The 57671-nt window shown below is 56.7% G+C and carries 50 protein-coding genes and 3 pseudogenes (1 of these 53 running past the window's edge); 42 read left to right on the top strand and 11 right to left on the bottom strand.

Going from position 1 to position 57671, the window contains the following annotated elements; all coding sequences use genetic code 11:
- From RQ935_RS08210 to RQ935_RS08155, 12 genes are all read left to right on the top strand, one after another.
- A protein-coding gene (locus RQ935_RS08210; RefSeq protein ID WP_311497948.1) for a PfkB family carbohydrate kinase crosses the window boundary here: on the top strand, positions 1-743 show its 3' portion. Its footprint begins 193 nt before the window's first position; only the last 743 of its 936 coding nucleotides appear in the window; its start codon lies off the left edge, out of view; its stop codon occupies positions 741-743.
- Between the two features lie 62 nt (positions 744-805).
- Positions 806-3553 (top strand): DNA translocase FtsK, encoded by a 2748-nt coding sequence (locus RQ935_RS08205; RefSeq protein WP_311497947.1) that lies wholly within the window; start codon positions 806-808, stop codon positions 3551-3553.
- A gap of 13 nt (positions 3554-3566) precedes the next feature.
- Positions 3567-4166 (top strand): CDP-diacylglycerol--glycerol-3-phosphate 3-phosphatidyltransferase, encoded by a 600-nt coding sequence (gene pgsA, locus RQ935_RS08200; RefSeq protein WP_311497946.1) that lies wholly within the window; start codon positions 3567-3569, stop codon positions 4164-4166.
- 230 nt (positions 4167-4396) lie between these two features.
- A complete protein-coding gene (locus RQ935_RS08195; RefSeq protein WP_308536151.1) occupies positions 4397-4732 on the top strand; it encodes a helix-turn-helix transcriptional regulator in 336 nt (111 codons plus the stop codon).
- Positions 4732-4998, top strand: coding sequence for a DUF3046 domain-containing protein (locus RQ935_RS08190; protein WP_311497945.1), 267 nt, complete (start codon positions 4732-4734; stop codon positions 4996-4998). Before RQ935_RS08195 ends, RQ935_RS08190 begins: the two co-directional genes overlap by 1 nt.
- 95 nt (positions 4999-5093) lie before the next feature.
- Positions 5094-6965: a proline--tRNA ligase gene (locus RQ935_RS08185; RefSeq protein ID WP_311497944.1), complete on the top strand. Its 1872-nt coding sequence runs from the start codon at positions 5094-5096 to the stop codon at positions 6963-6965.
- A gap of 30 nt (positions 6966-6995) precedes the next feature.
- Positions 6996-7490: a peptide deformylase gene (gene def, locus RQ935_RS08180; protein WP_311497943.1), complete on the top strand. Its 495-nt coding sequence runs from the start codon at positions 6996-6998 to the stop codon at positions 7488-7490.
- Positions 7491-7633: 143 nt separating this feature from the next.
- Entirely contained in the window at positions 7634-8131 is a 498-nt protein-coding gene (locus RQ935_RS08175) for a DUF3145 domain-containing protein (RefSeq protein ID WP_297724341.1), read from the top strand.
- 89 nt (positions 8132-8220) lie between these two features.
- The gene (locus tag RQ935_RS08170; RefSeq protein WP_311497942.1) at positions 8221-8676 is read left to right on the top strand and encodes a DUF3052 domain-containing protein; all 456 of its coding nucleotides are present in this window, start codon (positions 8221-8223) and stop codon (positions 8674-8676) included.
- Positions 8677-8817: 141 nt separating this feature from the next.
- Positions 8818-10266 (top strand): trigger factor, encoded by a 1449-nt coding sequence (tig, locus tag RQ935_RS08165; RefSeq protein WP_311497941.1) that lies wholly within the window; start codon positions 8818-8820, stop codon positions 10264-10266.
- 253 nt (positions 10267-10519) lie between these two features.
- A complete protein-coding gene (locus RQ935_RS08160) occupies positions 10520-11128 on the top strand; it encodes an ATP-dependent Clp protease proteolytic subunit (protein ID WP_295028013.1) in 609 nt (202 codons plus the stop codon).
- A gap of 26 nt (positions 11129-11154) precedes the next feature.
- Positions 11155-11835 (top strand): ATP-dependent Clp protease proteolytic subunit, encoded by a 681-nt coding sequence (locus RQ935_RS08155; protein ID WP_399532312.1) that lies wholly within the window; start codon positions 11155-11157, stop codon positions 11833-11835.
- Positions 11836-12004: 169 nt separating this feature from the next.
- Here the strand turns inward: RQ935_RS08155 and RQ935_RS08150 are convergent, their stop codons facing one another.
- On the bottom strand, positions 12005-12670 hold the full coding sequence (locus tag RQ935_RS08150; RefSeq protein ID WP_311497939.1) for a type IV toxin-antitoxin system AbiEi family antitoxin: 666 nt from the start codon (positions 12668-12670) through the stop codon (positions 12005-12007).
- Between the two features lie 768 nt (positions 12671-13438).
- On the opposite strand from RQ935_RS08150, the gene RQ935_RS08145 reads away from it, so the two are divergent.
- Positions 13439-14605 (top strand): histidine kinase, encoded by a 1167-nt coding sequence (locus tag RQ935_RS08145; protein ID WP_311497938.1) that lies wholly within the window; start codon positions 13439-13441, stop codon positions 14603-14605.
- A 6-nt stretch (positions 14606-14611) separates the two neighbouring features.
- On the top strand, positions 14612-15307 hold the full coding sequence (locus RQ935_RS08140) for a response regulator transcription factor (RefSeq protein ID WP_311497937.1): 696 nt from the start codon (positions 14612-14614) through the stop codon (positions 15305-15307).
- Positions 15308-15350: 43 nt separating this feature from the next.
- On the opposite strand, the gene RQ935_RS08135 is transcribed toward RQ935_RS08140, so the two are convergent.
- Positions 15351-15596, bottom strand: a complete 246-nt coding sequence (locus tag RQ935_RS08135; protein ID WP_307742141.1) for a hypothetical protein — start codon at positions 15594-15596, stop codon at positions 15351-15353.
- Positions 15597-15927: 331 nt separating this feature from the next.
- Between RQ935_RS08135 and clpX the strand changes: the two genes are divergently transcribed.
- The 14 genes from clpX to RQ935_RS08065 all read left to right on the top strand — a co-directional run bounded on the left by clpX (position 15928) and on the right by RQ935_RS08065 (position 29327).
- On the top strand, positions 15928-17190 hold the full coding sequence (clpX, locus tag RQ935_RS08130) for an ATP-dependent Clp protease ATP-binding subunit ClpX (RefSeq protein ID WP_311497936.1): 1263 nt from the start codon (positions 15928-15930) through the stop codon (positions 17188-17190).
- A gap of 144 nt (positions 17191-17334) precedes the next feature.
- A complete protein-coding gene (locus RQ935_RS08125; protein WP_311497935.1) occupies positions 17335-17667 on the top strand; it encodes a chorismate mutase in 333 nt (110 codons plus the stop codon).
- A 124-nt stretch (positions 17668-17791) separates the two neighbouring features.
- Positions 17792-18301, top strand: a complete 510-nt coding sequence (locus tag RQ935_RS08120) for a DUF4418 family protein (protein ID WP_311497934.1) — start codon at positions 17792-17794, stop codon at positions 18299-18301.
- 6 nt (positions 18302-18307) lie between these two features.
- Positions 18308-19528: an ABC transporter permease gene (locus tag RQ935_RS08115; protein WP_311497933.1), complete on the top strand. Its 1221-nt coding sequence runs from the start codon at positions 18308-18310 to the stop codon at positions 19526-19528.
- The gene (locus tag RQ935_RS08110) at positions 19529-20233 is read left to right on the top strand and encodes an ABC transporter ATP-binding protein (protein WP_311497932.1); all 705 of its coding nucleotides are present in this window, start codon (positions 19529-19531) and stop codon (positions 20231-20233) included.
- Positions 20234-20357: 124 nt separating this feature from the next.
- Entirely contained in the window at positions 20358-22082 is a 1725-nt protein-coding gene (locus RQ935_RS08105) for an FTR1 family protein (RefSeq protein WP_311497931.1), read from the top strand.
- Entirely contained in the window at positions 22082-22726 is a 645-nt protein-coding gene (locus tag RQ935_RS08100) for an iron transporter (protein WP_308535237.1), read from the top strand. The genes RQ935_RS08105 and RQ935_RS08100 overlap by 1 nt, the downstream gene beginning before the upstream one ends.
- A 10-nt stretch (positions 22727-22736) precedes the next feature.
- Positions 22737-24011 (top strand): DUF2318 domain-containing protein, encoded by a 1275-nt coding sequence (locus RQ935_RS08095; RefSeq protein ID WP_311497930.1) that lies wholly within the window; start codon positions 22737-22739, stop codon positions 24009-24011.
- A gap of 21 nt (positions 24012-24032) precedes the next feature.
- Positions 24033-25334 (top strand): FtsX-like permease family protein, encoded by a 1302-nt coding sequence (locus RQ935_RS08090; protein ID WP_311497929.1) that lies wholly within the window; start codon positions 24033-24035, stop codon positions 25332-25334.
- Positions 25335-25340: 6 nt separating this feature from the next.
- A complete protein-coding gene (locus RQ935_RS08085; RefSeq protein WP_311497928.1) occupies positions 25341-26504 on the top strand; it encodes an FtsX-like permease family protein in 1164 nt (387 codons plus the stop codon).
- Positions 26505-26511: 7 nt separating this feature from the next.
- On the top strand, positions 26512-27252 hold the full coding sequence (locus tag RQ935_RS08080; protein WP_311497927.1) for an ABC transporter ATP-binding protein: 741 nt from the start codon (positions 26512-26514) through the stop codon (positions 27250-27252).
- On the top strand, positions 27245-27673 hold the full coding sequence (locus RQ935_RS08075) for an FMN-binding protein (RefSeq protein WP_299296007.1): 429 nt from the start codon (positions 27245-27247) through the stop codon (positions 27671-27673). The genes RQ935_RS08080 and RQ935_RS08075 overlap by 8 nt, the downstream gene beginning before the upstream one ends.
- Before the next feature lie 6 nt (positions 27674-27679).
- Positions 27680-28576: an FAD:protein FMN transferase gene (locus RQ935_RS08070; protein ID WP_311497926.1), complete on the top strand. Its 897-nt coding sequence runs from the start codon at positions 27680-27682 to the stop codon at positions 28574-28576.
- A 133-nt stretch (positions 28577-28709) separates the two neighbouring features.
- A complete protein-coding gene (locus RQ935_RS08065) occupies positions 28710-29327 on the top strand; it encodes an NTP transferase domain-containing protein (RefSeq protein WP_311497925.1) in 618 nt (205 codons plus the stop codon).
- Positions 29328-29475: 148 nt separating this feature from the next.
- On the opposite strand, the gene RQ935_RS08060 is transcribed toward RQ935_RS08065, so the two are convergent.
- Positions 29476-29976: a molybdenum cofactor biosynthesis protein B gene (locus RQ935_RS08060; protein ID WP_298634550.1), complete on the bottom strand. Its 501-nt coding sequence runs from the start codon at positions 29974-29976 to the stop codon at positions 29476-29478.
- A 243-nt stretch (positions 29977-30219) separates the two neighbouring features.
- Here RQ935_RS08060 and RQ935_RS08055 point away from each other — a divergent pair, with 243 nt between their 5' ends.
- Genes RQ935_RS08055 through narI form a run of 5 tightly spaced genes read left to right on the top strand, consistent with a single transcriptional unit; the run spans position 30220 to position 38289 of the window.
- Positions 30220-31548 (top strand): nitrate/nitrite transporter, encoded by a 1329-nt coding sequence (locus tag RQ935_RS08055; RefSeq protein ID WP_311497924.1) that lies wholly within the window; start codon positions 30220-30222, stop codon positions 31546-31548.
- Between the two features lie 27 nt (positions 31549-31575).
- Entirely contained in the window at positions 31576-35310 is a 3735-nt protein-coding gene (locus RQ935_RS08050) for a nitrate reductase subunit alpha (protein WP_311497923.1), read from the top strand.
- On the top strand, positions 35310-36845 hold the full coding sequence (narH, locus tag RQ935_RS08045) for a nitrate reductase subunit beta (RefSeq protein WP_311497922.1): 1536 nt from the start codon (positions 35310-35312) through the stop codon (positions 36843-36845). Before RQ935_RS08050 ends, narH begins: the two co-directional genes overlap by 1 nt.
- Positions 36842-37516 (top strand): nitrate reductase molybdenum cofactor assembly chaperone, encoded by a 675-nt coding sequence (gene narJ / locus RQ935_RS08040; protein ID WP_311497921.1) that lies wholly within the window; start codon positions 36842-36844, stop codon positions 37514-37516. The genes narH and narJ overlap by 4 nt, the downstream gene beginning before the upstream one ends.
- Positions 37516-38289 carry a respiratory nitrate reductase subunit gamma gene (gene narI / locus RQ935_RS08035; protein WP_311497920.1) on the top strand — a complete coding sequence of 258 codons (774 nt, stop codon included), beginning with the start codon at positions 37516-37518 and terminating at the stop codon, positions 38287-38289. The genes narJ and narI overlap by 1 nt, the downstream gene beginning before the upstream one ends.
- 91 nt (positions 38290-38380) lie before the next feature.
- Here the strand turns inward: narI and RQ935_RS08030 are convergent.
- A pseudogene (locus tag RQ935_RS08030) lies at positions 38381-38467 on the bottom strand (terminase); the annotation flags it as partial.
- Positions 38468-38527: 60 nt separating this feature from the next.
- Between RQ935_RS08030 and RQ935_RS08025 the strand changes: the two are divergent.
- Positions 38528-39340 carry a hypothetical protein gene (locus RQ935_RS08025; protein WP_311497919.1) on the top strand — a complete coding sequence of 271 codons (813 nt, stop codon included), beginning with the start codon at positions 38528-38530 and terminating at the stop codon, positions 39338-39340.
- Here RQ935_RS08025 and RQ935_RS08020 read toward each other — a convergent pair.
- A pseudogene (locus RQ935_RS08020) lies at positions 39330-40664 on the bottom strand (glycoside hydrolase domain-containing protein); the annotation flags it as partial. The gene RQ935_RS08025 and the pseudogene RQ935_RS08020 overlap by 11 nt on opposite strands.
- A gap of 616 nt (positions 40665-41280) precedes the next feature.
- Between RQ935_RS08020 and RQ935_RS08015 the strand changes: the two are divergent.
- The 4 genes and pseudogenes from RQ935_RS08015 to RQ935_RS08000 form a co-directional block, all read left to right on the top strand.
- A pseudogene (locus RQ935_RS08015) lies at positions 41281-42438 on the top strand (type IIL restriction-modification enzyme MmeI); the annotation flags it as partial.
- A 130-nt stretch (positions 42439-42568) separates the two neighbouring features.
- On the top strand, positions 42569-43267 hold the full coding sequence (locus RQ935_RS08010) for a hypothetical protein (protein WP_299296045.1): 699 nt from the start codon (positions 42569-42571) through the stop codon (positions 43265-43267).
- A gap of 12 nt (positions 43268-43279) precedes the next feature.
- Positions 43280-43720 carry a hypothetical protein gene (locus RQ935_RS08005; protein WP_299296047.1) on the top strand — a complete coding sequence of 147 codons (441 nt, stop codon included), beginning with the start codon at positions 43280-43282 and terminating at the stop codon, positions 43718-43720.
- A gap of 98 nt (positions 43721-43818) precedes the next feature.
- Positions 43819-44175 (top strand): hypothetical protein, encoded by a 357-nt coding sequence (locus tag RQ935_RS08000; RefSeq protein ID WP_311497917.1) that lies wholly within the window; start codon positions 43819-43821, stop codon positions 44173-44175.
- A gap of 304 nt (positions 44176-44479) precedes the next feature.
- Here RQ935_RS08000 and RQ935_RS07995 read toward each other — a convergent pair whose 3' ends face one another.
- The 3 genes from RQ935_RS07995 to proC all read right to left on the bottom strand — a co-directional run bounded on the left by RQ935_RS07995 (position 44480) and on the right by proC (position 50052).
- Positions 44480-46435 carry an AMP-dependent synthetase/ligase gene (locus RQ935_RS07995; RefSeq protein WP_311497916.1) on the bottom strand — a complete coding sequence of 652 codons (1956 nt, stop codon included), beginning with the start codon at positions 46433-46435 and terminating at the stop codon, positions 44480-44482.
- Positions 46436-46487: 52 nt separating this feature from the next.
- Positions 46488-49154 (bottom strand): valine--tRNA ligase, encoded by a 2667-nt coding sequence (gene valS, locus RQ935_RS07990; RefSeq protein WP_311497915.1) that lies wholly within the window; start codon positions 49152-49154, stop codon positions 46488-46490.
- An 85-nt stretch (positions 49155-49239) separates the two neighbouring features.
- Positions 49240-50052: a pyrroline-5-carboxylate reductase gene (gene proC, locus RQ935_RS07985; RefSeq protein ID WP_311497914.1), complete on the bottom strand. Its 813-nt coding sequence runs from the start codon at positions 50050-50052 to the stop codon at positions 49240-49242.
- Between the two features lie 126 nt (positions 50053-50178).
- On the opposite strand from proC, the gene RQ935_RS07980 reads away from it, so the two are divergent.
- A complete protein-coding gene (locus RQ935_RS07980) occupies positions 50179-51030 on the top strand; it encodes an SDR family NAD(P)-dependent oxidoreductase (protein WP_311497913.1) in 852 nt (283 codons plus the stop codon).
- A 151-nt stretch (positions 51031-51181) separates the two neighbouring features.
- Positions 51182-52612 (top strand): FAD-dependent oxidoreductase, encoded by a 1431-nt coding sequence (locus RQ935_RS07975; protein ID WP_311497912.1) that lies wholly within the window; start codon positions 51182-51184, stop codon positions 52610-52612.
- Between the two features lie 4 nt (positions 52613-52616).
- Here the strand turns inward: RQ935_RS07975 and RQ935_RS07970 are convergent, their stop codons facing one another.
- Positions 52617-53135, bottom strand: a complete 519-nt coding sequence (locus RQ935_RS07970; RefSeq protein WP_299296060.1) for a YbjN domain-containing protein — start codon at positions 53133-53135, stop codon at positions 52617-52619.
- A 144-nt stretch (positions 53136-53279) separates the two neighbouring features.
- On the opposite strand from RQ935_RS07970, the gene RQ935_RS07965 reads away from it, so the two are divergent.
- Both RQ935_RS07965 and RQ935_RS07960 read left to right on the top strand, forming a co-directional pair.
- Positions 53280-54575: a site-specific DNA-methyltransferase gene (locus tag RQ935_RS07965; RefSeq protein WP_311497911.1), complete on the top strand. Its 1296-nt coding sequence runs from the start codon at positions 53280-53282 to the stop codon at positions 54573-54575.
- A complete protein-coding gene (locus RQ935_RS07960) occupies positions 54572-55462 on the top strand; it encodes an HNH endonuclease family protein (RefSeq protein ID WP_311497910.1) in 891 nt (296 codons plus the stop codon). The genes RQ935_RS07965 and RQ935_RS07960 overlap by 4 nt, the downstream gene beginning before the upstream one ends.
- A 104-nt stretch (positions 55463-55566) precedes the next feature.
- Here the strand turns inward: RQ935_RS07960 and RQ935_RS07955 are convergent, their stop codons facing one another.
- Complete coding sequence (locus tag RQ935_RS07955; RefSeq protein WP_311497909.1) at positions 55567-56709, bottom strand: TOBE-like domain-containing protein; 1143 nt, start codon at positions 56707-56709, stop codon at positions 55567-55569.
- Positions 56706-57533, bottom strand: coding sequence for an ABC transporter permease (locus tag RQ935_RS07950; protein WP_311497908.1), 828 nt, complete (start codon positions 57531-57533; stop codon positions 56706-56708). Before RQ935_RS07950 ends, RQ935_RS07955 begins: the two co-directional genes overlap by 4 nt.
- Between the last annotated feature and the right edge of the window lie 138 nt (positions 57534-57671).

The raw sequence follows: 57671 nt of genomic DNA, 5'->3' as shown, positions 1-57671 counted from the left end.
CGAACTCGATTCAGGCCCGTCACTCCTTGGGACGAGAAGGAATTTCGGTGCTTTCCCGCGAAATTGTGGGTGACATCGGGCTGCGGATAGCGGCCATAGATTCCGAAGGGGTGCGCAGCGTCATTACGTCCCCCGGCGTCGAAGTCGAGCCTGACCCGCGCGACTTAGCGGGAATAAATCTGCGGGAAAATGATTATGTTTTTGCCAGTCTCAACGACCTGGCTTACCCCCAGCTCGCCGAGATTCTCACACAGTGGATTGAACGGCTGCCGGACAATCTGTTCCTCGCGATAGCGGGGGGTCCGTTGGTCGGGGAAGTCGACTTGGACGTGATGGTAAAAGTCCTGGGAAGGGCGGATTTGCTGACTTTGAATAAGCATCAGGCCGATACGGTGCGGATGCGACTGGGTCGCGGTCCCATTGCCGAGGTGTTGCGCCGTTACGTGAAACCAGAAACCGTGCTGGTGCTGCGTGACGGGGCAAACGGGGCGGCTATTCAGGAATTTGCGGGGCAGATTCCGCGGGGAGTGGCTGCTTACCCCACTGACTTGGTGGACACGACCGGGGCCGGAGAGGCTCATACCGGGGTCCTGCTGGCCTCGCTCATGATGGGGACACCGCTGGACCAGGCTTGTGAACGGGCCAATGCAGCCGCTTCGCTGGCGATGGGGCGGCGGGGCTACTACCGAATCCCCACCGCTTCCCAAATTGATAACTTTCTGGTTGCAAACTCGCGGCTGTAATGCCACCTTTTTCGGCGTGGGAGCGCTAAAAAAACCCTGCGCCCGGATAACCTAAAAGCGCTATGAGTGCGACCAAAAAACAAGTGAAAACCAGCCCGTCGAAACGCGGGTCTGGTGCAGGCAACCGAAAAACCGCCCGACCGGGCAATCGGGATGAGCCGCCCCGCCCCGCTTTGGACCCGCAAGTCAAACGCGACATTTTGGGGTTGTGCCTCATCGCGCTGGGGATTTTGGTCGCTCTGCGGGAATGGTTTGGACTTTCCGGTACGGCCGGGAACGTGATTCACCTGACTTTCGCGGGACTTTTCGGTGTGTTCGCGGTCATTCTGCCCCTTGCTCTAGGGTTCCTCGCCATACGTTTGTTCCTGCGGGGTCGTTTCCTTCCTGACCCGGAAAATGACGGAGTCACCGAGGCAGAAGCCGCGGAAGTCGCCGCGCTTCGCGGCTCGCGGGAAACCCGGATTCTGGTGGGACTTTCGGTTATCTTGGCGGCGCTGGCGGGAATGGTCCACGTGGCCAAGGGTTTGCCTTGGCCCTCCACCGGTTTCCCCGAAATCATGACGGCAGGAGGGCTGTTGGGCTGGTTCTTCGGCCATCCCATCGGGGTGCTGTTTTCGCCGTGGGGAGCGTTCCCGCTGCTGGTCATCCTGATGCTGATCGGAATCCTCATCGCCGGGGGAATCCCGGCGGCAACCTTGGTGTCGCTGATTCGCCAGCGTTTTTCCCGACAGTCCCCAGACCGCGACACCAGCGATGACGAGTCGGAGGTAGTCGACCTCACCGGCGCTACTGAAGTCATGGCACCCTCGCGAATGCCTTGGAAACGTCCCCGTTCGCAGTCAGACGCGGAGGAAACCAAGGTTATGGAGCCGAACGCGACCCCGACTGCTCAGCCCACAGATCCCGACGCGACTCAGACCCTGACAGAGCCCGCGATCGGAGCCACCGAACTTTTGCCGGGACGGAAACAATCCGGGCGACATAAGGCCGAGCGTCAACCGACCGAGGTGACACCCTCGCCCGAACCGTCTGCTAAAACCAAGGACACCCTGCCGGAACGCGTCCACACCGGCTTGGGACACGACATCGACTACCACCTGCCCTCGCTCGACCTGTTGAAAGTCGGGCCTGAACACGTGAAGCGTTCTCCGGCTAACGACCGCGTCATCGAGTCCCTGACCGATGTGTTTCAACAGTTTGGGGTCGCGGCCGAGGTCACCGGCTTTTCGCGCGGGCCGACGGTGACTCAGTACGAAGTCACGCTCGGTCCGGGAGAAAAAGTCTCGAAAGTGGAGGGACTGTCCAAAGACATCGCCTACGCGGTGGCGTCCCCGGAAGTGCGGATTTTGTCTCCCATCCCAGGGAAATCCGCTATCGGGATTGAAATCCCCAATGCGGACCGCGAAAACGTTTACCTCGGTGACGTGCTACGTTCCGAAGCGGCCTCGCGCCTCACTCATCCGCTGGTCACCGGGGTCGGCAAGGACGTGGAGGGCGATTACGTCCTGACGAACATTGCCAAGACCCCGCACCTGCTGGTCGCCGGCGCGACCGGGTCGGGTAAGTCTTCGTTCATCAACTCGATGATTACCTCCATCATGATGCGAGCCACCCCGGAACAGGTCCGGTTGATTCTGGTGGACCCGAAACGAGTGGAACTTACCGCCTACGCGGGGATTCCCCACCTGGTCACGCCCATTATTACCTCGGCAAAGAAAGCCGCGGCGGCGCTGGAATGGTGCGTGAACGAGATGGATATGCGCTACGACACCCTGTCGAACTACGGATACCGTCACGTTGACGATTTCAATCAGGCGCTGCGCGCTGGCAAGGTGCAAAAGCTGCCCGAGTCGCGTTTCGAGCCGGAATGGATGCCATACCTGCTGGTCGTGGTGGACGAGCTGGCCGATTTGATGATGATTGCGCCGCGGGACGTGGAAGCCTCTATTCAACGCATTACCCAGCTGGGTCGCGCGGCGGGAATCCACCTGGTGTTGGCGACGCAGCGTCCTTCCGTGGACGTGGTTACGGGCATTATCAAAGCTAACGTGCCCTCCCGGCTGGCTTTCGCGACGTCCTCGAACCAGGATTCCCGAGTGATCTTGGATCAGTCCGGGGCGGAAAAACTTATCGGTCAGGGCGATGCCCTCTACCTGCCCAGCGGGGAATCTAAGCCGCAGCGGGTGCAGGGAGCCTGGGTTTCCGAGGAAGAGATTGTGCGGGTCGTCGCCCACGTCAAGGCGCAGATGGAGCCCGTGTATCGCGAAGGCGTCACCAGCGAACAGGGCAGCGAGGAAGCCAAGGTTCCCGAAGAGATCGGCGACGACTTGGACGACGTGCTGGCCGCCGCCGAGCTGGTGGTTTCCACCCAGTTCGGTTCCACGTCGATGATTCAACGCAAGTTGCGCAAGGGGTTTGCCAAAGCGGGCCGGTTGATGGATATCCTCGAAACTTACGGCGTGGTGGGTCCCTCGGAGGGCTCCAAACCGCGCGAGGTCCTGGTCACGAACGAGGAACTGCCCGGCGTCCTGGCAACGCTGCGCGGAGAAACCGAGCCCGAGCCGGACCTCCCACCGGAAGTAGAGGAACCGGAAGACGACACCGAGGAACCTTTTGACGACTCTGCTGAGGGCGAGCCCTCGGAACAGGTCCCAGAACCCGACGACGCCGACACCCGCCCGCTCGACACCACGTTGGCTTTTTCCGATGAGTCTGACCCGGCGACCCCGGCTGACCCGGCGACCCCGGCGACTCCCGTGGGCCGCCAGGAGCTATACGATGGGGACGACACCGAGCCTTTGCCCTTCTGACTAGGATGGATTCATGACCGCAAACCCGCAGGACGTGCCCCAGCCGGCCGCACCGCCGAACTTCAATATCGCCAACGTGCTAACGGTGATTCGCCTGATTTTGGTGCCGGTATTTATTTGGTTGATGCTGGTGCCGACCACGAAGGCACAAGTGTGGGCCTTCGTGGTGTTCGCCGTGGCTTCCGCGACCGACAAATTGGACGGGACCCTGGCGCGAAAGCTGAACCTGGTCACCGATTTTGGCAAACTCGCGGATCCTATCGCCGATAAAGCCCTGGTGCTCAGCGCATTCGTGCTGCTCAGCCTGCACTGGCCGGTGTTTTGGGTGGTGACTGTCCCGGTTTTGGTGCGGGAACTGGGGATTACCCTGATGCGCCTAGTGTTGGCGCGTCGGGGGCGGGTCATGCCCGCCAGCCGCGGCGGCAAGCTGAAGACCGTGACCCAGATGGCGTTGATTTTGCTGCTGTTGATTCCGTGGGAAGCCCTGGTTCTCGCGGCGTGGCCGGTGGTGCGCGTCTTGGCGATAGTTCTGTCGGTCCTGGTCGTGTTCATTACGGTTTTCACCGGGATTGACTATGTGCGCCAGGCTCTGCGCCCGGCTGAGCAACACTAGCCACGTTCCCGAGGCGTTGTGCTGGGGCGACAATCAGTCCCGGGGATGAGATTTGCGGGAATAAAAACCTGACAAAGTTGGTTAAACTTAGTGTGATGAACAAAAAAGATACCTTTGCCAACATGAAGTTGCCTTACGCGCTGCGTCCGGGGATGAGCCCGGAGCGTTCGGTCAGGCCGGTGAATCGTGCGGGGGTGCGAAGCCTGCCTAAAAAGCGGTATTCTGAATCCATGATGCACAATCCTCCAGTTGACAAAGCCTCCACGCCTGTTTTACGGCGTGAGCTCGGTGAGGTTTTGCGTCAACTGCGCCAAACTCGCGGTCTGACTTTGCGTGATGTTTCGGCAAAGGCGCGGGTGTCGTTGGGTTACCTTTCCGAGGTGGAACGCGGTCAAAAGGAAGCCTCCAGCGAGTTACTGGCCTCCATCTGTTATGCGTTGGAAGCGCCGGTTTCTTTCGTGCTTCATGAAGTTGCGGATCGGATAGCTGTGGTCGAGGGCGTGGTGGTTCCCGAGCTGGTTCCCGATGAGCTGCTGGACAGCATCGACTGCGCCCCAATTTCCTGATGCCTCAATTCCAGGGCGGTCCGGTGCAGCGCGGCATGACGCGCTCCCAGTTTAAGCAAGCGCTGGCTGAAGTGTTTCCACACGGTTTAGGTGAAACTCTGGCCAGCGACCAAGTACTGACTGAATGGGGCATGACCGCGAGTCAGGCGTTAGAGCGCGGCGCAGATCCCCTCGCGGTGTGGCAAGCCCTGCTGCGCGCCACCGATCGGGACACGGAGGAAAACCTGTTCTGGCACCGGCGGGATTTACACGCGTCGCGTCACTAACCGCGGCCCGCGTCTCTAACTCAGCTATTCAGCGGGCAAATCCCGAGGTCGGGATGGTTTTAATCTTTGAGCTGGTTTCGCGGTAAAGTTGAGGAATGCTTACAAAAATGTCCTCTTTCTTTGTCCGCACCCTGCGTGAAGACCCGGTAGAAGCCGAAGTGGAGTCCCACAAGCTACTGGTGCGGGCGGGCTATATTCGCCGCGCCGCGCCAGGGATTTATACCTGGCTGCCGTTGGGGTTGAAAACCTTGCGGCGCGTAGAAAACATTGTGCGTGAAGAAATGAACCGCATTGGAGGACAGGAACTGCAGTTCCCGATGTTGCTGTCCAGCGAACCTTACGTGGCGACGAATCGCTGGGAAGAGTTCGGCCCTTCGCTGTTCAAGCTCAAAGACCGGAAAGACGGGGATTACCTGCTGGCTCCCACTCATGAAGAAATGTTTACCCTGGCGGTAAAGGACCTGTACACCTCGTACAAAGACCTGCCGGTCATTCTGTACCAGATGAAGGAAAAGTACCGTGACGAAGCTCGTCCGCGGGCGGGGATCATTCGGGGTCGCGAGTTCGTGATGAAAGACTCCTATTCCTTTGACCTCACGGACCAGGGGTTGGAACATTCCTACGCCCTGCACCGCGGAGCTTACCGGCGGATCTTTACCCGTATCGGGTTGGATTACGTCATTTGTCACGCTTTGAGTGGTCCGATGGGCGGTTCGGCCTCCGAAGAATTCCTGTTCCCCTGCGCTATCGGCGAGGACACGTTCGTGAAGTCCCCGGGAGGCTACGCCGCTAACGCGGAGGCCGTCACCACCATCGCGCCACAGCCCCTCCCTTATGACGACGCACCCGCTGCGGAAGTACGGCCGACCCCGGACTCCACCACGATCGAAACGTTGGTGGATCAGGCGAACAAACTCTATCCGCGCTCGGACCGGCCTTGGGAAGCCAGCGACACGCTGAAAAACGTGGTGGTGGTCGCCGAATATCCCGACGGACGCAAAGAAGTCCTGGTCATCGGCGTGCCCGGGAACCGCGAAGTTGACATGAAACGCTTGGAGGCGAGCCTGTCTCCCGCTGACGTGCGCATGGCGGAGGCCAAAGACCTGGAAGCCTACCCGGATTTGGTGCCGGGCTACATCGGCCCACAGGTCGTCGGCCCGAACTCACCGAAACGCACTACGGACGTGGACGGCAATCCCGTCGGATCCCCGCGCTACCTGATCGATCCGCGGATTGTTCCGGGCACGCGCTGGGTGACGGGAGCCAACCAGGCCGGGATGCACGTGTTCAACTTGGTGTGCGGGCGCGATTTTACGGCGGATGGCACCATCGAAGCCGCAGAAGTCTTGGAAGGCGACCCGGCTCCCGACGGTTCGGGGACGTTGACGTTGGAGCGCGGCATCGAAATCGGACACATTTTCGCGCTGGGACGCAAGTACGCCAAAGCTCTGGGGTTGAGCGTGCTGGACGAGAACGGTAAGGCACAAGTCGTGACGATGGGTTCCTACGGTATTGGTGTGTCGCGCCTGGTGGCGGCCATTGCCGAAGAAAACCACGACGAGAGGGGGCTGATGTGGCCGCTGAATATCGCGCCTTTCCAGGTTCACGTGCTGGCTACCGGCAAAGACCCAGAGATTTTTGCCACCGCGGAAAAGCTCGCGCGTGAACTCGATGCGGCTGGTATCGAGGTTCTGTATGACGACCGCCCGAAGGCTTCCGCCGGGGTGAAGTTCAAGGACGCAGAACTGTTGGGGATGCCCTTTGCGCTGGTCGTGGGCAAGGGATTAGCTGAGGGTAAGGTCGAGATTCGCCAGCGCCGCGAGGGCACAACTGAGGAAACCTCCCCGGAGACTTGTGTGGAGGAACTGTTGCAGGCCATAGAGAGCGAGGCGGCAAAAACGGCCTTTTCCCTCAGCTCGACCGAGCTGATTGGAGAGCCTGACCAGTGGGAAAAGGATCAAAACTAGGCGCCCGGGCGGCGGCAAAGAGAGGTCAACATGGCATTTCGTGAGATACGCGTGGTGGGGGATCCCGTGCTGCGCACCCCTTGTGACTGGATCACAGACCCGCGCGACCCCGGCGTGAAACAGCTGGTCGAGGACCTGTTAGAGAACGTGGACGAGGAGGGTCGCGCCGGGTTGGCGGCGAACCAAATCGGGGTCAGCCTGCGGGCATTTTCCTGGAACATCGACGGGGAAGTCGGCTACGTTTTAAATCCGAAACTGGTTGCTACCAGCGAGGATGAATTCCAAGACGGCGACGAGGGCTGCCTGAGTGTGCCGGGGCTGTTTTACCCGACGAAACGCGCCTGGTATGCCCGCGTGGAAGGCATCGACCTGGACGGAAAACCGCTGGTGGTAGAAGGCGAAGAACTGATGGGGCGCTGCCTGCAGCACGAATGCGACCACTTGGAGGGGCATTTGTACCTGGACAGATTGGAACGCAAATACCGCAAGGAAGCGCTGCAGCAAATTCGGAAAATGGGTTGGTAGACCCCAGATAGACGTGCAACCGCGGTCGGTTTAGCGCATAATAGAAATATAAGTTACCTCGTTGTGGTTCGGTGTTCGGAGGGGAAGCCGCAACACCGGCCTGTTGAGCTGTGGCTCAACCTCAAACACAACAGGAGGTAACCATGAACCAATACACGCGAGGTGTCCTGTTTATTCACACGGCGCCTAGGGCGTTATGTCCCCATATTGAGTGGGCGGCGGGGACGGTTTTGAACACCGAAGTCAGTTTGGATTGGACGGTCCAAGAAGCTGACCCGACGTTTTTTCGCGCCGAATTCTCCTGGGTCGGAATGGCCGGAACCGGTGCCAAGTTGGCTTCAGCCCTGCGCGGCTGGGAACACCTGCGATATGAAGTGACTGAGGACGCGGCTCCCGGCACTGACGGCGGACGCTGGTCCCACACTCCTGAATTGGGAATTTTCTATGCGCAAACCGACAGCGTGGGCAACGTGGTGGTGCCGGAAGGTCGGATTTTAGCGGCGTTGGAACACGCGGATAATCCGTTGCAAATGCGCCGTGAGCTGGACTTAGCCTTGGGCCGCGCGTGGGACGAGGAGCTGGAACCGTACCGTTGGGCGGGTGTCGGCGCTCCGGTGAAGTACCTGCACAAGGTCGTCTGAGCCCTTTCTCGGGGTTGTCAACGTTGCCATTACGGGGAAAATTCGGTGTAAATTCCCCACGGAGGCTCGGTTTCATATATCCTGAAACTATGACGAACAATGCTTCCGCCCGCGCGGAACAATCTCAAAAGGATCGCTCAAACAAATCTCAGCCTGGTCTTGGTTTCGATAAGGGGTCGATTGTCCAAGAATTTTATTATGACGATGACGTCGATGAGACACTGCGTCACGCCATTGAGGACTTCCTGGGAACCGAACTGGTAGACGAAGATTACGGGGATGTCTCTGACGGGGCGCTGATTTGGTGGCGTGCCGAAGACGGCGAAGTCGATGATTTGGCGGATTTATTAGTTGACGCGTCTGGAAACCTCGATGATGGCGGGCTGATTTGGGTCATGACCCCCGTGTCCGGTAAGCCAAACTCGGTGGATACCCAGTTCGTCGAGGAGGCCGCAAAAATCACTGGTCTGCGGGTCATGTCCTCCTCTCATGTGAGCCCGGATTGGCTGGGAATCAGCCTCATGGCGCGCGTCACGAACCGCTGAAATCAGCCGTAATAAAACCCTGCCCGCCCCGGCCCTAAGTTTCAGAAAAAGGGGCTAATGTCGTAAGATTTAGGGGCTTATGAAAACCACGCGGACCGGACTGGCCGGCAGACCGCAAGAACAAACGATTTTGGAGACAAAGTGAAGAGCACTGTTGAAAACCTCAACCCCACTAAGGTCAAGTTGGCAATCGAGGTTCCCTACGAGGAATTCAAGCCCGAGATGGACAAGGTTTTCAAGGAATTCGCCAAGCAGGTCAACATTCCCGGTTTCCGTCGCGGACGCGTCCCGGCTCGCGTGTTGGAATCTTACATCGGCCGCGGCGCGGTTATTGAGGATGCGGTCAATCACGCGCTGCCGGAATACTACGGCAAGGCGGTGCAGGAACATAAGATTGCTCCGATGGGTCAGCCTGACGTGGATGTGACCGATACCCCCAACATTGAGGGCGAAGCCGGCGGCGATTTGAAGTTTACGGTGGAAGTGGAAGTGCGGCCCGAGGTCGAGCTGCCGGACTTTTCTAAGCTGAGCTTGGAAGTTGACGCGGTTAAAGACGACCCGAAAGCCCTGGACACCGAGCTGGACAACTTGCGGCGCCGCTTTGCGACTCTGAAAACCGTGGAGCGTGCCGTCAAGCAGGACGACTTCGTTACCCTGGACCTTAAGACTGAGATTGACGGTAAAGAGGTCGATTCCTTGAACCAGACCTCCTACCACGTTGGTGCCGGCGGTTTGGTTGAGGGCCTGGACGAGGCTTTGAAAGGTCTGAAAGCCGGAGCAACCAAGACATTTGAGACTCAGCTGAAGTCTGGGCCGCACGGGGGAGAAACCGCCCAGGTTACCGTCACTGTGGATTCCGTGAAGGAACAGGTTTTGCCGGAAGCTGACGACGAGTTCGCCATGATGGTTTCCGAACACGACACCATTAAGGAACTGAAACAGGAACTTGCGGAAAACGTGGACCGTCAGGCTCGCGTAGCCCAGGCTATGTCGGCTCGTGACAAGCTGGTCGAAAAGTTGCGCGATGAGCTGGAGTTCCCGTTGCCACAAGGGGTTTTGGACGAGGTCGTGGCAGCGCAGGTCGGTGAGGATGCCAGTGAGGAAGATAAACAGAAGGCTCAGGAAGCTGTCGAGCAGGATCTGAAGGTACAGATTATCTTGGACGCGGTGGCCGAAGAACGCCAGATGAATGTGTCTCAGCAGGAACTGCTCGAGTTTGTGCTCCAGACCGCGCAGGCTTACGGCATGGATCCCTCCATGCTGCTGCAAAATGCGGAACAGAACAACCGGATTCCGGCATTTATCCAAGAAATCGCCCGTAACAAGTCCATCGCCTCAGCCCTCGGAGAGGTCGAGGTCAAGGACACGAACGGCAAGGTCGTCGACCTCAAGGAATTTATCGGCCAGGAGTCGGCGGAAGACGAGGATACTGAGGAAAAGCCGGCCAAGAAAGCCCCGGCAAAGAAAGCCCCCGCTAAGAAGGCAGCGGCTGAGAAAGCCCCGGTTAAGAAAGCCCCAGCCAAGAAGGCTCCCGCTAAGAATGCTCCGGCAAAGAAGGCTCCGGCAAAACAGGACGCCGCGGAAAAGTAACTCTTGAGAGCGAGGCGGGTTTCGGTACTGACCGGAACCCGCCTTTTGCTATCGATTGTCGCCCCCCACACTGGCGAGGTGAGGGAAAACCCGCCGGGGGAGACTTGTGAATAAATCAGAAAGAAACCGACCGACACCGCCAGGGGACGCCTCCGGCCAAAGTCGGGATTAGCCCATAGCGAAACCGGGGGAATGAAGCGCGAAGGACGCGCGGTTTTCCGTTAGGGTTAAGTGAACCAAGCGAGGAGGAAACGTGACCGTAGTTAATCGCGACGAAGAAACGCCCGATGTACCCACGGGTGGGTTTATTTATAAGCGCTTGCTGAAAGAGCGCATCATTTGGCTGGGCGATGAAGTTAGCCAGGAAAATGCCAATGCGATTTGCGCCCAGATGCTGCTGTTGGCGGCCGAGGACCCGGATTCTGACATCTACCTCTATATCAATTCTCCCGGCGGCTCCGTCACCGCGGGCATGGCTATCTATGACACGATGCAGTACGTGAAACCCGACGTGGTGACCGTGGCGATGGGAATGGCGGCCTCGATGGGGCAGTTCCTGTTGACGGCCGGGACGAAAGGCAAGCGTTTCGCGACTCCGCACGCCCGCATCCTCATGCACCAGCCTCTCGGCGGTGTCCAGGGAACGGCCTCCGAAGTGCGGATTAATGCGGATTTGATTCTGGCGATGAAGCGGGAACTCGCTCAGATTACCGCCGAGCGCACCGGTCACACGCTGGAAGAAATCACCAGGGACGCCGACCGTGACCACTGGTTCACCGCTCAGGAAGCCTTGGAATACGGCTTTATTGACGCGGTGGTAGAGAACGCGGCCGCGGTACAGAGCTCGAAGAAGGGGGAGTAATGAGGCATTATCAAGGTGATTTAGGGATGTCCGGGGCAGGATTTGCTGCGGTTTCGCCCGCGAATGCGTCTGTCCCCGCGGGGGCGGCTCCGGCGTTGCCCAGCGCGCGCTATATCCTGCCGACTTTCGAGGAACGTACGGCTTACGGCTACAAGCGCCAAGACCCTTATGCGAAACTGTTTGAGGATCGAATTGTGTTCCTGGGCAACCAGGTCGATGACGCCTCCGCCGATGACGTGATGGCGCAGCTGCTGGTGTTAGAGAGCCAGGATCCCGATTCGCTCATTACCATGTACATCAACTCTCCGGGCGGGTCTTTTACCGCGATGACGGCGATTTACGACACGATGCAATACATCAAGCCCGAGATTCAGACGGTTTGTTTGGGTCAAGCGGCGTCCGCGGCGGCGGTGCTGCTGGCGGGGGGTGCTCCGGGCAAGCGTCTGGCGCTGCCCAACGCGCGGGTACTGATCCACCAGCCGGCCATTCAGGGCGCCCAGGGTCAGGCCACCGATTTGGCGATTATTGCTGAGGAAATCGACCGGATGCGGGCCTGGCTGGAGGAAACGCTGTCGAAACATTCCAAGCGCAGCGTGGAGCAAATGCACGAGGATATTGACCGGGATAAGATTCTCACGGCTCCCCAGGCACTGGAATATGGTCTGATTGACCAGGTGCTGGAGCCGCGCAAAGGCAGCTCGAGTTAATTGTGACTTGCCAGAAACGTGGCTTCACGCTTTGATAGCGTGGAGCCACGTGATTTTATGGCTGTGGTTAGCCTTGGTTGGCTTTGGTTGGGCTTGGTTGGACTGAGACTGTGCCCTGAGGTGCCCACCGTTCAGAAGCGCGGGGCGGGGAATCTGGCAGCCAATCTTCTCACCTCTTTTCGTTGTAGTTTTCAAAGAACTGATTCCAGGTGGACTGGAGTTTTTGGTTTCTGGCTAATTTTGCGACTTTCTGAGTGTTAACCCGTCCTAGGAGTGCCTCGGCGGCGTTGGTGGCTTCAGAGGGAGCCTGCCCCCACTCGGGATGTGATACCAAATCCAGCAAGTTTTGTTCTCGAGTTTGCACGCGAAATTGACCCAGCTGGCAGGAGACAAGTTCAGTGTCCTGGAGGTGATAACGGCTGATAGAAAAACATACCTGAATCCCGCCCGTGAGCGCCACATTGCGGTGCTGACGCGGCACTAGAATCGGGCAGGTTCCCATCTCGCGAGGAATCAACCCCCACCAGCGCGCGGCACCAATACCGGCCAGTATAGGCACGTCTTCACCGTAAACACTGGCGGCATACGCCATTGCAGCCTCAACGGTACTGGGTTGCCACGCAATTCCCACTTGTGCGTCAGGTATGCCGATATAGGCGCCGCAACCCAAGCGATACACGAGTTGCTGGCGATACAGTCGCAGTAGCTCCTTGCTGGGGTTTGCGTATATCGCGCTCAGCTGCGCGGGGCGAACCGTGCGCAAAGGAGCCTGTGCGATTGCGGTTGGTAAACCACCTCGACGCGGCTTAGTTATAGGCTCCCGATTCCCGTCCATATATAAAACCTTACCATAAAGGTAATAAAATGCATATTAGTATTTTATAGACGGGGATTCGTAGAAAGGCGCTGGAATATGGTCTGATTGACCAGGTAAGGTGTGCGGCTAGCTTGGGCCGGCGCGTTTTTATCCTAGGCGGACGAGCCTTTGTAACTGTGGCATAAACGTTTCATTTTTTGATGATTTTCCTGACTCCAACAGTGAATGTGCCTGTTAGGATTATCGTCAAAGCCATTGTCAGGGGGTCATAAATCAGCTCAATATATTTCCCGCGGCTTTCCTTGCGACGAGATGGGAAATACAGCAGGGCAAACATACGAAACGGGGAACTAATCGTGGGGGTTACAGTACCGTCCTCCGAGTCACCTTGGTTTTTATGATATTTATCCTTCAGTTAGTCCCCGAAAAGTAACTGCAGCCTATGTGATTTGAACTTAACTTGGGGTTAACCACGTACTTTTGTGGGTGTTCTTAGGCTGCCTCATTCGCTAACGTGTTTGCCAGCCCACATTAGTGGGATTGAGGCTGATTGATGAAGGAGAAAGCCGTGCTAAGTAAAATTGCTCTTGTTACCTTTGCTAGTGCTCTGACTTTTGGGGTGGTGCCCCTGTCGGAGCCACCATTTGGTGTACATCTGCGTGGTCTGGATGTTGCACTAGTGAGTCAGCCGATTTATGTTGGCAAATCCACGGTGTTGTACAAACCATGCCCTTGGCACCTCAAAATACTAGGAAAATGCTAGGCATGATGCTCTAAAATTACCGTGTGCCGTTAAAACGCAACTTTCTTACCAGACTCGGTCTGTGGCCGATTTCTGTGGTGCTCTGTGCAGTTGCTGCACTTGGCATGGATTTAGGGGACTTTCTTGGAGGCTCGGTATGGTTCACCTGGCACACTTGGGTTCTTGAAGTTGCAGGCATTATTTTGCTGGTACTAACTGCCTGGCGGCCGGGACTGTTTGGATTGACCTTCATAGTTTTCCAGTGCATAGCCTCCATGCTTCCACTTCCTTGGGCGGTCGGTGCGGTGTCTATCTTTGTCTATCTGCTCATTGGCTACTTTGTTTTTACAGAATATTATTGGCTTGCCGTGGTCGGTGGTCTTTTAATTATTGTCACAGATTTATTTGGATACAATCCCAAGGTAAATTTCCTTAGTGTAATAACTTTCGATGTGTTTGCTCTTCTCTTTGCGGCTCTTATCGGGTGGATTCTAAGAACGCGTGAGGAATCCGTTGAAGAGGCTAGGCTGAAACTTGAAGAAACCCAAAGAGACAAGGAACGTGCAATCGGATTGGTACGTGAGAATCTTGCCAGCACTTTACACGACAAGTCAGTGGCGGAATTGTCTCATGTGGTCATGCTTTGTGATGGGCTTCTGAATTCCAATGAAAGCGAAAACAAGCGAAAAATCGAGATGATTGTCTCGGAGTCACGCCAGGCTATGAAGCACCTTAGAGAGATGATTGGCGGACTTAAGAAAGGCGAATCTAATAGCGGTGAAGTGATATCTCTGAGCGAAACTGTTGGAAATGCCCGTTCATTGGCCAGAACTTGTGACATAGAATTAACCGTCATACTGCCGGATAAGGTGGAAGAGACTCTCGACCAGACATCACTAGGTATTCTCCAGATTTTTATCGGCGAAATTGCCACCAACCTCGTCAAATATGCAGAAAAAGGTACTTTTGCACGGATCGAAGGTGATTTTACTGATGAAGCCTTACAGGTGGTATCCACGAACCAGGTTTCCCAGAATGTGGTAGTGAACCAAACAATGAGTTCCAGGCAAGGACTGGGACACCTTGCCGCCTTGTTGTCGGAACGGGGCGGTCGGCTGAACTATTCATCAAATGGGAAACTGTGGATGATTTTGGCACTAATCCCGATAGAGCGTACATCTCGGTTCGAGGAAGCTAAGAAAACGAGGTAAACAGGTATGGAAAACGAACTGAAACCAAATCCGGATGCTTTGGAGCGACCTTTGCGCGTGCTCTTGGCTGATGATGATGATTTGGTGCGTAACCTTATTCCCGAAACTTTGAGTGCATTTGAAGATATAGAGGTGGTGTACACTGCTAAGAATGGCCATGAGGTATTGGAGCTGGTGAATAAATACACTGTTGACGTTGTGCTAATGGACGTGGATATGCCGACAGTAGATGGTATCGAGGCAACCGCGTGGTTGGCGCGTGAGCACCCGAAAATTAAGATTTTGGTCTTTACCTCTTTCGGGCGGAGACCTTCAGTTATGGAAGCCATCAAAGCTGGAGCTGTCGGGTTTATCACTAAGGATACGCCGATAACGGAGATTGTCCAAGATTTACGGCGTGTTTCGCGCGGGGAGTCCGTTTTGAGTCAGAATCCGGCGGAGGCCTTGATGGATATTATGCGAGCCCAGCCTCTGCAGACCATATATGACGAAACCTTTATTCAGTCAGTAAATGGTCTTCCGAAACAACTCCGAAAGGTCTATCAGCTTTTGATTGAAGGGTTGTCGAATAAGGCGATTGCCAAGAAGCTCGGTCTCAAAGAAAACACGGTGCGAGACTATGTGTCTCAGATTCTAGCCCGCACCAACTGCGAAAGCCGATCGCTCCTCGTTGTGAAATCCTTCGAGAATGGTTCATTTTAATAACGCGTGGCGCGGCGGAATTCTCCGCCGCGCCACGGGTCTATCAGTTTGATGGTTTCCTAGAGAAGACACTGACTATTGCCCCCAGGCTGATGCAGATTATGGCCACGTTGCTGATAGGAGGCAGAACTTGCAGGAAATTCAAGATCGCCAAGGCAATGATTATTGCCAGAGCTAGTAGAATTGTCCAAATCTGGGCTGTACCGTTTGCTTTGTTGCGAAAAACGACCATGGACAGGCCGGACAGCACTCCCAGACCAATGAATAAGTAAGCTATTACGTCAGGCATCGCGCCCCCTTATATTTATGACTTTCTGATGTCTCGGGAAAGTTAATCCCGGAAACTGCTTAATACTAATATGTCAGCCAGCACAAATATACCCACAAATGTGGGTATTTAACTACCGACAATAGTAGGTGCAGGGCTACCCGTCCGGCACCAGAAGCCTCGCGCGACACCGACGCAAGATCCTTGCCCGAAACGCTCTATTGAACACCATAAACCCGCCGAGCTGCACCGCGAAGTCGGCGGATTGGCCCTCAAAGGCGTGTTAACGAGAATAAAAACCTCTAAAACCGTAGAATCGTAATCAGTCTGAACTCGTCTATGAGAGGAACTCATGTCACGCACTGCCGAATCGGTCGACCTGCTGAAGTGTTCTTTCTGTGGAAAGTCCCAGCGTCAGGTTCGTAAGCTCATCGCCGGTCCCGGCGTGTATATCTGTGATGAGTGCATCGAGCTGTGCAATGACATTATTGCCGAGGAACTCGACGGTAGCCCCGCGGGCGGTCTGGACGTCCTGCCGACTCCCCATGAAATTTTCGATTTCCTGCAGGAATACGTGATTGGTCAGGAAAACGCGAAACGTGCCCTGTCCGTAGCGGTCTATAACCACTACAAGCGGGTGCGCGCCCAACGCCACGGCGAAGACACCGGCATGGAGCTGACGAAGTCGAATATCCTGCTGCTCGGCCCCACAGGAACCGGAAAGACGCACCTGGCGAGGTCTTTGGCGCGCCTGTTGAAAGTCCCGTTCTGCATCGTGGACGCCACCGCTCTGACCGAAGCCGGCTACGTGGGCGAGGACGTGGAAAACATCCTGTTGCGCCTGATTCAAGCCGCCGATGGGGACGTGAAAAAGGCCGAACGTGGCATTATCTATATCGATGAAATCGACAAGATTTCCCGTAAGGGCGAAAACGCCTCCATCACTCGTGACGTGTCCGGCGAGGGCGTGCAGCAAGCTCTGCTAAAGATTATCGAGGGCACCACCGCCTCCGTGCCGCCGCAGGGCGGGCGCAAACACCCGCATCAGGAATTTATTGAGATTGATACCTCCTCGATCCTGTTCATTGCCGCCGGGGCGTTTGCCGGTCTCGACGAAATCGTGAAAGCTCGGTTGGGGCAGCGCTCCACCGGGTTTGGCTCGGATCTCAAGTCCGTAAAGGAACACGGCGACCTGTTCGCCAAAGTGACCCCCGACGACCTGCACAAGTTTGGTTTGATTCCGGAGTTCATCGGCCGTCTGCCGGTCATTACCAATGTGTCGGCCCTGGACGTTGATGATTTGTCCCGCGTTTTGACCGAGCCAAAGAACGCCATCTTAAAGCAATACCAGCACCTGTTTGAGCTCGACGGGGTGAAACTGACTTTCACCGATGCGGCAATTCACGCGGTGGCCGAGCTGGCTGAGAAGCGCGGTACCGGGGCGCGTTCGCTGTCGACCCTGATGGAACACGCCCTCTCTCAAATCATGTTTGACCTGCCCTCACGTGACGACGTGGCGGAAGTCATCATCGAGGCGGAGTGCGTTTTTGAGGGCGCCGAGCCCACCTACGTGCTGCAGGACATTCACGGCGGTTCGGTCGCCAAGACCGCCTAACGTTTACGTCACAAGGTTCCCCGGCGGGTTCACGCCGAGGTTGCCGTTTTCCCTGGGGGCGGCTCCGTTTCACGTTTCGAGAAACTCTCCGCCGCGGCGCGATGACCCGGTAAAGTGAGAGGGGAACCTAGTGAAGGGGCAACAATGAACACTACGCAAGCCGAAGCTATCGCCGCGAACCCGCCGCAAACCCCTGCTGAACTCAAGGAATACCGAGCCACCATCGACAACATCGACGCCGCGCTGGTGCATCTGCTGGCGGAGCGGTTCCGTTGCACCCAAAAAGTCGGTCAGCTAAAGGCCCGCCTGGATTTGCCGCCGGCTGACCCCGAGCGTGAGGCGCAGCAGGTGGCGCGTCTCCAGGCTTTGGCCGTCTCGTCAGGGCTCGACCCCGATTTCGCCAAGAAGTTCCTACGTTTCATCGTTGACGAGGTCATCCGCCACCACGAAGCGGTGCGCGAAACGCCCTCTCACTAACATTTACGCGTCATTTTTCGCAGATGAAAGCGGATTTCTCGCTAATTAGGTAAGGCAAGCCTTGCCAATTGTTTTGCATTATGTCATGATTGGCAGCGTCGTTAAGTCTTAAGGAGAAATTCGCATGAAAGATAGAATCATTGGTTCGCTGCCTACCATAGTGTTGGGCCTGCTCATTGCCATCGCGCCCCGGACTTTTGCGCCGGTTTGCGAGTTTGCTGCCAAACACAGCTCCGGTATGGAGAAAATGTCCGGGATGAAAGGCTCCGGCGGCATGGATCACATGGGGCAGGCTGGCAAAGCGATGGGCGAGGCTCATCAACATATGGCGTGCTACTGGACTGCTCAAGCCAGCTTGGGGATTGGAATCCTCCTGCTGGTCATCGGGCTGCTGGCATTGTTCATGGACTCTGAGATTCGCACCGGTTTGAACCTGAGCGCGGCGCTCATCTATGTGCTGGAAATTTCGATTGTCACCGTGCTCATCGGAGTGTGCAAAAACGAGGAAATGTCTTGCAATGTGTACGCTATGCCCACGCTGTTGGTGCTGAGCTGTATAGGGATTCTGGCAGTCGGTGCGGCGATATTCCTGGATCAAAGGAAGCGCCCGGAACTTCAGAAAGCCGCGGCATAAACTGCAATGCAAAGCAGCCAGATAACCTGGGGCAAACTCCCTTTTCGCAATCTCAAATATTACCGTTACCGCAGTTTAGGACTGTTCCTGGTGGCAGTCCTGCTCAGCGCGATAACGTTTGGTGCGGGGATGGTTTCGCTGAACCTCAGCCAAGGTTTGTCGTCGGTCAAGGAGCGTCTGGGGGCGGACATAATGATTGTGCCCTCCCAGTTTGAGCAGTCCGCAAAGGATATTTACCTCTGCGGGGGAAAACCGAGTGGGTTCTTGCTGCCGGATGACGTTTCGGATTTGGTCGCCAATGTTGCCGGGGTGGAACGGGTCACCACGCAAACCTATATTGCTTCCCTGATGGCGAGTTGCTGCGAGGTGCGGCTGCAAATTATCGGCATTGATCCGGACACTGACTTCGTCATTAAACCCTGGATTCAAGCCACTTATTCCCGTGGTCTGCAGGACGGGGAACTGGTCGCGGGGTCCAAAGTCCAGATTAATGCCCAGGGCAAGATTCGCCTGTTTAACTATGAATTTCCGGTAAGCGCGCGGCTGGCGCCGACGGGCACGAACCTGGATTCGTCTGTGTTTGCCAATCTGGCGACCACGAAAATCCTGGCGCGCCAAGCTGAAAAGGTGGGGCATCCGGTCTTGTCCCAAGATCAAATTGGACACCGGGTTTCCGCAGTGATGGTAAAGGTCAAGCCCGGTTACGCCCCGGAGGACGTGGCGCAGTATATTTCCAAATCCCCCCAGCTAAAGGGCTTGGGTTTTGTGTCCGCGAACGGGATTAGTTCCCGGCTCAAGGAGGGTGTGGGCCACATTGTGGGCGCCCTACAGGTTTTTCTGGCTGTCTTTTGGGCAGTATCACTAGCGGTATTGGTGACGGTCAACTGGGTCAGCGTCATGTCTCGGAGCAAAGAACTGGGCTCGTTGCGGATAATGGGCGCCACCAAGCGGATGCTGACCGCAATGTTGCTGAAAGAGAATCTGCTGGTCAGCCTGGCAGGCGGCGTGCTGGGGCTGGGACTCAGCACGGCGCTACTGCGGCCATTTGGCAATGCCATTCAAAGGGCTTTGAAGCAGCCCTATCTGCAAAGTGATCTGTGGAGCCAGTGTTCGCTGGGCGTTCTCATCTTGGTGACGGTGTGCCTCAGCGCCGTTCTGGCCAGTGCTATCTCAGCGATTCGCATGTTGCGAAAAGAAACTTACCAGGTCGTGCGGGAGGGGCAATAGATGCTGTTGGAACTGTGCGAAGTGACCAAGAAGTTTTCGCGGCGAGGACGGGAGTTCAACGCGGTAGACAGTGTGAGCTTGAGTATTGATACCGGCCAGTTTGTGGTCATTTCAGGCAAATCGGGTAACGGAAAAACAACCCTGCTGAACCTCATGATGGGTTTGCTGCGTCCCAGCTCAGGAACGGTTCGGGTGGCAGGAGAGGATCTGTCTGGTCTCTCGGACCGGGAACTGTCCCAGCTGCGCCGGTTTCGTCTGGGCATGATTACGCAGCAGCAAACCCTGGTCAGTTCCCTCAACGTTTTGGATAACGTGGTGCTGCCCGCGACTTTGCGGTCAAAAGGGCGGTCGTCGGGGGAATCGTCGCCGGTGGCGGTGGAGTCTTTGCCCGTCAATCGCGCGTTGGATTTACTGGAAAAGCTCGACATTGCGGACCTATCACACGCCTGGCCCGCAGAACTGTCCGGGGGAGAGATGCGTCGGGTCGCCATCGCCCGAGCACTCATGGCCCAACCGGAAGTTTTGTTGGCGGATGAACCGACCGGCGACTTGGACGACGACTCTACCGCGGCGGTGCTGCGGCTATTTCACGAGCTCACACAAGGGAGCAGCACGGTCGTCATGGTCACGCACGACGCGGCCGCTTATGAATACTGCAACCGCAGGTTCAATATGCTAGACGGCCACCTGGAAGAGCTGCGGTAGGGCGAGGGCATTTTGTTAAAAATCAACCCTGAACAGCTAAATTTGCTATAAGGCAAGGCTTGCCTTATTTATTATTTTTCTGTAGCCTTGTCATGTTTCGATTTAGAAAGAAGTTGAGGAAATCGTGGACGCAACCAGAAACCAGCCTTCTCTGTGGGCACGTGGACTGCGGTTTATCGTAGGTTTTTCCGCTTTGGTGGTGGCGCTAGCCTTCGGCGGAGTGGTCTGGCCCAGCGCGGCCACACCCCAAGATTCCGATCTGGGTGAATGGTCTGAGGTCGTGGCGGTAATGCAGGAAAAGCTCTCCGCGGTTCCGGAAGCTGGCGATCCGAGCGCGGTCCAGACTCTGATTCGTCAAGCCTACTATGAGAACTACCAGACGAGCGGACTGGAGGACCAGGTCAAACACGCTTTGGGGCGTGACGTCGACGATAAGTTTGTCGCCGAACTATTAAACTTACGCAATCTCAGCCGTGACGGCGCGAGCCCGGAGGCACTGCGAGAAGCCAGCGACAAAGTCATAGACCTGCTTAAGGAAACGGTAACTAAGCTGGTCAAAGCCCCGAAGGTGGCGGATCAGTGGAGTAGGGTCGCCGACACGATTGCGCAAACTATTACTGATGCCCAAAGTGCCTACGTCAAGGGACAAGCCGACCGGGCATTCACCCTGGCTACCGAAGCGTACCTGGGACATTACGAAGCTGACGGGTTTGAAAACAACACCATTGTGCACAAAGGTTTCAGTCGCGTGACTGAGATTGAGGGCATGTTCAGTGACTTACGACAGGGCTACAAAGACGGTCGTGACCGGGCTCAACAGGAGAAACTTGGCAAGGACCTGATTGCGAAGCTGACTGAGGACGCGCAATTTTTAGACTCGAAAACGCAGGACACGGGACCGCTAGGGATTTCCGGTTTCTTTGCCGCTTTCCTGATTCTGCTGCGTGAAGGCGCGGAGGCACTGCTGGTCGTGGCGGCGTTGGTCACCTACGCGTTGAAAGCGGGACGGCGCGACCAGCTGCGGGGAATCCTAGCGGGCGTGGGTATCGCCGTGGTCATTTCCATCGGTCTGGCTATTCTGTTTGGCCAGCTCAGCGCCAGCGTGCAGAGCGGAATGGGTCAGGAACTGCTGGAGGGAATCACCGGCCTAGCGGCCGCCCTGATGCTGATTTATGTGTCTAACTGGATACTGAGCAAGTCCAGCGGCAAACGCTGGGAGGAATACATAAAGGCGACCGCGGGCGAAAAAACCGCGTCGGGAGGCGTTTTTGCCCTGGCATTTGTGTCCTTCCTCACCGTGGCCAGGGAAGGTGCCGAAACCATCCTGTTCTTTTACCCGATTGTTGCCGGGGCGAAAACGCACAGCGATTATTGGTTTATCGTTTTGGGTGGCGTAACGGCGGTAATCATCCTCGCGATTCTATTCGTGTTGGTCTGGCAGTTCGGGGTACGCCTGCCGCTCAAGCCGTTCTTTAAGTGGACTTCAATATTGCTGGCGTTGCTGGCGGTAGCCATCGTGGGCGGGGCAATCAAAGAGCTGCAAGAGGCCGCTTTGGTCGGGGCGCATGTGGTGCCTTCCGTTCCTACCGTGGTGTTCCTGGGGATTTATCCCACTGCGGAAACCCTCGGTGCCCAGCTTATTACCGCCGCGGTATTGGTCGGCCTAGCTCTGTTGCAACGCCGCCAGGCAAAAGCCGACCAGCCCGAGGCAGGCCACTCCGAGGCAGGCCACTCCGAGACTCGTTCCGACACCCCTATCTCGGAAAGTAATGATAAAGCTCCCGAAGAAAACTCTTCGAGGGAAGACACACAAGACGCTGTCGAAGCACACAGCGGAAAGGAAGAATAATGAAGAAGAAGCTACTGGCTCTGGCAGCCGTCCTGGCGATGGGAGCGAGTCTCAGCGGCTGTGGCGAAAACCCGGACAACCAGGCGAAGCCGCAGGACTCCAAGCCGGCGACGACTGGGCAGGAACAGCCGGAAACCCCCAGCGATCCTAATGTTGTGGGTATCAAGGAGATTCCGGTTGGGGATTCTGGCGAACAAACCAACGGGCCGCTGAATGTAAACGTTGTTTATTTCCAGGCTGTCGATATGGAGCACGGCTCAATGAAGATGCCTCCGGCTTCCGAGTCCGATATGCACTTTGAGATTGACGTTTCCACCAATGAAAAGGCCGAAGAATTCGGATACCCGGCCGATTCATACCTGCCCTACCTGGACGATTTGAAGGCCACAGTTAAGGATCAAAAGACCGGTGAGGAAACTGACCTGGGCACCATGATGCCGATGATCGCCGTTGACGGTCCTCACTATGGTAACAACATCAAGCTCAAGCCCGGTCTGTACGATGTGACCATCACCATCCCCTCTCCGGAGGACAAGTTCATGCTGCACACGGGTAAGGATTCCTCCGCGGTCAAGGGACGTTTCTGGAAAGAACCGCTGAAGTTCGAGTTCAAGAACTGGCAGTGGGACGGGCAGATTCTCTAAGTAGATTTCATTGCTCAAGTTATTTGTTGTCGCCCTCCGCTACGGGCTGCCGCTATTCGTGCCGCTGGCAATCTTGCTGGCAACACGACCGCATACCCCGATGGAACGCCGAGTCGTGGCTCGGATTACCACCGTGGTGTTGGTGGTGGCAGCCCTAGCGGCGGCAACGCTGGCATGGTTTCGACTGAACACGAATCTGATAGATGTTCCCACCATGAACTTCTATCTGGTTCCAGTCATGCTGATTTGCTCGCTAGGCTTCCTGGGAATGTCGTGGTGGTTTGGCGCCGCCGACCTCTATGACATTAAACAGAGTGCTAAACATCGGGCGCTGCTGGTGGCCTCGCTGTTGACTGCCGTCAGCATCATCATCAATTTCGGCTTTGAATACGCATTTTCGACCGATGAAATTGTGCTGATGGGATCCTCTCCGTTAGAAACAGAATCGCTGGTGCGCTTTTCTGGATTTGCGTTCGGATCGCTGCTGGTGGTCGTCGCCGGCTGGGCCTACGTGCGCGCCACCAGGCTGGTTCCCGCCATGGTGCGTTTGGCAATCACTACCGCGGTATTTTTGGTAGTTATCGGTCCGCGTTCCATTCTGCTGTATCAACAGCTCGCCATACGTGGTTTCCTGCCACGGTCACGCACCATCTTTGAACTTGTGTTGTGGATTCAAAATGCCAACACCGTCATACTGCTGACCCTGGTGGTGCTGACCGCCATTCCTGGTATCATCGCCATTTGGTTCGGTTCCAAACCCGTCAACGTTTCCGGCCCGGAAGCGCGTCTAGTGAAGGCGGATCGGATTACCCGCCGTCACTTTTTAGAGCTGGCCTTGGGCGGCACGGTTGTTTTCGTTACCGCCTTGACCGTTGGCAAGCGCGTGGCGGAGGCTGTTCCGGAGTTATCCCCGATAGAGCCTTCCACCGTGAAAGGAAATGTGGTTTCCGTCAGTCGGGAGCTGGTGTCTGATGGACACCTGCATCGGTTCGCCTACGTGACCGAGGACGGGACACAAGTTCGTTTCATCGTCATTCAAAAGAACGCCGTAGCCTACGGTTGCGGCCTTGATGCGTGTGAAATCTGTGGCGAATCCGGTTATTACGAAGACAGCGGGAAAGTCATTTGCCGGCGCTGCGGGGTCATGATGAATATTCAAACTATTGGCTTTCCCGGTGGCTGTAACCCCATTCCGATTAAGTATGAAGTGGGGCCGAAAGAATTACGGTTTTTTGCTGACGAGCTGAGTGGGCACGCCAAAATCTTTAAAACCAAAATAATCTAAGGCTCTAAGGTATAAGTTTCCATGTTCTTTTTCAGGATGATTTTCAAGGCGTTACGCCGGCAGGTCGGTAAACGCCTCATGATTGCGCTAACGATTTTCTTAGGGGCAGGTCTCACAACTTCCATGCTGTCGGTCATGCTGGATGTCGGGGATAAAATCAAGCAGGAACTTGGCTCTTACGGTGCCAATATCCAAGTGCTACCGCAAGGAAAATCCGTAGTTTCCCAACTCTATGATTTCGAGGATACGGATAGCTCGGCGAATTCCCAGTCTGGAGCGTTGCAAGAATCCGAGCTGGCCAAGCTGAAAACCATTTTTTGGGCTTATAACATCGAAAACTTTGCTCCGTTCCTGGAAACCAAGGCAGATTCCTCAGGCCAAAACGTTGATGTAGTCGGGACCTGGTTTCGCAAGAAGCTAGCCATCCCCACTGGGGAAAAAGTCGATACCGGCATGGCGGATATGCGCGACTGGTGGGAAGTCCAAGGCAGTTGGCCGAAAGCCCCCGATGAAATCATGGTCGGAACAAAACTGGCTCAGCAAAATGGCTGGCACCTGGGGGACTCTCTGACCTTGAAACCCCCGCCCGGAGTGGCTGGCTCCGCACCCAGCCCAACTTTGACTATCAGCGGTATCTTTACTTCCGGTTCCAATGAAGACCGGCAACTATTTGCGGATTTGAGCGTAGCTCAGAGCCTCTCTGGCCGTCCGGGCCAGGTCGACCGGGTAGAGGTGCGGGCTATCACCACGCCGGAAAATGACTTGTCGCGCCGCGCTGCCCGCGATCCCAGCTCACTATCTCTGGAGGACTGGGAAACCTGGTACTGCACCGCTTACACGTCCTCAATCGCCTATCAGATTGAGGAAGTCATGAGCAACGCCGTGGCCACCCCCGTGCACCAAATCGCCGACAGCGAGGGCACGATTCTGGAAAAAACCCAGCTCATTATGACTTTGGTGGCCATTCTGGCCATGGCGGGTTCCGCTCTGGGCATTGCTAACCTGGTGACCGCCTCGGTGATGGAACGTTCCGCCGAGATCGGGCTGATGAAAGCTTTGGGGGCGCGCAATCTGTTTGTGGTGCTGATGATTTTGACGGAAACCTTTATCGTGAGCCTGGTCGGGGCCGCGTTCGGATGTGTGGGCGGAATCGGTCTGGCCCAACTGGTCGGTCACCTGGTATTTGGGGTCAGTATCAATATCCGCCCGGTGGTGTTCCCCCTGATGGCGGTCATCGTGGGGCTGACGGTTTTGCTGGGCTGTTTACCTTCAATCCGGGCGCTGGTGACTTTGCAGCCGGCGCGGGTCCTGCACAGAAAGTAGGCGGGAATGAACTCACACAAACGCATGTTCGTGCGCATCATCTGGAAAGCCTTTGCGCACCGTTTCTCCCGGGTCCTGATTGCTTCCCTAGCAATCGCGATGGGCGCCTCCACTCTTTCCGGGTTGGGGCTGGTGGCGGTGACAGTTCCCGACTATATCGCCAAGGAACTGCGCTCTTTCGGGGCAAACCTGGTGGTGCTGCCGCAAGGCTCCAACGTCATTACTCCGGAAACGGTGTCTGCCATCGACCGGCAGTGCGGCGAGAGCCTGTTGGGGCGGGCCGGCTACAGTTACGGTAACCTGCTCTACGGTCAGCAGCCCGTCCCCCTCATGGTGACGAAATTTGCCGACGCCCGGTCAGTGAGACCCTACTGGTCAATTGAGGGGAAAGTGCCGCAGGGCAGCGAACAGATCCTGTTAGGGGTGAACCTGGCAGAAAAATTCCGTCTGCACGTTGGCGACCTGATCGGCCTCAAGGTGGCGCAGCTGCGGGAAAACAACGATGAGGAGAACTCAGGAGACGTTAAACATTCTGGCAAACAGCTGGAAATCTCCGGGCTGCTGCGCACCGGCGGCCCCGAGGACGACCTGGCGGTGTTGAGCCCGGACAGTTACACCGCTATGGGTGGGGTTGCCGACCACTATAGTTTGGTGGAATATTCCCTGAAAGGTGATACTTCCCAATTGAGCGCTTTAGCGAAAACCATCGGAAAAAAGGTTAACGGGGTTGACGCTGAAGTGGTGCGTCGGACTACCCAAAATGAAACCCGCATAGCCCATACTCTAAGCAACCTAATTTGGTTGGTCAGTATTATTATTTCCGCCCTAATGCTCATTGCGGTATCCGCGACACTCAGTTCGATTGTTTCGGAACGCGCCCGCGAGATTGGGCTGAAAAAGGCCTTAGGGGCTTTGAGTAAGGACGTGTTCACGGAGCTTATCGGGGAATCGATACTGTTAGGGCTGTTCGGAGGCTTCTTGGGAGTGCTGCTGGGAATCGGTCTGGCCGATTACATATTGCAAAAAGTTTTCCTGGCACGAGTAGAAATTAACTGGATAATTATAGTCCTCACGATTGTTTTTTCGGTAGCAGTAGCGGTTATCGGTTCTCTGTGGCCGGCTAAACGTATTGCCCGAATTAATCCTATAAATGTTCTTGGTGGAGAGTGAGAATGCAATGGCAGATAACAATGATGAACAATTGATTTATCGAGTCGAGAATGTGTCTCGAAAATACGGCGAGCTGGCGGCGCTGGATAATGTCAGCCTCGATGTGACTCGCGGCGAATGGCTCTCGGTAGTGGGGCCGTCCGGTTCGGGCAAGTCAACCTTGATGAACATTCTGGGCTGCCTGGATTCTCCCACCGAAGGACTGGTTTACCTGGAAGGTGAGCGTCTGGACAAAATGGGCGAACTGGAATTGGCCGCGGTGCGCCGCCGCAAGATTGGCCTCATCTTTCAACAGTTCCACCTGGTCAAGCACCTCTCGGCGGTAGAAAACGTGATGATGGCCCAGTACTACCATTCCCTCCCTGATGAAGCCGAGGCGATGGAGGCACTAGACCGGGTGGGCATGTCCGCTCGCGCCACCCACCTCCCTCATGAACTATCCGGAGGGGAGCAGCAGCGCGTGTGCGTGGCTCGTGCCCTCATCAACCACCCTTCCGTCATCCTGGCCGACGAACCGACCGGAAACCTCGACGAGGCAAACGAAAACATCGTTATCGACTTCTTTTCGCAGCTGCATCGTGAGGGCACCACCCTGCTGGTCGTCACCCATGATGCCAACGTTGCTCGGCAAGGGCAGCGTCAAATCATTTTGGAACACGGAAAAATCGTCAGCGAAGTCCACAACCAATCGCAAACCGCAGAAAAATCTGACCCACAAACGCTTGAGACGGGACAAAAAGATGCGTAAAACGACCGCGGGGGCATTACTCGCAATCGGCATGGTCGCCCTCAGCGGTTGTGCGACTTACCCGGCGGCCTCAACGTTGCCGGACGGGCAATACGCGGGCAGCTCGCAGCCCGAAGAGGACGGTACCGTCGGCAAAATTCGCTTCACGATTAAGCACGGTCAGGTGGTTGACGCTGAGTTTCGTCTCTATGACAAAGACGGGACGGTACATGACGAAAATTACGGGAAAACCGCCAGCGGCGGGATAGACACGGAGTTCTACCAGCGCGCCCAAGACGCTATCAGCGCTGAACAGCGTTATGTGCAGCAGTTCCAGAGGACCGGGGATCAAAATAAGGTCGATAGGGTGGCCGGGGCGTCCTTGTCGCATCGGCTGTTCCTCGACGCGGTTCAGGCGGCTATGGACGCCGCGCAAAAGTAGGCGTTCGTGCACCTCGCGCAGACTTTGCACGGAGAAACCACGATTACCTTCGCGGCGATGGGGACGCTGGTGACGGTCTCGTGGCGCAGCACTCCCCAGGTCGCGGAAGTCCTGAGGGTGAGTCTGCCGCAAAGGGTGGAGCAGTTGGAGGACGATCTGTCACGGTTTCGGGCGGATTCTCCCGTGAGCCGCCTGAACACCGAGTGGACGGATGTCGGGCCGCACTGTACTGCGGTGTTTCGGGCTGCTCAGGTTTGGTCGCAGCGTACCGGGGGGTTCTTTAAACTATTTCCGTGCCTGGGTGTGGGCGCCGAAACGCTGCAGTTGCGGGGCGAACAGGCTCGTCTCACCGACGGCGTGGGGTCTGGGGGCCTGGATTTGGGAGGTATCGCGAAAGGTTACGCGGCTGCGCAGCTGGCTTCCCTCATTGCCGAATCGGGGGGCAGCGACATCTTGGTGTCGTTTGGGGGTTCGTCGATTGTGGCGCCGGACCGCCGGGCCACCATTAGAGTGCAATCACCCTGGACAGGCTCGGAATTCTTGGGAAACCTGCAGATAGAAAACGAGTCCCTCTCCTTTTCCGCGCTGCCGCAAACGCAGATTGTCCCCAGTCTGGTGCGCAGTCACATTCGCGGTCTGGACGGGCAGCTCACGTTTACCGATATTTGCGCGGCACTTGTGGTGGGACCTGACGCGATGAGTTGCGAGGCGCTCTCTACCGCGCTGATTGCGGGGGGCACGCCTTTGCTGCACGATTTGACTCAGAAGGGCGTTTTGGGTGGGGCGAATCGTGCCCTAGCCATGACTTCCAACGGGAGGGTGTTTGCCGACCCCGCGCTACAGTTGAGTATCACCTTAGATTTGCCCGAACCGCTGCCACTGAGCCCCGTGTTGGCGGACTGATGCCGCAACGGGCTGGTGCGGACCGGCGGCTTTTGCCCAGCCGGTAGCCAAACCAAAGTTCGGCACAGAGCCTACAATTTACCTAAACGCTCCCGAGGGCGAGCGCGAACCCCAGGAGGCGGACTGAACGTAAATGTGTGACTGTGCAGGAAACCTCGCGGCCGTGCCCGACGCGGTGGTGATTTTGGCAGGAGGGACCGCGAAACGTTTGGGCGGGGTGTCTAAACCCGATTATCGGGTGGGAGGCATCAGGCTCATTGACTGGGTTTTTGCCGAAATCGAGCGCACCAGGTGCTCAGGTCGGGTGGTCGTGGTCGCTCCTGAGCACCTGTCGGTTCCCCCCGGGGTGGTGCTGACATTGGAAGATCCCCCTCTGGGTGGACCGCTGGCGGGCCTCAATGCCGGGATAGCGCAGTTGGAGGACCTGCCAGATTCCGCGGTCGTGGCAGTCATGCCTTGTGACGCTCCGCTGACCCCAAGATTGTGGGTGAACTTGTGTGCACAGTTCGAGGACTGTGTCGGGGCAGCGCCGCTGGTGGACGACGGTGAAACTCGACTCCAGTACCTGCACGGTTGCTATCGGCTGGGCGCCTTGCGGGGACTCGATCAGGTGCGTAATCGGTCAATCCGCAGCGGTTTTTCCTGCCTGGAGGTGGCCGCGGTGGCGGACCCGCAACATTATTGCGCGGACGTCGACACGCCCCAAGACGCGCGTGAACTGGCGGCGCGTCTAGAAATTCCCCCGCCGTAGTTGAGGCTTGATTCTCAGAAACCGCGTTCCATTTTTGAAGTACGGTTCATTTTTTGCCCAATTTCGATGGATTTATGAACTATAGTTCATTTTTTGGATGGTGACCCCGCCACGGCCCGCTCCCGGGCGGCACCCTCTCAGCTGGCCCTTATGCCTGGGTCTGGTCAAGCTGTTCAATGATGTAATGCAGCAGGGGAAGCACCACCTGCAAGGCATCCGCGACCCCGCCCGAGGAACTGGGGCAGTTCACGATGACCGCTCCACGAGAAGTCCGGGAAGTCACTCCAACTACGGCACGAGACAACACCGATTGTGGTGTGTTTTTCAGACCTACAGCGCGAATCTGTTCGGCAATCCCCGGCAACTCCACATCGCACACCGCCAGAGTTGTCTCGGGCACGATGTTTCGGGCGGAAACCCCGGTAGAGCCCACAGTCACGATGAGGCGCGCACCGGCCTGTTGCGCCCGTTCAAACTCGGCACGCAGGGGAGCCGCGAGGTCATCGATGACTTCCTCGCGGATTACTTCAATCCCAAAGTCGCTCAGCAGTTCACGAGCTTTGGCGGCACCTTTTGGTGGTTTATCGCCGCTGACCACTCGTGAATCAACAGTGATGATGGCCGCGGTTACCTGGGAATGCTCTGCCACGATGACCTCCTGAACCCGAAATCTCCATTTACGCATCTGCTACGTAGCTAAATTACTACCAGTTTATAGCCGCAAACGACACGTTTCTGGCTCTTGGTGCCGATGAATCGAGGTTGATTACCTGGTTAAACGCGGTTACATGACCTGGATTTTAAAATCTGCCAAAGAAACGTTTAACTCTGTTAGCTTTTAGACAGGTGTTCAATAAATGCCATAGTGGCTTATGAATCAATGGGGAGAGAAATGACCGCAGACGCTCAGAAACTAGATACCTCCGGAAAACTGTTGAAAAACTGGAATCCCGAAGATTCCCAGCAGTGGAGCTCAAAAATAGCCTGGACGACCCTGGTGGTTTCCACCTACTCGATGATTATGGCGTTCTGTGTGTGGTTCTTGGTGTCGGCATTGGCGCCAAAACTCAATGAAATTGGTTTCGGACTCAGCAAGGCACAGTTGTACTGGCTGGCAGCGATGCCGGGCCTGTCCGGGGGCCTGATTCGTTTCGTCTACACTTTCCTCCCTCCGGTGATTGGAACGCGCAAGTTGGTGGGGATTTCTTCAATCCTGTTCACCATCCCCATGTTTGGCTGGTTTTTTGCGGTGCAAAACCCGGACACTCCGTACTGGTGGCTGCTGGCGTTGGCTTTCATGTGCGGTATCGGCGGAGGTTCTTTCTCGGGATATATGCCGTCAACCGGCTACTTTTTCCCCAAGCGTCTGTCCGGAACCGCTCTGAACCTCCAGGCCGGTATCGGAAACTTGGGTATGTCTATCATTCAAATCGTCGGGCCTATCCTCATGGGATTCTCCCTGTTCGGTTTGTCTTGGCTGGCTCCGCAGAGCGGTTCCAACGGCGATATCTGGGTTCACAACCCTGCCATCTTCTTTGTTCCCTGGTCCCTCGTGGCAGCCGTCCTTGCGTTCACGCTACTCAAAGATGTTCCGGTGAAAGCCAACATTCGGGAGCAAATGGACATCTTTTCAAATAAAAACACCTGGTTCATGACTCTGCTCTACGTGATGACCTTCGGGATTTTCTCGGGCGCCTCGGCTCAATTCGGTTTGCTCATCAACAACAACTACGGGCCAGATTCAACTCTGCACCTAGCTGTACAAGGTGCCACCTATGCTTTCCTCGGTCCGCTCATTGGCTCCATAGTGCGGGTTTTGTGGGGGCCGCTGTGCGACAAGTTCGGCGGGGGTCTATGGACATTCGTTTCCGGTGTCGGCATGGCCGTCACGCTGGCGATTTCCGGATTTTTCTTGATAAATCCCCAGTCCGCCGCAGACTTTAATGGGTTCCTCTGGGCGATGCTGATTATGTTCTTCTTTGCGGGAATCGGCAACGCCGGCACCTTTAAACAGATGCCGATGATTATGCCCAAACGCCAAGCCGGCGGAGCTATCGGCTTCACGGCTTCAGTAGCTGCCCTCGGGCCGTTCCTGGTCGGAGCGGGTCTCGCCGTTATTCCGGCGGCACAGTTCTTTTTCGGTGCCACCGTGTACTGCATCTTCTGTTCCGTTCTGTGCTGGGTACTTTATGCCCGCAAGAACGCTCCGTTCCCCGGTTAGACCTTGTCAAGTGGAGGTAATAAAACAATGAGTGAATCGAAAATCCAAGGCGGGGGATACAAAGACGTTCCCTCGGGCGTATTCGCGCTGGGCTCAAAACTGCGCCGCGGTGAAATGTCTGGCGATTCTCGCCAGCTGTTTATTGAAGGTGGCCGTGACGCTGACGCTTTCTATCGGCAACGCTGGTCCTATGACAAGGTCGTGCGTTCGACTCACGGGGTGAACTGCACTGGGTCTTGTTCGTGGAAAGTGTATGTAAAAGACGGCATCATCACCTGGGAATCCCAAGCCGTTGATTATCCTTCCACCGGACCGGAACTGCCTGACTATGAACCGCGTGGTTGCCCCCGCGGAGCAGCCTATTCTTGGTATGAGTACTCTCCGACCCGGATTCGTTACCCGCATATTCGCGGAGTCCTGCTGGATTTGTACCGAGAGGAACGAAAATCGGGCAAGGATCCGGTAGAGGCTTGGGGGGCTATCGTCGAGGATCCGCAAAAAGCCAAAGCCTACAAGTCCCAGCGAGGCAAAGGCGGCATGGTGCGAATCGGTTGGGATGAGGCCAATGAAATCATCGCCGCGGCCCACGTCTATACCATCAAGGAATACGGTCCGGACCGGTTAGCCGGGTTCTCGGTGATTCCCGCCATGTCGATGATTTCTTACGCCGCCGGATCGCGGTTTTATGAACTGCTGGGCGGGGTCATGCTGTCTTTCTATGACTGGTACGCTGACCTCCCTCCCGCCTCGCCGCAAGTTTTCGGCGATCAAACCGATGTTCCCGAGTCTGGCGACTGGTTCAACTCGCAATACCTCATCATGTGGGGGTCGAACATTCCCCTGACCCGTACCCCAGACGCTCACTTCATGGCCGAAGCCCGCTATCACGGGCAAAAAGTCGTGGCGATTTCGCCTGATTATGCTGATAACACCAAGTTTGGCGATGAGTGGCTGCGGGTGAACCCCGGCACGGACGGGGCCTTGGCGCAAGCTATGGGTCATGTAATCCTCAGCGAGTTCCACGTTAAACGCCAGGAGCCATTCTTCCTGGATTATATGTCGCGCTACACGGATGCGCCTTTCCTGGTCAAACTGCAGGAAACCGAACACGGAATGGTGCCCGGTAAGTTCCTGACAGCCGCTGATTTGCCTGCTGAACTGGCAGGAGACTTGAAAGATCGGCCCAATCCGGAACATCGCGGACTGGTACTCGACGTGGATGGAACCATCAAAGATCCCGGGGGGACTCTGGCAGACAGGTGGGGTGAATCCAATGGCAAGGGTCATTGGAACTTAGCTCTGGACGGGGTCCAGCCAGCAATTTCGGCGCTCGACCGGCCTGATGCCGCTGGGATTGAAATTGTTTTGCCGCGCTTTGACCTGCCGAGTTCCCAATCCGAAACGGTAGCGCTCGGTGCCGGCTTGGTGAAACGGGGAGTTCCCGCTTTCAAAGTCGGATCGGACTACGTCACGACCGTCTACGATTTGCTGCTGGCTGAATACGGGGTGAAACGCGGTGACCTGCCCGGTCAATGGCCCAGCGGTTACGATGACGGCTCCACTCCCGGAACTCCCGCCTGGCAAGAGGAACACACCGGCGTGCCCATGCACGCAGCCATCCGGATTGCCCGCGAGTTTGCTCAAAATGCCCTTGATTCAAAAGGTAGGTCCATGATTGTGATGGGTGCGGGCACGAACCACTTCTTCCATTCCGACACGATATATCGCACTTTCCTGGCGCTGACCACCATGTGTGCCACGCAAGGGGTGAACGGCGGCGGCTGGGCGCACTATGTCGGTCAAGAAAAGGTCCGCCCGATTGCGGGTTGGCAACAGTACGCTATGGGTCTGGACTGGTCTCGTCCGCCTCGGCAAATGATTTCCACGGGATTCTGGTATCTGTTGACTGACCAGTGGCGTTATGACGGTTCACTGGCTGGACAAGTGGGGTCCCCACTGGCTGACTGGAAAGGCTTGACGAATGCGGACACATTGATTGAAGCCTCCCAACGCGGCTGGATGCCCTCCTTCCCGCAGTTCGATCGCTCCGCTCTGGAAATTGGCCAAGCGGCCCAAGAGGCCGGCATGAAACCCGGTGAATACGTGGTGCAGGAGCTCCAGGCCGACCGTCTGCACTTTGCCTGCACCGACCCAGACGACCCGCGAAACTTTACCCGTGTCCTCGCTAACTGGCGCACGAACCTGATGGGTTCCTCCGCTAAAGGCGCGGAGTACTTCGCGCGTCATATGATTGGAGCCGACAACGCAGTTTCAGCTGACGAACTCGCGCCGGAGCGTCGTCCGAAGCTGATAAAGTGGCGGGACGACCCGGGTATCGGCAAACTTGACCTCATGTTCACGGCCGACTTCCGGAACACTTCTACCACGCTGTATTCAGATATTGTGCTGCCGGCAGCCACCTGGTATGAGAAATACGATATTTCGTCAACCGATATGCATCCCTTCCTGCATTCATTCAATCAAGCGGTAGTGCCGCCGTGGCAGGCTCGCTCTGACTTTGAGGTGTTTCGGGATTTGGCCTATCTAGTGTCGGAAATGGCGCAGCGTCACTTGGGCACCAAGCAAGATGTGGTCATGGCACCGATTGCCCATGACACCCCCGATGAGATGGCTTTGCCGCATGGAATCGTGGAACCCTTGCAAACGCGTGAACTCATCCCCGGCAAAACCTTGCCAAAGTTCGTTCCGGTGGAACGTGACTACACCAAGATTTATGAAAAGTTCACCACGCTCGGCCCTAACGTGGAAAAACTCGGCTTGCCCATCAAGGGCCTTACGTTGAAACCCGACCGGGAAGTCGAAGTGCTGCGGGAGATGAACGGGGTAGCTACCAGCGGGGTGGGGCAAGGGCGTCCGCTCTTGGATACCCCGATTAAGGCGGCCGACGCGGTGATGCAGATGTCAGGCACCACGAACGGACGTATCGCGGTACAGGGCTTTTGCCAATACGAAGCCCAAACCGGCCAAAAGCTGGCGCAACTGGCAATCGGGGACGAAGAAAAACGACTGACGTTTAGAGAAATTACCATTCAGCCCCGCTCGGTCATCACCTCACCGGAATGGTCCGGGTCGGAACACGGCGGGCGGCGCTACTCCGCGTTCGTTATCAACATCGAACATCTCAAGCCTTTCCACACCTTTACCGGGCGAATGCATTACTACCTGGATCACGACTGGATGATTGACATCGGTGAATCCTTGCCGGTGTATCGACCCCCGCTGGACTTGGCGCGGATTTACGGTGACGCCGTAGTGGGTGAACTTTCCAAAGACGACGGCGTGGCCCAAGTTGCGGTGCGTTACCTGACCCCACACAACAAGTGGGCTATCCACTCCCAGTACTACGACAACCTGTATATGTTGACTCTGGGACGGGGTGGACAGACTATCTGGATGTCTCCCGAAGACGCCGCCAAGATTGGGGTCAAGGACAATGACTGGGTCGAGGCCTATAACCGTAACGGTGCCGTGGCGGCGCGAGCGGTGGTGTCTCACCGGATGCCGCCAGGGACGGTGTATATGTATCACGCACAAGAGCGGGTCAGCGGCACACCCATTTCACAAAAGTCGGGTCTGCGCGGAGGTATCCACAACTCACTGACCCGGATTTTGTTGAAACCAACCCATATGGCCGGAGGTCATGCTCAGCTGACCTACGGGTTTAACTACATTGGTCCCACCGGCAATCAACGTGACGAAGTGACGTTGATTCGTCGTCGTACCACGGAGGTGAAGTTCTGATGAAGGTACTAGCCCAAATCGCAATGGTGATGAATCTCGATAAATGCATCGGGTGTCATACCTGTTCGGTCACCTGCAAACAAGCGTGGACGAACCGGGAAGGCACGGAATACGTGTGGTTCAACAACGTAGAGACCAAGCCCGGCGTGGGATACCCGAAAGAATGGGAGAACCAAGGAAAGTATCGCGGCGGCTGGAAGCTCACGCCTTCCGGTAAGCTCCGCCTTCGCACCGGCGGTCGGGTACACGAATTGACCAAGATTTTCGCCAACCCGCAGATGCCCACCCTCGACGACTATTACGAACCTTGGACCTACGAGTATGAGAAACTGCTCGCGGCCCCGAAAGGCTCGAAATATTTGCCGAGTGCGCGTCCGGTGAAACAAATCACCGGTGAGCAGATTAATCAGCCGACTTGGGGCCCGAACTGGGACGACGATTTAGCCGGCTCGCTGGAAACTTTGCCCCAGGACCCCATCTTGGAACAAATGACAGTGCAGGTTAAGGCCCAGATTCAAGATGCTTTCATGTTTTATCTGCCCCGGATTTGCGAACATTGCCTGAACCCGGCCTGTGTCTCGGCTTGTCCTGGAACCGCGATGTACAAGCGTACCGAGGACGGGATCGTGCTGGTTGACCAAGATAAATGTCGCGGCTGGCGGATGTGCGTGTCGGCTTGTCCGTACAAGAAAGTCTATTTCAACCACCTCACCGGTAAAGCTGAGAAATGCACCCTTTGCTACCCTCGCTTGGAGGCGGGGGAGCCCACGGTTTGTTCCGAAACCTGTGTCGGGCGGCTGCGCTACTTGGGTGTCTTGCTCTACGATGCGGATCGAGTTGGCGAGGCCGCCGCGGTCCGAGACCCCCAGGATCTGTACCGTTCCCAGCGTAGCCTGCTGTTGGATCCTTTTGACCCAGAGGTGCGGGCCGCTGCGGAAGCAAACGGGGTGCCGCATTCCTGGATTCAGGCAGCTCAAGAATCGCCGGTATATAAGCTCATTTCAGAATATGAGGTGGCCCTGCCGCTCCACCCGGAATATCGCACTTTACCGATGGTTTGGTACATTCCTCCGCTATCCCCAGTGGTGGATGCGGTGACGGCTGCGGGTGCCGACGGTGAGGACGCCAAAGTATTGATGACCTCCATCGCGACCATGCGGATTCCCCTGGAATATCTGGCTGGACTATTTACGGCAGGGGACACCGTGCCGGTTGAAAAATCACTGCGCCGCCTGGCGGCCATGCGCAGCTATATGCGTGGACGCCACCTCGGGGAAGAACCCGATTCCACGGGAGCACAGGCCGTGGGCATGACCGGGGAACAAATGGAGGAAATGTACCGGCTCCTGGCTATTGCCAAGTACGATGACCGTTTTGTGGTGCCTACCGCCGGAGCGGAAACCCCGCGAGGCTTGCGCGAATTGGGCTGCTCCCTGGACGTACTGGGCGGGCCTGGTCGGGGTGGTGAGGGCATCCCTGCCTTCAGCAAAACCGGCTCCACCAAGACATTCGTCCCACTGGAGGTTCATAAATGAGCCAGGTGCAGTCGGGCCTGCCACCACGGGAGGCTCTGAATTCAACGGAGGCGGGACGGTCGCGGACCGCCCAGATGATAGCCTCTGTCCTGCTGGACTATCCGAGTGAGGACTACCATAATCAGCTGTCCATTATTCGGTTGGAGCTGGACAACGTGGAACCGGAAGTTGCGGATGAATTTCAAGCCTTTCTGGATTGGGCAGACTCGCACAATCTGCGCGAAATCGAAGATTTGTATGTGCGAACGTTTGACCAGAAACGCAAATGCAATCTGTACCTTTCCTACTACTCCACCGGGGACACCCGGATGCGCGGCTCCGCTATTTTGGCTTTTCAACAGGCCTTTGAGGCGATGGGCTGGAAAGTCTGTGGGGGAGAACTGCCGGATTATTTGCCAGCTGTGCTGGAGTTAGCCGCCCGCAGTGGCGATGAGCTTGCTGAGCATCTGATCAATATCCACCGTGACGGTCTGGAAGTGCTGCGGGCAGCCTTGGAATCCGTGCAAAGTCCCTGGTCCTCTGTCGTTGCGGGGCTGATTTTGACGCTAGACCCGCTGGACGAAAAGGCAAAAGCAGCGTTCCGTAAACTTATCTTGCAAGGCCCGCCCGCCGAGATGGTCGGCGTGCAGTCACAACCGTTCTTTTTGGCACCAAAACAGGAGGCACGCTGATGAATCCCTTTGAGCTTTTCTTGTGGGCAGGGTTCCCGTATCTAGCATTGGGCTTGCTGATAGTAGGCCTGATTTGGCGTTACCGCTACGACAAGTTTGGGTGGACCTCACGTTCCTCCCAGATTCACGAGTCGACTTTGTTGCGGTGGGCTTCGCCGCTGTTCCACTTCGGAATCTTGTTCGTTGGGGCGGGACACGTGATGGGGTTGCTTATCCCCAAGTCTTGGACCACGGCCACGGGGGTTTCCGAGCACGGATATCACCTGATGGCAACCATCGGCGGCATGACAGCGGGGGTGGTCGCGGTCGTTGGCCTGCTGGGCTTGCTCTATCGGCGTGTGGTCAATAAATCAGTACGTTTCGCCACCACGAAGAACGATATCTTCATGTATGTTCTGCTGTGCCTCCCGATTGGCCTGGGTTTCTGGGCAACTTTGCAAAATCAGGTGCTGGGCGGGGCGAATGGTTACGACTACCGGGAAACCATCAGCCCCTGGTTGCGCTCAATCCTGACTTTCCAACCCCAGCCGGAGCTGCTTGCGGAGGTACCTGGCTCTTTCAAAATGCACATTATCGCCGGACTTCTGCTGTTCGCGATTTGGCCGTTCACCAGGCTGGTTCACGTAGTTTCCGCTCCGGTTATGTACCCAACGCGTCCCTACGTGGTCTATCGTTCCCGCACGGAAGGGATACGCGGAGCAAAGACCCCGCGCGGCTGGAAACCCGTGACGACTCGCCCGCAACCGCGAGATTCACACTCTTACGGGGCTTAACTTTAGCTATCCGCTCACCCTGCTGTTGAGGTCAGCAGGGAGGGTCAATAGAGCCGTTGCGTCGTGACTTCATCAGCGGGGCGGAGGCCCGTCCGACTGCGAGCTTCTCGTTGAGCGGGTCAGGTTTCGCTCCGGCACGGACGCGGCGTCCGCCTCGGTTGGTGCCATCTTTGACCATGGGTTGCCTCCCACCGTAGAATCGTCATGGTTTCGGTGCTGAAGTCCATGGGAGGTGTGAGTGGTTGAGTCTTTCAAACTATTCCTTCATACCTACGTGTACTGGGTAGGTTTCATCCTTGGCTTCGCGATAATGCCTGGTTCTTTACTCTCCACTGCTGGAGTCGCCCCGGTGAATCTCCCATTGTGGCTTGCACCTCTCGCGGGACTGCTGCTTCTTGTCATTGATCGGCCATCAACATGGAAGCCGCCGCTCCGACGAGCATTACTGATCCGAGTATTGGGTGCAGGAGTTGCGACCATCGTGCTAGTCGCTTTTGATGCAGTTGCTTCCACCCACTACGGTTCCCAACATTGGGGTGAGACACTCATATCTCTCGGTCTCGGCTGGATTGCCTTTACGGTAGTGGCAGGACACATGCTCATGAGTAGCTCCGCCCGATTTGGCACACCTGCTCACACAATCAGGGACGCGATCCGTACCTACACGACATGGATTGGAATCTGCTTCGGGATTTTCTATATCCCCGCCACGGGGCTCTCCGCAGCTGGCACTCTTTGGATGGTTCTTCCACTTTTCGGAACGTTTCTCACCGGCCCGGTTCTTTTAATTTTTGACCCGCCACGACGATGGCCGCAACCGCGAGTCAGGGCACTGTGGATACGACTCTTGTCAAGCGGGGCAGCAGCATTACTACTTGTTGTCACGAACTCGTTCTATCGCAGTACTCGCACACACGAGATTTTCGTCGGGGACTGGCAGGAAAACCTGATCTTCTTCGTGGGTGCTTGGGCACTTTATGCCGCAGCGGCCGGGGTCACGTATCTTATGCGCGGCCCCAGCCACGAAGCATATGACAACCTCAGTAAATGAATTCAGCTAGAGCTTGACATGCTGCCTTCGTGGTTTCTTCGCTAGGCTCAACGCCCGAGTAGCCGTATGCTCCATTGGAACCGTCTGTGAGAAGGCCAACGTATCTGTCATCCAATGGGCCATCAATTTCTGCAAAGAACTTGTCCTCTGCGGTTCCTCCGTCGCTTGCACCAACACTCTCAGAGATCGCCTTGAATCGCTGCAGTAGCGAAACTGGATTGTTGTAGTAGCTCCTCAACGTTCGGGACAGAAGGTTGAGGTCGTCGGCTCCCGAGCCTTTCAGCATCGCAGCCAGTTTGATCGCATCCCCGTCGCTACACAGGTCGGAGTAGTTGCAGTTGTTCGGTAGATCATTGGGGATGGTCAAACCTTGAAATCCGCTGTGATTCTTATAGTTATCCCCTTGGCCAACAAGAGCCCTTGCTATTGCAATAATGTTTGAGCCGGGATTCAGGTCAACAACCTTTTGAATCGGACCGAGCGCTGAAGCTAAGTCACCTGCCCATCCCGTCCACTTATCAGGAACGAGCGGGTTGAGGTTGATGTAGCCCAGGGTGGTCACGCTCATATGCGGGATATCTACTGCACCACCTGCGGGGTCTGTCCATTCTTGTCGATCGGAGCGAATCCACTTATTCAAGGCAGAGATTATCTGGGACGCTTGAGTGTCATCTTCCAGCCTTTTCGCGTCCGCCTCCCGATATGCTTCAGCTGCCGCGGACCACTTTGCGCTTCCCTTGAGGTAGACCGTTGATAGGTAGTTGAGGACACATCGCCAAGTCGGAACTTTGACCCAAGTAACGTAGCTGCCGGATGTGATCGAATCCTCTCCGAAAGCGTAGTCCTTATAGACCACGCGCAATTCCTCGAACCGGCTCTCAAGCGCTTCGATCAGATCGAGAAAATCTAGAGCGTCGTAATTCACTGGCTGCGCGGGGCGCAACGACGAATCGGCTGACATGCGACCCGAATATGCCACGCGGTCAAGATCCCATTTCCCCCGATATCCACTGATTTCGTGGAACTGATCAAATACCCAGTTGTCGGGGATGGGAAAACCGAGATTACCTGAGAATCCGGTAGACATGTCAGAAACGAATGATGCTACCGCGTATCCAGCCTGAGCTATCCGGGTGCAGATGTTTCGTGAGGCGTAGATACCCACTCGGTAGCCGCCGCCGAGGCTTTGCGTTACTGCCTTGAAGTAGGGCAGGATGTGGCTGGTCACCTGAGGATCCGTGGCATCGTAGTCAACGGCGAAGTAGATCACTGTAGGTGGAACACCAAGTCGTTGGGCAGCGGTTTGGGCCTCTTTCGCATGACGGTGCCCATTTTCGACTAACTATGGACACAATCAGACTGGAGTGAGAATATGGGGTTGGCCTGCAGAAAAACCATACCATGGCACAACTCCTTACTACTGTGACGGGAATACCAGGAAGTGGGGTTTTGGTCTAGCGACATGGTAATGCCCTGCGGTATGACCGGTGGGGCAAGTGGAGGTCCTTGGCTACGAACAAGAATCAATGCGAATCTGTGATACGTTTACGGTGTAACATCTCGCCGAACAACTTCAGGGGATAAGTTGCTTATTTCTACACCTTTCGATAACGCGGTAAAGGATCTTTTTCGAGGTATCAAATGAGCCTGACAAGGAGGCGTTGGTTGCCTATATCGGTCGCAATAATTATCGTCTGTCTTGTGATTGGGGTAGTTATTCTTGCTTTGCATTCACGGCAAGCTACTCCAGTGCAGGACTCTCCAACATCAACGCAAGCACCTGTAGGTGATAGTAATTACTGGAACAAAGAGCGAATAGAGTCAGCTACTCCTGCTCCCATGCCATCGCCGTAAAACAGCGTTATTTCACAGTAACGTTTCCCCAGTTCAAGCTCGCTCACTTTATCTTTTATGCGCATACTGAGGCGGGGCTTTCCCCAGCGTCCGTCCAGGCGCACGTGTACTGCGTGATTATCGGGTTTTCCTACACGGAGCGGAAAGTGAAATACGTGTGGGATTATGCGCCGGGAGAGAACGCCTTGTCTGGCGCCGCCGCCGGGAACACCGCGTCTCGGAGCTTGGTGGGGTCCTGCTCTGTTTCTCTAAGCAACGAAGTTGCTAAGAGAAACTACGAGCACCCACAGGCTCCTTCGCCGGGTGCCCTCCCGCCGGCGCAGCGTACCAGGCGGGGAGGCGTCGGGGTGCGACGTGTGGTGAGTCGCTTGAACGGATACCTCGCGGATGCGCCGGATGTGTTCTAGGAGCGCCAGATGAAGCCGCTGTGTGACGTGCCGGAAATGTCAAAGGGATTTCAGCCCACTGATAATGGATTTCTGCTGCTGTCACCCGAAGAGCGCGCGGTGCTGCTAGCGGTCGAGCCTGGCGTCGCGCGCTGGGTGCGGAAGTTTTCCATGGGAGCGGAGTTCATCAGGGGCGAGGATCGTTACTGTTTGTGGTTGGAGGGTATTACTCCTAACGAGCTAGCTGAGCTGCCAACCGTGCGTAAACGGGTGGAGCAGGTGCGTCTCATGCGCTTGGCATCATCGAAAGCTGCAACCCGTAAGAAAGCTGAGACCCCGTGGCTCTTTGATGAGATTCGCTACCGGGGAGAAGGCACCTATATCGGGGTGCCGCATGTATCTTCAGAGCGCCGCGATTATATTCCGATGGGCTTTGTCGCGGACGGTATGATTCCCGGTGACAAGTTGTATTTCGTGCCGACCGATTCGCGCTATGTTTTCGGGGTTTTAGTCTTGCGGGCGCATAATGCCTGGATGCGCGTGGTTGCCGGCAGGCTAAAAAGCGATTACAGCTACGGCAACACGACGGTGTATAACAATCTGGTGTGGCCAGACGCTGCCACCGCCGAGCGCGAGCGTATAGAGCAAAGTGCGCAGGGGATTTTGGAGGCACGCTCACTCTATCCAGATGCTTCCCTCGCCACGCTCTATGACCCCGACCTGATGCCAGCGGAGCTGCGGGCGGCACACCGCGAAAACGACCGCGCGGTCGAGGCAGCCTACGGCCTGCCGACCGATAGTGATGAAGCAACCATCGTCTCACACCTCTTCTCTCTCTATGCCGCCAAAACCCGCTAACCTTGGATGTATGCCTGACTAAGTTCAACAGGCTGGGGTACGCACGCATGAGGAGAGAATTTAAGTCTCTTTGATATACCTTTACGTAAAAAGGGTTGTTTTTTACCTAGAATGGTACGATAATTGACTCATGATAGCGGGGGTTTCTTCTGGGAATGGCGTAGGTGATGCTGGAATAATGCCAGTTCGCGCCTGTAAGGATGCGCTTTCTGTTTCCCCGGTTGCCTCGAGATTTACTGAGCCGATAGCAGATTCTGTGAACATCAGTCATACTGCGGTAATACAAAACGACATGATAAACGGACTAAAATACTGGGCGTCACGCTGGAAAGTTGAATTTGACCCTAATAATTTGGACGCTACGATACAGGCTTTAAAAGGGAATGGTACTTTTACTGAAGACGATATTAAAGTTATTGCCGTGGCATATGGCTTTGCTCAAAGAGCTGGATATGCAGCTCATCAAGCAGAGCGTTTTCGAGTGGATTTGAGTTCGTTCAGAGACCGCGGACCTAACACTTGGGTAGCGGGTAACGAACACCCAACACCGGAAACGGTTAATTTCGATGCTAAAGTGCTTGGATCCAAAGCTTTTGAGACTACATTGATTCCCAAAGATTTCCTCATAAATGGATTTGATACACAATCAACAATTTTTGAGGGCGAGCAGGCCAAGTTTACAGCGGAACTTATGCGGCACCTCTCAGCGAGCCCTGATCAAGAATTAGATGGTACCTATGCTAGAGCTATGATAGTCCTTAGACCGCACCAACAGTGGGTGTTTAATAACTTCAAAAAAGACATGATTCGAATTTGGGGTCAAAATTAGAAAGGATATAAATTGAAGAAAGCATTTTTCTGCGCCTTTTTGTTTGCATTCACGATGATGGGTCTTGTACCTGCAGCATCTGGAAGTATAAATTTGAATAATTATGCAGAATTTGCAAGACCCTCTGTAATATATTCAGCGAATGACGAGGGCATTGCAAATCTCGCGCATTTAACTTATGAGCCGCTCCCAGAAAATAAAATTACGCATATTACGTATCAATTCGCCAAATATAATGATGTTCCTGCCGAAAATCAAACGAATAGGATATGTTATAGATACAATTATGGACTAAATGAAAAATGCGTAGACTTTTACAACGCCACACAAGGTGTGTCGTATGCCTTTTCTGGCTTAACAAATCGTGGCAACTTTGAATTCCGACACAAAGTTACAGGTGCTCAATATCCTGTCGGCTCTTCTATGAATGATTATGTGATAGTATTTTGGTAACATTTTATATTTATTTTTGTTGATTAAAGGTATCAGTGAGATTACGACTCGTCTGGTGTTTCCTATCAACACAGTTCCAAAATAAGTGCCGAGAAATTATGATTTATAACGAACTTGAAAAAACAACGATATTTCCACTTCGTGCCTATGTTCACCGGCATCCGGATCACATCTATCAAATGTCCTTTTTAGATGGGGAATGCGTTGAATGTGTTTGGACTGCAGATTACGAGTCTAGTAATGAGGAGGAATTCGGTATTAGTCCAGAGGACGAGGACTATTGCCAATTTAATGCTTCAGGTTTTAAAATCACTAATGTAATTATTCCAGGCAAATGGACACAATATGGATATATCAACCTCGGCTTCTGGTGTTTCCCCATCAAAATTATAGATACAAGTGATAACACCATTGTCTATCTGTCAGACTCTGGATTTAGTGACTTAGAGAATTGATACCGTATAAATCCGATACCCAGGCTAGAGCTTCAACTACACATGCTACCCTTACTAATCTAATCAAAAACTTTAGAATTGTTAATTTACTTTAGACCACAGCAGATGTATAAATTCGCAGATTACCTGGTCTCTCCAGTAAGTGTCTTCACTTCTCGGACAGGATAACCAGTGAAGCGAGGGTCTTGCATTGTTTTCTGCGAAGCCATATTTCCATTTGTTCCAGTACCCAACCGCTGCGTGCTTTTCTGGGGCGACTCGAGGTTTGAGCGCACACGGAAACAACTTCCCCAAATGTAGGCGTCTAGTCTCCGCGCGGGAAACTCAACAGGTTCTTCAAATACCCCGTGACCTTGGACAAGTCAGCGTGTCCTGCGGAGGAGTTCGTTTCCAGATTGGGTTGGGACACCCCCGCGTAGATATCCGCAATGGCGTCGGCGCATTTTTCCATCACGACCTGACGGCGCACCTTCATGGAAGGTGTCAGCATCCCGTTCGCCTCGGTGAAATCGAAAGGCAGAATGCGAAACTCGCGGATAGACTCCGCCCGCGAAACCCCGGCGTTGGCTTTTGCGATGGCGCGGGCAATGGAGGCGTGCACCGCCGGGTGGCGTGCCGCAGCCGTCACATCCATCGGGGGCAGGCCCTTCTTCTTCAGCCAGCTCGGCAGCATTTCCCCGTCGAGCGTCACCAAGGCGCCAACGAAGGGCTTGCCTTCTCCCACCACCATAATCTGAGAAATCAGGGGGTGGGATTGCAGCGGCTCCTCCAAGGTTGCCGGGGCAACGTTCTTGCCCCCGGCCGTGATCAGAATTTCCTTGGCTCTGCCGGTAATCTTCAGCAGCCCTTCGGGGTTCATCTGCCCCAAATCCCCCGAGTGCAGCCAGCCTTCCGCGTCGAACGCTCCGTCGTTGGTCTCGGGCTTGAGATATCCGGGGCTGATGGTCGGACCTTTCATCAGGATTTCTCCCTCCGGGGTGACGCGTATCCGCGCGCTGCACACCGGCGGTCCCACGGTGCCAATGCGATGCAGTTGCAGGGTGTTCACGGTGACAGCGGCGCAGGATTCCGTCATGCCGTAGCCTTCCAGCACGTCGATGCCGACTCCGCGATAGAAATGTCCCAGGCGTTCGCCCAGAGCACCCCCACCGGAAACCACGAACTCGCATCTGCCGCCCAAGAGTCCCATGAGTTTGCGGTAAACGAGCTGCTCGTAAACGGCATGACGGGCACGCAGGGCGCGTGTGGGACCCTCGGAGGTGTCCAGGGCACGAGAATACTCAATCGCCGTGTTCACAGCGCGATTGAAGATAATGTGCTTCGGTTTGGAACGGCTGGCTTGGTTTTGCGCCGAGTTGTAGATTTTCTCCAACACTCGGGGCACCACCAGCAGGTAGGTTGGCCGAAAAGATGCGATATCGGGCAGCAGGTTCTTGATGTTCGGGGAGTGGCCAATCACGCCGGAACCGCTAATCATAAAGATTTCAAGCAACCTGGCGTAAACGTGAGCCAGAGGCAGGAACAGCAGCAGCCGAGCGCGCGGATCCTTTGAAAAATCCGGCATCCAATCCATGTTGAACCACACCAGGGAGGTGAAGTTTCCGTGCGTCAGCAGGGTGCCTTTCGGATCTCCAGAGGTTCCGGAGGTGTAGATAATGGTGGCAATCGTGTCCATATTCAGGCGTTTACGCGCCTCATCCACTTCCACCTGCGCGACACTGCGGCCCGCCTCGTGCAAAGCCGCTATCGCCCCAAGGTCCAGGGACAGCACCTTCACCTCGCGATTTACCTTATCTGCGGCGGCGGAGATAGCCTCAGCCAGGCGCGCGTCCTCCGCGAAGGCAATCTTGATTTCCGCCTGGCTCAGGACCGTTCCAATCTGGGCGATGGAGGAAGTCTCGTACAGCGGCACATTCACCGCGCCCAAGCTCCAGCACGCGTAATCCAGCAGCGTCCACTCGTAAGATGTGTGCGCCATCAGCGCCATGCGATCCCCTGCTTGCAATCCCAGCGCCAGCAAGCCGCGCGCCACCGAATCCACCTCGTCAAGAAATCCGCGTGCCGTGATCTTTTGCCACTCGCGGCCCAGGCCTGCCTTTCGCTCGATGATGGTGCCGTCCGGGTCGCGCTTTACCCTGTTGAGCAGCATCCTCACAATATTCCACGAGTGGGGTATGTTGCCGGGCGCGGGGTTGAAGGCCTCTATCGTGCCATCCGGAAGGGTCTTGACCTCTATGGGCGAGACGTATTCTTCGGTCATTGGGGGGAGATCCTTCCTCGATAAATTCTGCGGAACAAGAACGCTACCGGACCTACTTTGTAGGTTTTTTGGGTTTCGCCGGTTTTGCCGGGGGCTCACCCAGCTCGGCGACGCTGACCTGCGGGGATTCGACCTCGCCGGCGACGAACTCCAGCTTGCCCTCCACGTGGTTAGCGGCCACCAAGTCGGCGCGAGCCGCCTCGGCACACGCCACATCGGGCTCGGGGAAAGTCACGGTGGCGTGCAAGAACGGGGTGCGCTGGGACACTTTGGCATCCGACTTGACCTTACGGAGGGCCGACAGTGCCCCGCCGGCCGCCCGCAGCACTTGGGGATTACCGCTCACGCTATCCAAACCGTCGGTGCTGGGCCAAGCCGCCCGATGCACCGACCCGGTGCGATACCAGGACCACACTTCCTCGGTGGTGAAAGGCAAGAATGGCGCCAGCAGACGCACCACGTTATCAATCGCCAGCGCCAGGGTCGTGCGCGCGGAGGCGACCGCGGCACTATCGGCCGCCGGATCCTTGCCGTAAGCGCGGTCCTTGACCAGCTCCAAGTAATCATCACACAGCGTCCAGAAGAAGCTCTCGGTCACTTCCAGGGCGCGGGCATGGTTCATTTCCTCGAAAGCCTTGGTCGCGGAGGTAATGACTTCCGCTAGGGTGGCAATCAAAGACCGGTCTACCTCGACCGTTACCAGCGCCGGATCCAAGACCAGGTCGGCGTCTCCGCCCATCGAGAGCGCGAACTTCGACGCGTTCAACAGTTTGATAGCCAAACGCCGCCCGACCTTCATTTCGCCCTCGTCAAAGGCCGCGTCCGTCCCCAACCGGGCCGAGGCCGCCCAGTAGCGCACCGCGTCGGAAGAATGCTTTTCCAGCAGTCCCATCGGGGTCACCACGTTGCCTTTGGACTTCGACATCTTTTTGTGGTCAGGATCCAAAATCCAGCCCGAAATCGCGGCCTGGCGCCACGGCAGGGCGTCAAACTCCAGGTGGGACCGCACCACGGTCGAGAACAGCCAAGTACGGATAATGTCTTGACCTTGGGGACGCAAGTCCATCGGGAAAGTCGCCGCAAACAGCTTTTCGTCCCGCCCAAAACCCGAATAAATTTCGGGAGTCAGGCTGGAGGTCGCCCAGGTGTCCATAATGTCGACTTCCGCCACGAAACCGCCCGGCACGCCACGCTGAGCTTCATCGAACCCGGCGGGGGTGTCCGTGGTCGGATCGATAGGCAGCACGTCCTCGCTGGGCAAAATCGGGTGGTCAAAGTCCGTTTCACCGGAGTCCTTGACCGGATACCACAGGGGCAGCGGCACCCCGAAGAAACGCTGGCGGGAAATGAGCCAGTCGGTGTTCAAACCGTTGACCCAGTTTTCGTAGCGAACCCGCATAAAGTCAGGCACAAAGTCCAGTTCACGCCCGCGCGCCAACAGTTCCTCGCGCAAATCCGTGCCTCCCGCGGTGCGGGCATAAGGCTGGCCGCCGTTGCGGATGTACCACTGGCGCGAAGTCACGATTTCCAGGGGCTTGTCGCCCTTTTCGTAAAAGTTCGTCATACGCTGGGTCGGTTTCGGATCTCCCAGCATTTCTCCGGATTCCCGCAACGCCTCGACGATAGCTTTCCGGGCGGAGAACGCCGTTTTCCCAGCGGTTTCCTGGTACAGCGCCCGACCGCGCTCAGAAGTAATCCAATCCGGCACGTCAGGAATAATCCGACCGTCCTTGCGCAGGATAACCCGGGTCGGCAGCTGCAAATCCCGCCACCAATCCACGTCCACCAGGTCGCCGAAAGTACAGCACATAGCGATACCCGAACCCTTGTCTATCTCGGCCTCGGGGTGAGCCAACACGGGAACCCGCACGTCAAACCCTGGTGACGTGACATAGGTACCGAACATATCGGCGTAACGTTCATCGTCGGGGTGGGCAATCAGCGCGCAGCACGCCCCCAGCAGTTCCGGACGGGTCGTCTCGATAACGATGTCGCCTTTGCCGTCCTCGCGGTGGAACGCGAAAGAATGGTAGGAGCCGGGATAGTCGCGCGCCTCCAACTCGGCTTGCGCCACCGCGGTCTGGAACGTGACGTCCCACAGACCCGGCGCTTCGGCAGCGTACACCTCGCCGCGAGCAAAGTTACGCAGGAAAAACGTCTGCGCCACCTTTTGCGCAGGCTTACCGATAGTCTGCATCGTGTAGGACCAGTCGATAGACAGACCCAGCGTCCGCCAGAGTTCCTCGAACTGTTTTTCGTCTTGAGCGGTCAAGCGTTCGCACAGCTCCACGAAGTTTTTGCGGCTAATCGGCACCTGGTCAGCGTTCTTGATGGACTTGCCTTCCCCGCCCTCATACGGCGGAGTGAAATCGGGCACGTAAGGGAGGGACGGGTCGCAACGCACCCCGAAATAGTTTTGCACCCGGCGCTCGGTGGGCAGACCGTTGTCGTCCCACCCCATCGGGTAAAACACGTTCTTGCCGCGCATCCGCTGGTAGCGCGCCACCAAATCCGTGTGGGTATAGGAAAACACGTGACCGACGTGCAGCGAACCAGACACGGTGGGCGGCGGGGTATCGATAGAGTAAACGGCTTCCCGGGTAGTGTCGGGGTCAAAAGCGTAGGTCTGTGCGTCCGCCCACACCTTGCGCCATTTGTCCTCAATCCCGTCCAGGGTCGTCTTTGCCGGTACGCTCGGAGCTTTCAGTCTCTCGGTCATCGTTTTCCTTTTATCGTTGTGATTTACCTGCAATAGTCTACCCGCTCGCGTTCCCGCTACCCTAACGGGTTCGGTGGGGCGGGGGTTATTTCTGGGTCGCTTTGGCGTCCCCGGCCATGGCGCCCTCAACCATGTGTACTACGGCTCGCGAGAATCCCGCGTCCTCGCCCGCCAGCAAACCGGCGATGGTGGAGCCGCCGGGGGAGCACACCCGATCGACCAGCTGTCCGGGGTGAGCGCCCTTTTCCAAACCGTCTTGCAGCATGAGGGCGGAGCCCAGCAGCATCTGGGTCGCGGACTCGATGGCCGCAGTCTTCGTCAGGCCCGCAGCCACGCCGGCTTTTGCCAAGGCTTCCACGTAGGTATAAGTCCAGGCGGGGGCACAACCGGCAATGGCGGTAAACGCGGAGAACAGGGATTCTTCCAGCTCGACCGTGCGGCCCACCGCGTTGAACAGTCCCAGGGCGTACTGCTTTTGTTCCGGGGTTACCGCCGCGTTCGCGCACAAGGCCGACATGGCGGCGTTGACCTGGGCGTTCAGGTTTGGCATGACCCGCACAATGGGGGTATCCGGGGACAACCAGCCCTCCAGATGGTCCAGCCCGACCCCTCCGGCGATAGAAATGACCAGCTTTCCTCCCAGTTCCGGGGCAATTTCGGTGAGGACTGCGCCGATGTGTTTCGGTTTCACGGCGACGACTACCGCGTCAACCGACCCGACCAGTTCCCGGTTAGAAGCCACCTGCTGGGCTCCGAACTCTTTGGTCAGCGGATGTTCCCCCGGGGTCACCCCGAAATCAGAAAAACTCAGGTCACCGGCTTTGACGAAGTCGTGCTTCAGGGCTCCCGCCGCGATTGCCGAACCCATGGCACCCATTCCAATAAAACCGAGTTTCATGTTGCCTCTTTTCCTGATTTGCGCGGTTTTCCCTGGCGTTCAGAGCAAACCGCCGGAGTTGTTTTCCTATAGGCTAAGTCTATAGCGTGGCTCTGCAGCCAAAAATTTTGGAAAGGTGACCAAAAGATGAGCATCACACCCGGACCCGTAAAGCCGTCCTCACACCCTCTTGACCCCCAAAGTTTCGGAATTACAGTTCCCGAAACGCGACCGGCCCGCCAGCCGGGACGAGTGCTGGTGACCGGGGCTTCTACCGGCATCGGCTGGGAAACCGTGAAACAGATGTGTGCCTGCGGTTGGGAGGTGTTGGCGACCGCCCGGCGCGCCGATAGGCTGGCCGCACTGGCTTATGAGACGGGCTGCGCGGCTTTTGCCGCTGACCTGACCGTTCCTGAGCACGTCCAGGCGCTGTTTGAGTGGGCGACCGCCGAGGGACAGGTCGTGGACGCGGTGGTCAACAATGCCGGGGGAGCGCGCGGCACCGACACCGTGATGGAGGCGAAGCTGGAGCGGTGGAAAACCATGTATAGCATCAACGTTTTGTCCTCCCTGCAGGTCACCCAGGCTTTCCTGTCGCAAATGTTGGCTCACGGGGGTGGGGATTTGGTGTTCGTCACCTCGACTGCCGGTCACGAGACGTATCCGGGCGGGGCGGGTTATACCGCCGCCAAGCACGCCGAGGCGATGTTGCCCGAGACGTTGCGCCTGGAGTTGGTGGGTAAACCGATTCGGATTATCGAGATTATGCCCGGATTGGTGCAAACCCCGGAATTTTCCCTGGCCCGCCTAGAGGACAAGGCTGCGGCGGAGGGCGTTTATGCCGGGGTAGATTATCCGCTGGTGGGGGCCGATGTCGCCCAAGCTATTGTGTGGACCTTGAACTTGCCGGCGCACGTGAATATCGACCAGCTGAAAATCAAGCCGGTGGAACAAGCCACCAGCACCATCAAAGTCCGCTTGGACAATCCGGCCCGGTGACCCATGGCGCGGATTGTAGTTATAGGCGCAGGTTGGCGTGCCGACAGCGAGCGTAGCGAGTGTGTGTCGGCGCGTGGTGGTGTGGAGCCGGTGAAAAAACGTTGCGGGGCAACGTTTTCGGCGGAACTCCTGAAGAAAAAAGGATACTAAGATGGCGCGGATTGTTGTTATAGGCGCCGGAATGGCTGGCCACTCGACAGCCCTCGGCTTAAAACATCGCCTGAAAGACGACCACGATGTCATCGTTATCAGCCCCGGCTCGGCTTGGACTAATCCCGACGTTATGGCCCAGATTGCCTCTGGCCTGCAGTCGGTGCAGCGCCAAACCGTTCCGCTCGGTCCGCTCTATCGGCGTAAAGGAATTATTTTTCACCAGGGAGTGGCCACCGCGGTTTACCCCAAGGGCTACCGGGACGACCCGCGTCCCCAGGTTCAGATGACTTTTACCGGCTCACATCTGGAGGGGGAAGTCGCGCGGGTGCCTTACGATTACCTGGTCATCGCCACCGGGCACGACATTGATCGGGTCGCGGGCATTCCCGCGGAAGCGACCACGGTGCCGACCTGTGTCCTGGACCGCCTGGACAGCGCCATCGCGGGGGAGGCAGAACTGCGCAGACTGCTGTTTGAACTGCAGGATTCCCCGGTGGACGACAAGCCGAAAGTCATCGCCATCGGTCGGTCCGCCCGCGGCATGGGTGGTTTTTACGGGGCGCTGGAATATGCCTTGTGCGTGGACGAGGTGCTGCGGGCCGCTTTCCTGCGCTCCCGGGTGGAACTGCACTTTTTCGACGCGGGACGACCGTGGATGTACGGCCACACCGACGACCCGAAGATGGAAGAGGACATGCAGACCGCCCTTGTGCATCTCATCGATCGGCACCGCCTGATTCTGCACAAAGATATGCGCCTGGCCTCGATCAATGGGCGCAGAGTCAGGTTTGTTCCGGTACACGGCGAGGGCCAGCCCGAAGAAATGGAATGCGATTTGGTGGCGGTGGAAGCGGCGCGGGTTCTCACTCCCTTGGCGGTGCATGACGCGAACGGAGCGGATTTGCGCGAGGACTTGTACGATGGCTGGGGGCGGCTGCGGGTGGACGCGAAAACCCAGCAAAACGGCTCCGGCCAAGTGGTGACAGTCTTGCCGCGCACTTTCCGCAATCCCACGTATCGCAATATTTTTGGGATTGGTTCGGCAATTGCGATGGACACGCGTGAACTCACCGCGGATAGCGATTCTGTCCCGGCACCCGTCCCGATGCAGACTCGTGACATGGCTCACTTGATGAGCCGCCAGGTCACCGATTTGATTATCGAAGAACTGAGCGGACAGAAAAACAAGGTTTTGCCCGAAACCTTGGAAGAGATTGAATCAGTGTTGAGTTTGTGTTGGGATTACGGGCTGATTTCCTCGCGGGGTTTCTATGCCGAGCTTACCTACCCAAAGAAAGGCAAAGACGCCGCGCAGCAGGTGCTGCGGGTACGTCACGGTTTGGGACCCTATTGGGCAGTGCGGATGGAGCGCTTCTTGGAACGCTACCGTGCCAAAGGCCGCGCCCTGTGGTGGATGCTGCCCACGTAAGAGCCTATTCGGAATCTTCGTCAGGTTCCGGCACCGCGTTGGGGAGCTGCTCGGCCAGATGCTCAAAGAAATCCTCGCTGGATTCCAAGGCGCAGCGTACCTGTTCGTCCAGCTGCGCGTCCGTCAAGCCGGTACGCCAGCTGATGGGCAGTTCCGTATGCACGTAGACTTCGCGGTCTTCGGTCACTCTCGCGTAGGCTTTCGGCCAGTAATAGTCTGTGTTCCAGCGGTTACAAATCGAGTTAATCAGGATGAAATCATCCAGTTCCGGTTCTCCGCGCCAAGTGCCGCGCACGCAGAGGATAGTGTCCTTTTCCCCGGTTACCTGGAAGTAATAGATGCCGTTTTGCCAGGCCCCGCCCACATCACCGTCGTGGTTGACCTGGTAACTCCAGTTGTGGCCTTCCAAGACTTTCTTAACTCGGTCACGAGTTAGGTTGGGCAGCCTATTGACGGAAAAAGGCGCGTTGTCGAATGGCAACTCGAAAGGATTATCGAAAAAATCCCCGCTGTCCTCACTCATGACCCGTTTCCTCCCGACTGGTGGTAGGTTTCATTTTAGCCGATTTCACCAGGCCCTGCCGCGGAATTTCTCTGGCGGTGAAAGCGCGACTTCCCGCTGGAAGTGGCGGGTTGTTGCCGGATGAGTCGCCCACAGTAGGATGGGATGGTGCAGGAAAAACCCCCGGAACTGGCTTTCACGTGGCGCGGAAAACACGAAGTGGTGTTGCCCGAAACTCGATCCTACGTCCCAGCCGAACGCTACCGCGAAATGCTCGGGGGCAAAGTGGCGACATCGCAGAGCGAAAACCGCCTCTATGTCGGGGAAAACTTGCAGGTCATGGGCGGATTGCTGCCCCAATACGAGGGCAGCGTCGACTGTATCTATATCGATCCGCCGTTTAACTCCGGGGCTGACTATGTGCAACAGATTCGCACGCACCACCGCGGTGCCTCGAAACGCACTATTGCCGTGAAACAGTACGGCGACCGCTGGCAAACCGCTGATTACCTGCAACATCTGTACGAGAGGCTGACGGTGCTACGACGATTTTTGTCGCCAACGGGAACTATTTTTGTGCACTGCGATTGGCATTCCTCCGCCGCTTTGCGCCTGGTTATGGACGAGGTATTTGGGGCAAGTAACCTGGTCAACGAGATTGTGTGGGCTTACGCTTCGGGCGGGGGGTCGAGGCGGGCTTTCGGCCACAAACACGACACCATCCTGTTTTACGCCCGGGACCGGCGCCGCCACTATTTCGACCCCGATGCGGTGCGGGTGGCGTATAACGCGGCCATTGCCCCGAAACGCCGCGAAATGTTTAACCCGCGGGGCATGGTCGCCCCCGATGTTTGGCAGATTTCCCGGCCGCCGAATCATTCCGAAACCTGGGTGGGGTATCCGACTCAAAAACCGGTGGAAGTCATGCAACGCGCCATAGCCGCGGCGTGCCCGCCGGGGGGCCTGGTGATGGACTGCTTTGCCGGATCCGGCTCCACTTTGGTGGCGGCAGCCCAGCTGGGGCGGCATTTCCTGGGGATAGAGCGCAATAGTTTGGGGGTGCATCTGGCGCGGCGGCGCCTGGTGCAGGACGGGGTCGACTTTGAGGTGTGGCGAGATTCCGCGTCCTGGGGAGCCAACCAAATCGTGCCGGGCTTGGAGTTATTGGGCCGAGAGATCGAAACCCGCGTTGCGAAGTTGGGTGCCACCGGGGCGAAATGTGCCGCCGGGGACGATACGACCAGCAAATCCGACAAACCGGACTGGACGGAGCTGGTGGATTGGGTGGCCCTAGACCCGGATTTTGCCGGTTTTTCCGCCGGAGTTTTCACACCTCAATCCGTGGTGGCACCGTCACGAGACACGGTCGTTGATTTTGCCACCCTTGGGGACAGACCTCGCGGGGTGGGACTGGTGGCAGATGTGACCGGGCAAGATTACTTCGTTAGGCTGGACGCATGAGCAAACAGAACAAAACTGGTCAGGGTGCTGGGCCGGAGGAAAACCCCGGTCTAGAACCGGAAACTCCGCAGGTAGCACCCTGGGACGGGTGGTTCGGCAAGAGTTCAAACCGCAACCAGCGCGGACGCAACCTAGCTCTGGTGGCGTTCGCTGTGGTGGCTGTGACCGGTTTGGGCACCCAGTTCGTCGGGGACGACGGCTGGTTGTTCGGGCTCATCGGCGGTGACCAGACTCATTCCGCCAGTCAATCCGGGAACGCCGGGCAACAGACTCGTGACGCCGCTGCTGGAAAAACTGCGGGGAGCCGCGCTAGTGACGTGTTGGGCACTTTGGAAGTGCGCGACAAAGACCCTTTCCGGGGCTTTGACCGTGAGCAGCTGTTCGGCAAGGGGTGGTTGGACCTCGACGGTGACAATTGCAATACGCGTAACGAAGTGTTGGCTCGCGACCTAGAGGACGTCCAATATCGAGCGGCTACGAACACCACTCCCGCGCACTGCGTGGTGCAAAGCGGGGTTTTGCACGATAAATACACCGGAGAGACCGTTGATTTTAAGCGGTCACAGGAAACCTCTGACGCGGTTCAGATTGACCACGTGGTGGCGTTGGGTAACGTGTGGCGTACTGGCGGCCAGCAGCTCAGCCAGCGGCAACGGGAAGCCATCGCCAACGACCCGCTGAACTTGGAAGCGGTGAAAGGCCAGGCCAATCAGGATAAACAATCCCAGGATGCGTCCGAATGGCTGCCGCCCGCACGCGATTACCGCTGTGCTTACGTGGCGCGTCAGATTGCGGTGAAAGCGAAATACGGGCTGTGGGTGACCCCGGCAGAGAAACAGGCCATGATGGGGGTGCTGAAAGGGTGTCCGGAAGAGCCAATTCCATAGGTATCAAAATGAAATCGGTGATTATAGGGGGAGAATAGCCGGGTAGCTGCCAATAATGGCAGCTACCGCCCAAATCTCCCCTTATATTTACGGTTTATCAAAACCTAACGCGGATAAACCGTAATCTGAGTGGCTTTAACCTCGGCAAAAATGGGCGAACCGGGAGCCAGCTGCAGGGCGCTGACGGCTTGCGGGGTCAGGACGGCTTGGATGCTTTGCCCCCCGTCCAGCTCCAAACTGATCCACTGCACCGCACCGCGCGGTGTGATGTCCGTGACGCGGGCCTGCCAGGTGTTGCGTGGAGAGCCGGAAACAGCCGTTACGAACAGGGCCACAGACTGGGGAGCAAAAGCGGTGAGAGCTGGGGTTTGGGGGCCGGGATGATGCTGGCCTTGCCACAATCCCGTCAGTTTCACCCCGCCGGCATCAACTGTGGCGACTTCGCCGGATTCCTCAATGACCCCGGCCAACAGGTTCACGCCGGACAGTTTTTCCAGAAACTTCGTGGCAGGCTGGCCCAGCATTTCCACCACCGTGCCTTCCCCAATCAAATGGCCGTTCTCGATGGCGACCACATGGTCGGCCAACATCCACACGTCGAGCGGGTCGTGGGTCACAAAAATTACTGTCGGCCGCGGCTCTTGACGCAGCCGTTTCGACAACACTTCCCGCAGTTTGGCGGCAGTTTCGACGTCAAGGGCGGAAAATGGTTCGTCCAACAGCACGACTTGCGGGTGCGTCGCTAGGGCTCGAGCCAACGCCACGCGCTGCGACTGCCCGCCGGACAGCGCCGTAGCGGGGCGATCCGCCAGTTCCAAAGCGCCTACCGCCGCTAACTCCTGGCGCGCGATACGCCGAGCCTCCGCCCGTGACCGATGCCGGGCTCGCGGCCCAAACGCCACGTTTTCCAACACGCTCAAGTGTGGAAACAGCAGGGGCTTTTGGGTCAGCATCGCGACTGGACGCTGATGGGGCGGCAGGAACCGGGTGGCATCGGCAAACACCGTTTCCCCGCTGCGAACCTCTCCTGAATCGGGGGCCAGCAGCCCGGAAATCATCCCCAGAATCGTAGACTTCCCGGCCCCGTTCGGTCCGACGATAGCGGTAATCAGTCCCGCCGGAAAAGCGCACTGCACCGTGACGTCACGTTCCTTGATGCCCGCCTTCACCAGGACTTCGCTCCCAGCCGCGGTGGTGGCGGTGGGGAATTCCGCGGGGTGTGCCGCGGTTTCAGGACGAGTTTTCATTGCTCGTCACCACTTTCCGGTTGCGTCGTGAGCTGCTTGGTGCGGCGGGTGGTAAAGATGGCCGACAATCCCATCATGGTGGCCGCCAGCAGCACCAGTACTACGGACAGTGCCAAAGCCAGGTCGGAGTCGTCCTCGCGCAACAGATAGATAGCTTGGGGGAGGGTGCGGGTCACCCCTTGCAGCGAGCCTGCGAAAGTCAGGGTGGCCCCGAACTCGCCCAAGGCGCGGGCAAAAGCCATGGTGGCGCCCCCGACTATGGCAGGGCTCAGCAAGGGCAGCGTGACGCGGCGCAACACATAGGTCGGAGACGCCCCCAAAGTCGCCGCAATCCGCTCGTAACCGGAATCAAAAGTGCGCAGCGCTGACTCCAGGGACACCACGTAGTAAGGCATGGCCACGAATGTTTGCCCCAGCACCACGGCTATGGTGGTGAACCCAATCTCGATACCGGCCCAGGACAGGTACTGTCCCACTACGCCGCGGCGCCCCAGCGTAACCAAGAGCGCTAAACCGGCTACGACCGGGGGTAACACCATAGGCAGGACCGCGAAAGTGCGCCACACGTAAGCCCAAAATCCCTCGGTGCGCGAAATCAGCAGCGCCAGGGGCGTCCCCAGAATCAACACCAGCACCAGCGACACCAAGCAGGTGCGCAGGCTCAACAGCAAAGCGTCGCGGGATTCGTCGCGGGTCAGAATTTCCGCCAGCCGGGTCCACGGCACTCGCACCATCAGCCCCACAATAGGCAAAACGACCAACAGCAAGGCTATCCCCGCTGGCAGATACAGCCAGCGGGGAAAGCCGTGGTTACCAGTGTTCAACGCGAACCTTTACTTAGCGGGACTCATGAACCCGTACTTGGCAAAGACCTTTTGCGCCGCAGCGGACAACACGTAGTCCACGAAGGGTTAAGTAACATTTTGTGTGTCTTTATTTCGGGTTTTTCTTTGCGGTGTAAG

Origin of the sequence: uncultured Mobiluncus sp. (assembly GCF_963511525.1) — a bacterium.
GTDB lineage: Bacteria > Actinomycetota > Actinomycetes > Actinomycetales > Actinomycetaceae > Mobiluncus.
This window is presented reverse-complemented; position numbering and strand designations above follow the sequence as displayed.

What these genes read in the sequence shown, in the direction of transcription:
- RQ935_RS08205 (WP_311497947.1), top strand. Translation starts at nt 806, where the DNA reads ATGAGTGCGACCAAAAAACAAGTGAAAACCAGCCCGTCGAAACGCGGG.
- pgsA (WP_311497946.1), top strand. Translation starts at nt 3,567, where the DNA reads ATGACCGCAAACCCGCAGGACGTGCCCCAGCCGGCCGCACCGCCGAAC.
- RQ935_RS08195 (WP_308536151.1), top strand. Translation starts at nt 4,397, where the DNA reads ATGATGCACAATCCTCCAGTTGACAAAGCCTCCACGCCTGTTTTACGG.
- RQ935_RS08190 (WP_311497945.1), top strand. Translation starts at nt 4,732, where the DNA reads ATGCCTCAATTCCAGGGCGGTCCGGTGCAGCGCGGCATGACGCGCTCC.
- RQ935_RS08185 (WP_311497944.1), top strand. Translation starts at nt 5,094, where the DNA reads ATGCTTACAAAAATGTCCTCTTTCTTTGTCCGCACCCTGCGTGAAGAC.
- def (WP_311497943.1), top strand. Translation starts at nt 6,996, where the DNA reads ATGGCATTTCGTGAGATACGCGTGGTGGGGGATCCCGTGCTGCGCACC.
- RQ935_RS08175 (WP_297724341.1), top strand. Translation starts at nt 7,634, where the DNA reads ATGAACCAATACACGCGAGGTGTCCTGTTTATTCACACGGCGCCTAGG.
- RQ935_RS08170 (WP_311497942.1), top strand. Translation starts at nt 8,221, where the DNA reads ATGACGAACAATGCTTCCGCCCGCGCGGAACAATCTCAAAAGGATCGC.
- RQ935_RS08155 (WP_399532312.1), top strand. Translation starts at nt 11,155, where the DNA reads ATGTCCGGGGCAGGATTTGCTGCGGTTTCGCCCGCGAATGCGTCTGTC.
- RQ935_RS08150 (WP_311497939.1), bottom strand. Translation starts at nt 12,670, where the DNA reads ATGGACGGGAATCGGGAGCCTATAACTAAGCCGCGTCGAGGTGGTTTA.
- RQ935_RS08140 (WP_311497937.1), top strand. Translation starts at nt 14,612, where the DNA reads ATGGAAAACGAACTGAAACCAAATCCGGATGCTTTGGAGCGACCTTTG.
- RQ935_RS08135 (WP_307742141.1), bottom strand. Translation starts at nt 15,596, where the DNA reads ATGCCTGACGTAATAGCTTACTTATTCATTGGTCTGGGAGTGCTGTCC.
- clpX (WP_311497936.1), top strand. Translation starts at nt 15,928, where the DNA reads ATGTCACGCACTGCCGAATCGGTCGACCTGCTGAAGTGTTCTTTCTGT.
- RQ935_RS08125 (WP_311497935.1), top strand. Translation starts at nt 17,335, where the DNA reads ATGAACACTACGCAAGCCGAAGCTATCGCCGCGAACCCGCCGCAAACC.
- RQ935_RS08120 (WP_311497934.1), top strand. Translation starts at nt 17,792, where the DNA reads ATGAAAGATAGAATCATTGGTTCGCTGCCTACCATAGTGTTGGGCCTG.
- RQ935_RS08115 (WP_311497933.1), top strand. Translation starts at nt 18,308, where the DNA reads ATGCAAAGCAGCCAGATAACCTGGGGCAAACTCCCTTTTCGCAATCTC.
- RQ935_RS08110 (WP_311497932.1), top strand. Translation starts at nt 19,529, where the DNA reads ATGCTGTTGGAACTGTGCGAAGTGACCAAGAAGTTTTCGCGGCGAGGA.
- RQ935_RS08100 (WP_308535237.1), top strand. Translation starts at nt 22,082, where the DNA reads ATGAAGAAGAAGCTACTGGCTCTGGCAGCCGTCCTGGCGATGGGAGCG.
- RQ935_RS08090 (WP_311497929.1), top strand. Translation starts at nt 24,033, where the DNA reads ATGTTCTTTTTCAGGATGATTTTCAAGGCGTTACGCCGGCAGGTCGGT.
- RQ935_RS08085 (WP_311497928.1), top strand. Translation starts at nt 25,341, where the DNA reads ATGAACTCACACAAACGCATGTTCGTGCGCATCATCTGGAAAGCCTTT.
- RQ935_RS08080 (WP_311497927.1), top strand. Translation starts at nt 26,512, where the DNA reads ATGGCAGATAACAATGATGAACAATTGATTTATCGAGTCGAGAATGTG.
- RQ935_RS08075 (WP_299296007.1), top strand. Translation starts at nt 27,245, where the DNA reads ATGCGTAAAACGACCGCGGGGGCATTACTCGCAATCGGCATGGTCGCC.
- RQ935_RS08065 (WP_311497925.1), top strand. Translation starts at nt 28,710, where the DNA reads ATGTGTGACTGTGCAGGAAACCTCGCGGCCGTGCCCGACGCGGTGGTG.
- RQ935_RS08055 (WP_311497924.1), top strand. Translation starts at nt 30,220, where the DNA reads ATGACCGCAGACGCTCAGAAACTAGATACCTCCGGAAAACTGTTGAAA.
- RQ935_RS08050 (WP_311497923.1), top strand. Translation starts at nt 31,576, where the DNA reads ATGAGTGAATCGAAAATCCAAGGCGGGGGATACAAAGACGTTCCCTCG.
- narH (WP_311497922.1), top strand. Translation starts at nt 35,310, where the DNA reads ATGAAGGTACTAGCCCAAATCGCAATGGTGATGAATCTCGATAAATGC.
- narJ (WP_311497921.1), top strand. Translation starts at nt 36,842, where the DNA reads ATGAGCCAGGTGCAGTCGGGCCTGCCACCACGGGAGGCTCTGAATTCA.
- narI (WP_311497920.1), top strand. Translation starts at nt 37,516, where the DNA reads ATGAATCCCTTTGAGCTTTTCTTGTGGGCAGGGTTCCCGTATCTAGCA.
- RQ935_RS08010 (WP_299296045.1), top strand. Translation starts at nt 42,569, where the DNA reads ATGATAGCGGGGGTTTCTTCTGGGAATGGCGTAGGTGATGCTGGAATA.
- RQ935_RS08000 (WP_311497917.1), top strand. Translation starts at nt 43,819, where the DNA reads ATGATTTATAACGAACTTGAAAAAACAACGATATTTCCACTTCGTGCC.
- RQ935_RS07995 (WP_311497916.1), bottom strand. Translation starts at nt 46,435, where the DNA reads ATGACCGAAGAATACGTCTCGCCCATAGAGGTCAAGACCCTTCCGGAT.
- valS (WP_311497915.1), bottom strand. Translation starts at nt 49,154, where the DNA reads ATGACCGAGAGACTGAAAGCTCCGAGCGTACCGGCAAAGACGACCCTG.
- proC (WP_311497914.1), bottom strand. Translation starts at nt 50,052, where the DNA reads ATGAAACTCGGTTTTATTGGAATGGGTGCCATGGGTTCGGCAATCGCG.
- RQ935_RS07980 (WP_311497913.1), top strand. Translation starts at nt 50,179, where the DNA reads ATGAGCATCACACCCGGACCCGTAAAGCCGTCCTCACACCCTCTTGAC.
- RQ935_RS07975 (WP_311497912.1), top strand. Translation starts at nt 51,182, where the DNA reads ATGGCGCGGATTGTTGTTATAGGCGCCGGAATGGCTGGCCACTCGACA.
- RQ935_RS07970 (WP_299296060.1), bottom strand. Translation starts at nt 53,135, where the DNA reads ATGAGTGAGGACAGCGGGGATTTTTTCGATAATCCTTTCGAGTTGCCA.
- RQ935_RS07965 (WP_311497911.1), top strand. Translation starts at nt 53,280, where the DNA reads ATGGTGCAGGAAAAACCCCCGGAACTGGCTTTCACGTGGCGCGGAAAA.
- RQ935_RS07960 (WP_311497910.1), top strand. Translation starts at nt 54,572, where the DNA reads ATGAGCAAACAGAACAAAACTGGTCAGGGTGCTGGGCCGGAGGAAAAC.
- RQ935_RS07955 (WP_311497909.1), bottom strand. Translation starts at nt 56,709, where the DNA reads ATGAAAACTCGTCCTGAAACCGCGGCACACCCCGCGGAATTCCCCACC.